Here is a 41,881-nt window from a genome sequence, read left to right as displayed (position 1 = left end):
CGCTCTCCCGACCTCCCTCTCCGTCCCCCCCCGCGCCCACCCCCACACACCCCCCCCCCAACCCCCAACCTCCTCCCCCCGGTGGGGGCCGCCCCCCCCCGCCCCCCCCCGCCACCCGCCACCCGCCGCCCGCCGCCCGCCGCCCGCCCGCGCCCAAGATCCGCGCAACTTTGCGGATATTGCTGCCTCATGCGCGGGAGAGGCAGCAACATCCCTGACATTGCGCGGATCTTGACGAGGGACGCCGGTGCCCGACTGACCGGGGAGCGCGGTTTTGAGCGCCCGCGTCCGCGCCTCACACCAAGATCGTGCTTAAACCAGGATGTAGTGGCCTCATCGCTCGCCGACACCACTACTTCCTGGTTCGAGCACGATCTTGCGGGCGCGGACCAGGGATCCGCAGGAGTCCTGAGACAGCACAGCAGGACGCAACTGCTGGCCTGGGCACCTACCGACCCACACTTTTGCTGCGTATTTCGGGGTTTCGTGCTGGCAAATGCGGGCGTTAGGGTGAGCCTGTGACGACGTACCGGATCGGAGAGGCGGCCGACCTGCTCGGCGTCAGCGCCGACACCATTCGCCGCTGGGTGGACGCCGGGCGCCTGACGGCCGAGCGCGACGAGCACGGCCACCGGGTCGTCGACGGCGTCGACCTGGCGTCGTTCGCTCGCACCCAAGCCAACGACCCGGATGCGGGCGCCGAGTTCTCCTCGGCCCGCAACCGGTTGCGCGGCATCGTCGTCGACGTCCGTAAGGACACGGTGATGGCCCAGGTCGACATCCAGGCGGGCCCGTTCCGGGTCGTGTCACTGATGAGCCGGGAGGCCGTCGACGAGCTCGACCTGCGGGTCGGTTCGGTGGCCGTTGCGGTGATCAAGTCGACCACTGTCGTGGTGGAGCGGGCCGCACCCGCCCCGGCGCGCGGACGGTCGGCCAGATGAACGCGCGGACGGTCGGCCAGATGAACGCGCGGACGGTCGGCCAGATGAACGCGGGGACGGTCCGGCGGACGAACGCGGGAACGATCGGCCGGATGAACGCGCGGGCGGTCGCCCAGACGAAGGTGCAGACGGTCGCGACGATGCACGCGCGCACGGTTGCGCGGAGCAGGCGTACGGCGGTGGCTGTCCTGGTGGCGGGCCTGGCGCTGACCGGCTGCGGCGCGGGCGACGGCCGGGCAAACGGCGGCGGTGCTGGCGGGCGGGTGACCGGCCCGGTGACCGTGTTCGCGGCCGCCTCGCTGACCGAGTCGTTCACCCGCATCGGGAAGGACTTCGAGGCCGCCCACCCGGGCAGCCGCGTGACCCTCAACGTCGCCGGCAGTTCCGCCCTGGCCAACCAGATCACCCAGGGCGCGCCGGCGGACGTGTTCGCCTCCGCCGCCCCGACGAACATGAGCACTGTCGTCGAGGCCGGCGACGCCGACGGCACGCCGAGCGTCTTCGCCCGCAACCAGTTGGTGATCGCGGTGCCCCGGGGCAACCCGAAGGCGGTGGCCAGCCTGGCCGACCTGAGCCGCCCGGGTGTGAAGGTGGCGCTCTGCGCCAGTCAGGTGCCCTGCGGCGCGGCGGCCCGCACCGCCCTGGACGCGGCCGGCGTCGCGCTGACGCCGGTCACCCTGGAACGGGACGTCAAGGGCGCGCTCGCCAAAGTGAAGCTCGGCGAGGTCGACGCGGCACTGGTCTACCGTACGGACACACGGGCGGCGAGCGACGACGTGACAGGCGTGGAGTTTCCCGAGTCGGCGCGGGCGGTCAACGACTACCCGATCGTCGCGTTGAAGGACGCGCCGAATCCGAACGGCGCACGGGCCTTCGTCGCGTACGTCCGCTCGGCGCCGGCGCAGGCGGTCCTCGCCGACGCGGGGTTCCAGGCCCCGTGAGGCAGGTCCACGAGCACAACGCACTGAGCGGTCGCCCGGCGACGGCTCGACGGCGGGGTCGGGTGCCGGCGGCGCTGCTGATCCCCGCCGGGCTGGGGTTGCTGTTCCTGGTCCTGCCGTTGGCGGGGCTGCTGATCCGGGCACCATGGACGACCCTGCCGGAGCGGCTCGCCGCGCCGGGCGCGTTGACCGCCCTGCGGCTGTCGGTGCAGACCGCCACCCTGGCCACCGCGCTCTGTCTGCTGCTCGGGGTGCCGCTCGCCTGGGTGCTGGCCCGGGTCGAGTTCCCCGGCCGTCGGCTGGTACGCGCGCTGGTCACCGTGCCGCTGGTGCTGCCGCCGGTGGTGGGCGGGGTGGCGCTGTTGCTGGTCTTCGGCCGACGCGGCCTGCTCGGTGGCTGGCTCGACAGCACGTTCGGCATCACCCTGCCCTTCACGACCACGGGTGTCGTCCTGGCCGAGGCGTTCGTCGCCATGCCGTTCCTGGTGATCGCCGTGGAGGGTGCGCTGCGTGCCGCCGACCACCGCTTCGAGGAGGCCGCGGCGACGTTGGGCGCCAGCCGCTGGACCACCTTCACCCACGTCACGCTGCCGCTGGTGGCGCCCGGCCTGGCCGCCGGGGCGGTGCTCTGCTGGGCCCGGGCGCTCGGAGAGTTCGGTGCCACCATCACCTTCGCCGGCAACTATCCCGGTCGCACTCAGACCATGCCGCTCGCCGTCTACCTGGCGTTGGAGACGGACCTGGAGTCCGCGATCGTGCTCAGCCTGGTGCTGCTCGTCGTGTCGGTGGGCATCCTGGTGGCGCTGCGGGACCGCTGGATGACCACCGCATGAGCGACCCACTTCTCGACGCGCGGCTCGTCGTCGACCGGGGCGTCTTCCGGCTCGACGTGCCGCTGCGGGTTGCCCCGGGCGAGGTGGTGGCGTTGCTCGGCCCGAACGGGGCCGGGAAGACCACCGCGCTGCGGGCGCTGGCCGGGCTGCATCCCCTCACCGACGGGCACGTCACCCTCGACGACGTCGACCTGGACCGCCCGGCGACCGGGGCCTGGGTGCCCACCGAACGCCGCTCGATCGGCGTGGTCTTCCAGGACTACCTGTTGTTTCCGCACCTCAGCGCATTGGACAATGTGGCCTTCGGACCGCGCCGGCACGGCGTCGAGCGGCGGGCCGCCCGCGCCACGGCCCGGGAGTGGCTGGGCCGGGTGGGGCTGGAGGCGCAGGCGCAGCGCAAGCCGCGGCAGCTCTCCGGCGGTCAGGCGCAGCGGGTGGCGCTGGCCCGCGCGTTGGCCGTGGCACCGTCGCTGCTGCTGTTGGACGAGCCGCTCGCCGCGCTGGACGCCCGTACCCGGCTGGACACCCGCGCGGAGCTGCACCGGCACCTGTCGGCGCACGCGGGCGCGACGGTGCTGGTCACCCACGACCCGCTGGACGCGCTGGCGTTGGCCGACCGACTGGTCATCGTCGAGGGTGGCCGGGTGGTGCAGGAGGGCGACGGGCCGAGCGTCACCGCCCGCCCGCGTACCGACTACGTCGCCCGGCTGGTCGGGCTGAACCTGTACCGGGGCCGCGCCGACGGGCACGGGGTGCGGGTGTCGCCGGAGCTGACCCTCACGGTCGCCGACCGGTTGGACGGCGAAGCGTTCGTGGCGTTTCGCCCGGCCGCCGTGGCTCTGCACCCGGCCCGGCCGGACGGCAGCCCACGGAACACCTGGGCGGGCACGGTGGCCGGCGTCCAGCGCCACGGTGACAACGTGCGGGTGCAACTGGACGGACCGATCGGGGTGGCCGCCGACGTCACGCCGGCCGCCGCCGCCCAGTTACGGCTGATCCCCGGCCAGCGGGTCTGGGTGGCGGTCAAGGCGACCGAGACCCACGCGTACCCGGCCACGGGCTGACCCGACGCCGGCCAGAGCGTCACCGGGTGGACCCGGCCGGCGCGTCCGTCGCCGCCGCCCGTGCCGCGCCGACCGCCGGTCGGCGCGGACGCCGACGGGCCTGCCCCGCCAACGCGGGACCCGTCAGCCGGCACGACACCGCCGCCCGCCCGGCGCGTCACCCGCCTCAGCGAAGGCGGCCAACGCGGCGTGGGCAGGGACGCTGGTCAGCCGGCGAGCAGGTCGGCATGCGCGGCGCGCAGCCGGGCCAACGTCGGGTCGCTGCCCGGGACGACGCGGCTGTCCAGCTCGGCCCACGCCTCGGCCAGCGCCGCACGGACCGCGCCCAGCTCGGCGGCGTGGCGCTGTGTGCTGCGTCGGTGCTGCTCCTCGAGGCGGCGGGCCCAGCCGGCGGTGACCGTCGCGAGCCGGTCGGCGTCGGCACGGGCCTGGGCGGCACTGCGGGCGGCTGCGGCGGGGACGATCGCGGCGACCGGGCGGGGATCGCCGTCGCGGGTGACGACGGTGACCGCGTCGGTCAGCTCGGCCAGCGCGACGAGCTGGCTGAACCGGGTGCGCGCCTCACGCAGCGGCACGGAACGCGGCGGGTCGGAATGAGGGGTGAGCGCGGGGACGGCCATGGATGCATGGTGCCGCGCGGGTATGACAACTATTCGCGGTCGTCAGTGGACGGTGCGTAAAAGTCGGTCCACTCGTTCGCCAGCACCGACCAGATTTCGATGTCGATCCGACCGTGCGGACCCGGGATGACCTGGCGCAACGCGCCGTCGAGGCGCAGGCCGAGCCGGTCGGCGAGGGCCTTGCTGCGGGTGTTGTCGGCGTTGGTACGCCACTCCACCCGATGGATGCCGCGCTCGCGCACCGCCCAGTCGACGATCCGGCGCACCGCCGGGGCGACCAGGCCCCTGCCCTGCGCCGCCGGCTCCACCCAGCAACCGACCTCGCAGACGCCCCGGGCCACGTCGAACGACACGAACATGACCCCACCGACGAGCGTGCCCCGCCACCACAGCCCCCAGATGCCACCGCTGTCGCTGGCCCAGAGGTCGGCGTACCGCTGCAACACCGCACGGGCCGACGGCAGGTCCGTGGCGACGAAGGACGGCGAGACCCAGGGTTGGATGTGCTCGCGGGCCCGGTCGAGGTGGGCGAGGAACTCCTCGGCCCGCCACGGGTTCAGCGGGCGCAGCTCGACGTCCTCGGTCAACGGCAGGGCGAACACCGGGCCTCCACTCAGTACGCTTCTCACGTCGGTAGCAGGCTCGCACAGGCACCCTGGCCGAAGCACGGCCGCCCTCCGCGCTCACCCCGGCACGGCCGCCCTCCGCGCTCACCCCGGCAGGTACGTCCGCAGCGCTCACCCCGGCAGGTACGTCCGCAGCGCGGCGAACTGGGCCACGGTCAGGTAGGAGGGGTTGGCGGCCTGCGGCTGACGGAACACCTCCAGGGCGGCGAGCCGGTCATCGGCACGCAACAGCAGCCGGGAGATGCGGTCCTGTTCGGCGAGGATGGGCAGATCCAGCGGCACCGACCACGGCTGCCCCGGTGCGCCTGGCTCGGCCGCCCCGGTGACCTGCCCGACGCCCCACACCCCGTACGGCAGTCGGCCCCGGCTGCCGCTGGCCCAGAAGACCACCGGCTGCCCGGCGCACATCAACCGCGCCCGGTAGCCGGGACGCACGCACCAGCTCGTCACCAGTGGCTTCCGGGCGAACCGGGCGGAGAGGTCGACCAGGTCCGCGTTGCCCTTGATCAGCCAGGCGCCCAGGTCGTCGAGGCGTACCCGTGGCTCGGTCATCCGCCTGTCCTGCCCGGCCGCCGGCGGCCCCAATCAAATGATCATGTGGGTCCAGTAGCTGAGCCACAGCACGAACAGCGCGCCCTGCACCACCGCGAGCGTCGCGGTCAGCCACACGTCCACGCTGGCACGGCGGGCCCAGCGGGCCAGCACCAGCGCCACCGGGAAGGCGGCGAGCAGATAGCGCAGCAGGCTCTTGTACACCGGCGGGCCCATCGACAGCGGCACCAGCACCATGAGGACGCCGTACACCAGGTAGGCCAGCTCCCGGCGACGGAACCCGGCGACCAGCACGGCGAGGACGGCCACGGCAAACCACGCCCGAGCGGCGTCGCGCGGCTCCCCGGTCAATCCGTCGAGCAGCACCGGGAAGGGGTTCTGCACCTCGATTCCCCATCCGGTCTCCTGGGCGTGCTGGTAGGCGAGCCAGTCCCCGCCCCGCCACCGGCAGTACGCCATGAAGGTGAACCATCCGGCGGGTAGCAGCAGCAACGGCCAGCCGATCCGGAGGTAGCCGAGCAGGGCGCGCGGCCCGAGCCGCCAGTCGTGCTGCCGGAGTAGCACCAGGGCCAGCGGCAGCGCCACGAGCAGGCCGACGGAACGGCTCATCGCCAGGAAGTAGCCGATCACACCGACCAGCAGCCACCGGCGTCGCTCGGCGTAGAAGAAGGTGGCCAACGCGAGGCAGACGAAGAGCGACTCGGTCAGCGCGGCCTGGAACAGGAACGCGGTCGGCAGCAGCACCAGGTACCGGATGAACCGGCGGGCCGCGTACGCGTCGCCGAGCAGCAGCTCCGCCAGCCGGTGGCCGTACCAGAGCGCCAGCAGGAACGCGACGTTGCTGATCAGCAACAGGGCCAGCGCGGTGTCGCCGCCGAGCACCGCGCCGACCGGCCGGGCCAGGAACGGGTACAGCAGCGGAAAGCCGAAGTCTCGCCACGGCCCGGTCAGCGGCAGCTCGCTCAGCCGCAGGTAGAGCAGCGAGTCCCAGGCGAACCAGAAGGAGATCCACCGCTGCCCGGAGATGTCCCGCTGCTGCGCCCACATCAACGCCTCGTCCGGCGGCGGGGCCCCGGGGACGCCGTCCCAGGCGTGCAGGACCAGGAGCCCGAGCACTGTGAGCAGCAGCTTCGCGCCGAGGAACAAGCCGATGACGTACGGCCAGGGCGCCGGCACCCGGCGGGCCAGGCGCGCTGCGCCGCGACCGGTCGCGACCGCCCGCGCGGCCAGCGTCGCCGCGCCGCTGCGCCACCGGTCCATCCGCCCGCTCCCCCGCTCCCCCGGCGCGCGGGGAGGTCGCTCTTCTCGTGGTACGCCACCGCCTGCCCCGCCGAAGCGAGGACCGGCTACCACTAAGTGTGACATTCTGCGCGTAACGGGTGGACGCCGCGCCTCAACCATGGCGGTGAACAGGGAGCGCGTCAGCATGAGCGAGCAGAACGGCACGGTGGTCATCGGTGCGGGGCCGGCCGGGCTCACCGCGGCGTACGAGCTGCTCCGGCACGGCCGGTCGGTTCAGGTCTTCGAGGCCGACGAGGTGGTCGGCGGGATCAGTCGGACCGTCGAGCGCGACGGGTGGCGGTTCGACATCGGCGGGCACCGGTTCTTCACCAAGGTGCCGCGGGTGGAGGCGTTCTGGCACGAGATCCTGCCGGACGAGGACTTCCTGACCCGGCCCCGGATGAGCCGCATCTTCTACCGGGGCGCCCTGTTCAACTACCCGCTCAGCGCCGTGAACGCGCTGCGCAACCTGGGTCTGCCCGAGGCCGTCCGCTGCCTCGGCTCGTACGCCCGCGCCCGGCTGCGGCCACCACGGGACCAGTCGCACTTCGAGGGCTGGGTGTCGGCCCGGTTCGGCTGGCGGCTGTACTCGATCTTCTTCAAGACGTACACCGAAAAGGTCTGGGGTATGCCGGCGGACCGCTTGCAGGCCGACTGGGCGGCGCAGCGGATCAAGAACCTGTCGCTGGCCACCGCGATCCGCAACGCGCTGCTGCCCCGGCGTCGGCGCACTGACGTGACCAGCCTGATCGAGGAGTTCCAGTACCCGAAGTACGGGCCCGGAATGATGTGGGAGCGCTGCGCCGAGCAGGTCCGCCAGCGGGGCGGGCACGTGTGGACGGGCAGTTGGGTCACCGCCGTGCACCGCGACCCGGCCCGTCGACGGGCGATCAGCGTGACGGTCAACGGCGCGGGCGGGCAGCGTACCGAAGCCGCCGACCACGTGATCTCGTCCATGCCGATCTCGGAGCTGGTGGCCGTGCTGCACCCGCCGGCGCCGCCGGAGGTGCTGGCCTGCGCGGCCGACCTGCGCTACCGCGACTTCCTGACGGTCGCCCTTGTCGTGCCGGCGGAGTTCTCGTTCCCTGACAACTGGATCTACGTGCACGACCCGGGGGTGCGGGTCGGTCGGATCCAGAACTTCGGCTCCTGGTCGCCGTACCTCGTCAAGGACGGTCGTACCTGCCTTGGCCTGGAGTACTTCGTGTTCGAGGACGACGAGATGTGGCGTACCCCGGATGCCGACCTGGTGGCCCTCGCCACCGCGGAGCTGGAGCGGTTGGGGTTGGTCCGACCCGGCGTGGTGGAGGCGGGCTACGTCGTGCGCATGCCCAAGGCCTACCCGGTGTACGACGAGCGCTACCAGCACAACGTGGACGTGATCAGGGCCTGGCTGACCGAGGCGGTGCCGAACGTGCACCCGGTGGGCCGCAACGGCATGCACCGCTACAACAACCAGGACCACTCGATGCTGACCGCGATGCTCACCGCCGAGAACATCGCCACCGGCAGTACGCACGACGTCTGGTCGGTGAACGTGGAGCAGGACTACCACGAGGAGTCCTGCGGCGGCGAAGGCCGACGGGGCACCGGCCGGGACGCGCCGGTGGTGCCCAGCCGGATCGTCGCGACGTCGATCAGCGCGCCCGAGGGTGTCGCTGCCGCGGGGAGCGGTGATCGGCCGACGCAGGTGCCGCTGGGCTGACGGCCTGCACCGATCGATGTGTGCGAACGACGCCGGTCTAGGCCGATTCTGTGCGCGGCAGGTGCGTGCAGTGGGCCACCGTGGCGTCGTCCGGGGCCTGAGCATCGGGGCCGCTGCCGGCCTGGGCTTCGACCTGCCGGACGCGACGGATGAGGCCGGCTGGTCCGTTGTTGGCGAGCAACTCCAGAACGCCAACCCAGTCGGTAAGGCCGTACGAGGTGACGATGCGACTCGCACCATTGCTGAGCAGCGCGACGCCGGCCAGGTCAGCGAGGAGCCGACTGCCGGTAACCGCCTCCCGCGCCGCGCGCGGATCGTCCTTGGCGAGCCAGTAGCCGCCCGGCTGGTTCCGGCGGGCCCGCAGCGCCGTGACGCACGATGCGCGGATGCGGTCGTACTCCGGCGTTCCTGACGTGACGCCCTCAAGGGGCGCTGAGCACTCGCGCCTGGCGATCACCTCGCGTCCGTCGGTGATGACCTGCGGTCCACCGTCGACCTGGTCGAGGACGAGGAAGGAGTCCGCGAGCAGGAGCCAGTCCAAGCGGCCCTGGCGGGCGCGGACCATCGCGACGGTGGCCTGCGGGCTGCTGGGGTCCGCGATGTCGCAGGTGTCGCCGTGCTCGGCGGCGATCGCACCGATGGCGGTGGCGAGGATCGCGGCGAGATCTGGTTCGTCGCCGCGCGACAGGTGGCCGAGCAGCGCGCCGCCGAGGCGGTGCGTGTACCAGGCGACGCCGTGGGAGCACAGCGACTCGGCTCCTGGAATGCCGGCGCCGTCGAGCAGGACGACAGCGCCGGGAACCGCACCGACGAAGTCCTCGTTCGGTCGATCGGTACTGCCGGCGCTCGTGGCCAGGCTGACGTCCACTCGTGGGGCTCCGATCACGTCGAGCGTTGCCGGGTGATGCCGTCCAGGATGGTGGTGAGGTTGTGGTTGAAGGTCTCCTCGGCGTTGAGGTGGGCGCCGTCGATGACGAGCCGGGCCACTGTGGGGTACCTGCCGGTTTCCAACATGCGCGTGAGGTAGGGGCCGAGGCTGGCCTGGAAGGCAGCCTCATCGGTGCCGGTGGAACGTGCGGTGCGTCGTTCGGTGACCTCTCTGCGGACCGATCCGACGATGAAGGCGTTGAGGGCGCCCACGGCCCGCTGGAGATCGTCGATGTCGCGCACGGCGGGGGCCGCACTGAGCGCGGAGGCGGTCGCTTCGCCCACCGCGAGCGCGTGTGGTCCCAGGTGTGGCCGTCCGCCGAGCACGTCGGCGAACCACTCGTGGTCAAGGGCGGCGGCGCGGGTCGCGTGGGCGATGGCCAGCACCGTGTCGCGCCACCCCGATTGCCGGCCCACCTCGGCGATCCGGGCGTAGACGACGTCGACCATGAGATCGAGTAGCTCCGACTTGTTGATCACATAGTCGTAGAGCCGCATCGGACCGACACCGAGCTCTTTGGCGATCTTGCGTAGTGACAGCCCGTCGAGGCCGTGCGCGTCGGCAAGCCCGATCGCCGTAGCGGCGATCTTCTGGCGGCTCAACGGCACCGGCACCGCCCGCGGCTGAGGTTCGGGCCGCTCCCAGACAGGCAGCGGCCCACTACCGTACGGTGTATCCACAAATACAGTGTACGGTAGTGCCGTGAGAACGCGAATTGCGATCGCTGGTGGTGGACTCGGCGGTTTGACACTGGCTCGGATCCTGCACCGACACGGCGTCGACGCGGTGGTGTACGACCGGGAGGTGAGCCGATCCGCGCGACCTCAGGGCGGCACCCTCGATCTACACCCGGAGTCCGGGCAACTGGCCCTGGCCGAGGCGGGTCTGGCCGGCCGGTTCCGGTCGGAGGCGCGGCCCGAGGGCGAGGAACATCGCATCCTCGACCCGACCGGACGCACCATGGTGCACCACGTGCCACAACCTGGCTCATTCTCCGGACGTCCCGAGATCGACCGGGGCGTACTACGTGATCTCCTGCTCGACTCCCTCCCCGACGACACGGTTGCCTGGCGGCACCGGCTCGTCGCGGCTACCCCACGACCCGCCGAGGGCTGGGACCTGACGTTCCACGACGGTCAACGAGCCACCTGCGACATCCTCATCGGCGCGGACGGCGCGCGCTCGGTCGTCCGGCCGCTGCTGACCAACGTCGAACTGTCCTACGTGGCAACCCTCGTGCAGCTGAGCGTCACAGACGTCGACCGGCGGCATTCCGATCTCGCCGAGCTGGTCGGCCCCGGGAACCTGTGGTGTATCGGCGTGAACCAGATCCTGGCAGCGCAACGCCTCGGCGACGGCAGCCTCCAGGTCGGGATCTCGCTGCGCGCGGAGGACCAGCCGCTCGACACGTACCGCAGCAAGCAAACCCTGCTGGATATCTTCGCCGGCTGGGCCCCCCGCCTCACCGCACTCATCAAGGCCGCGGACGGCCCGCCGACGCCGCGCCGGATCGAGGCGATGCCCGCCGATACGCGCTGGACCAGCCGGCCTGACGTCACCCTCGTCGGTGACGCCGCGCACCTCATGCCACCGGTCGGCGAGGGCGCCAACCAGGCAATGCTCGACGCCGCAGAACTCGCCGGCCAGTTCGCCGCCAACCCCGCCGACCCGAATGCGGCGATTCGTGCGTACGAAGAGTCGATGTTCAGCAGGATTCGCCCGATCGCCGAGATGTCCACACGAGTCCAGGCGATGATGCTGTCCCCCACCGCGGCGGAAGACATCGTTCGCTTCTTCACCCGACCGGCGGAGCCCGCGCGCGCGGAATGACATCTCGCGATGCGGCCTGGGATCCTCACGCGCACGGCGTGACCACGCACCCAGTGCGGCTCGGGCACCGTGGCACGGTCGGTCAGGGCTTGCGGGCCACCGCGCCGTAGATGGAGGCGTCGGCCAGGGGCGGACGCCGCTCCGGTGGCACCTCCGGCCGCCACTCCGTGACCGGCACGATGCCGGGCTCGGCCAGCTCCAGACCGGTGAAGAAGCGGGCGAACTCGGCGCGGTCGCGGGGTACTGCGTCCTGCTTCATCCGGCCGGAGGCGAACTCGGCGTACATCCGCTCGACGATCTCGGTGGGGATGTGGTCGGTGGTGAAGTGGGTCAGCGCGAGCCAACTGCCTGACGGCAGCGCGTCGAGCAGCCGGGCGACGTGCTCGTGTGGGCGGTCGTCGTCGGTCAGGAAGTGCGTCACGGCGATCAGCACCAGGCCCACCGGCTGGGACAGGTCCAGTGTGGTGCGCAGCTGCGGGTCGGCGAGGATCTTGTCCGGGTCACGCAGGTCGGCGTCCAGGTAGGCGGTGGCTCCGGCCGGGCCGCTGGTCAGCAGCGCTCGGGCGTGGACCAGCACCATCGGGTCGTTGTCGACGTAGACCACCCGGGAGTCGGGGGCGACGGACTGGGCCACCTCATGGGTGTTGTCGGCGCTCGGGATGCCGGTGCCGACGTCGAGGAACTGCCGGACGCCGACCTCCTCGGCGAGGAACCGGACCGCCCGGCCGAGGAAGGCCCGGTTCTCCCGGGCGAGCGTGCGGACCCCTGGGTAGACGGCCGCGATCTGGTCGCCGGACTCCCGGTCGACGGCGAAGTTGTCCTTGCCACCGAGCCAGTAGTTGTAGCGGCGAGCCGGATGCACGGTCGTGGTGTCGATCCGGTCAGCACCCCGCCCCTCGGGCAATTCCGACGTGGACGACACCGTCACGAGACCTCCCCAGGTCGACGGGACACACCGCATCCATGGCGTCACCGGACGTGTCCAGAGGGACATCCTAAGCCGTACCCATGGGCCTGCGGGGGCCCCCGGTGCGCGGACGCCGCAGGGGCGGGAAACCGCTTACCAGAGGGCTATTGACGGTCGTCACTGGCTGTCAGTACCGTGATGCGGGCAGCGAGAAAGCGCTTTCCGACCCCTCACCGTCCGACAGGGAGCGCCCCCATGCCCCGACACCTCCGTGCGTTCTGCCTGATCCTGCTCGCCATCACCACAGTGGTGAGCACCACCACCGCTCTGCCCGCCGAGGCCGCCCCGCGCTTCCGGGTGCTGGTCTTCTCCAAGATCACGAACTTCTACCACGACTCGATCCCGGCCGGCATCGCCGCGATCCAACAGCTCGGCGCCGCTCACAACTTCGAGGTCGTCGCCACCACCGACGCGGCGGCCTTCACCGATGCCAACCTCGCCACCTTCGACGCTCTCGTGTTCAACAACACCAACAGCCTCCCGACCTCGGGCGACCTGCTCAACGCCAGCCAACGGGCCGCGTTGCAGACGTTCATCCGCAACGGTGGTGGTTGGGCCGGCCTGCACGCCGCCTCCGCCAGCGAACGCGACTGGCAGTGGTACGAGGGCCTGGTCGGCACGATCTTCGACTACCACCCCGACTTCTCGTCCACCGGCGGCACCTTCCCCGGCCGGGTCAAGGTGCTCGACCGGGCGCACCCCTCCACGCGCAACCTGCCGGAGCTCTGGGAGCAGAGCGAGGAGTGGTACAACTGGCGGACCAACCCGACCGGCAACGTGCACACCCTCGCCCAGATCAAGGTGCGCGACGGGATCAACGGCCTGGACGAGGGCGTCGACCACGCGTACTCCTGGTGTCAGCCCTACGACGGCGGCCGGTCCTGGTTCACCGCCGGTGGGCACGCCAGCTCGCAGTTCAGCAGCGCGACCTTCCTGGAGCACCTGCGCTACGGCATCGAGTGGGCGGCCGGCGCGGTCGCCGGTGACTGCTCGGCCACCAAGACCAGCAACTTCGAACGGGTGGGGCTGGTCACCGAGAACCTGGCCGACCCGTTCGAGCTGGCCGTCGGCCCGGACCGGAAGGTCTACTACATCCAACGCACCGGCGCGCTGAAGGTGGTCAACTCCGACACCCTGCAGGTCACCACGCTGCTGGACTTCGCGTACACCTCGGCGATGACCGACCAGTCCGACGGGCTGCTCGGGATGACCCTGGACCGCAACTTCGCCAGCAACGGCTGGATCTACCTGCTCTGGTCGGACAAGACCCTCAAACAGCTCAACCTGTCCCGGTTCACGGTCGCCAACAACAGCGTCGCTCTCTCCTCGGAGAAACGTCTGCTGACCGTCCCCACCTATCGGGGAGAGGGCCGGGCCAACTCGCACATGGGCGGGTCGCTGGCAATGGACACGGCCGGACGGCTCTACGCGGCGATCGGTGACAACACCGACCCCTTCGCCTCCAGCGGCTACACCCCGGTCGACGAACGCTCCGGCCGCGCCGCCTGGGACGCCCAGGGCACCGCCGGCAACACCAACGACCTACGCGGCAAGATCCTGCGGATCACCCCACAGTCCGACGGTACGTACACAGTGCCCAGCGGCAACCTCTTCCCGGCCGGCACCGCGAGGACCCGGCCGGAGATCTACGCGATGGGCATGCGCAACCCGTTCCGGATCACCGTCGAGCCGCAGACCAACGCGGTGCTGGTGGCCGACTACGGTCCGGACGCCCGCGCCGCCGACCCCAACCGCGGCCCGGAGGGGACTGTCGAGTTCAACCGGATCACCAGCGCCGGCAACTTCGGTTGGCCGTACTGCGTGGGCAACAACATCCCGTTCAACGACTACAACTTCGCCACCAACACCTCGGGGGCGAAGTTCAACTGCGCCGCGCCGGTGAACAACTCACCCAACAACACCGGCCTGACCACCCTGCCGGCGGCGAAGTCCGCGCTGGTCTGGTACGCGTACTCCGCCTCGACCCAGTTCCCGGAGCTGGGCACCGGTGGTGGCGGGCCGATGAGCGGCCCGGTCTACGACTACGACCCGACCAACACCCGCACCACGAAGTTCCCCGAGTACTTCGAGGGCAAGTGGATCACCTATGAGCTGACCCGCAGGTGGTTCAAGACGCTGTCGATCCACAAGACGGCGCAGACCTTCAGCAACGCGCGCTTCGGCCCGACTGCCGTTGGTGACCTCCAGTCCATCAACGGGATCTTCGACAACATGAGCTGGATCCAGCCCTTCGAGGCGGAGTTCGGCCCGGACGGTTCGCTCTACGTCATCGACTTCGGCGAGGGCACCGGCAGCGGTCGCGGCGGCAGCAACGCCGGCGCGGGCATCTACCGGATCGACTACGTCGCCAACGGGCGGCCACCGACCGCGAAGATCGCCGCCAGCCCGGACAGCGGACGTACGCCGCTCGCCGTGACCTTCTCCTCCGCCGGCACGTCCGCCGGTGACGGGTCGGCGCTCAGCTACGCCTGGGACTTCACCAACGACGGCAGCACCGACTCCACCGCCGCCAACCCGAGCCACACCTACTCGACGGCCGGAAAACACACCGCCCGGCTGACAGTGCGCAACAGCGGCAACGGGTTGACCGCCACCGCGGTCACCGACGTGGTGGTCGGCAACACCCGGCCGACGGTGACCATCACCGTGCCCGACGGCGGGTTCTTCGACTTCGGTGACAAGATCCCGTACACGGTGACGGTCACCGACCCGGAGGAGACCACCATCGACTGCGCCAAGGTGACGGTGCAGACGCAGCTCGGCCACGACTCGCACGCCCACCCGCTGGACGTCTACACCGGCTGCTCCGGGCTGCTCGCCACCGAGGCGGACGCCGGTGACGGCCACGGGCCGGGGCAGAACCTCTACACCTTGATCACCGCGCAATACACCGACGGCGGCGCGGCCGGCGGCGTACCGGCCCTGACCGGCTCGACCCGCGTGCAGTTGCAGCCCAAGAGCAAGGAGGCCGAGCACTTCAGCGCCCAGTCCGGCGTCACTGTCAACGACCGGGCCACCGCCCGCGCCGGCAAGCGGCTCGGCGAGGTCGACCACAACGACTGGGTGGCGTTCGGGCCGGCGGACCTGCGCAACGTCGGCTCGGTGACGCTCGGGGTGACCAACGGCGGGCTCGGCGGCACCATCGAACTGCGCACCGGCTCGCCCACCGGCACGCTGATCGGCGCGGCCACCATCGGCTCCACCGGCGGGTGGGACAACCTGGTCTCCCCCACCGTCACGCTGACCAACAAGCCCACCGGCACGACCACCCTGTACGCGAAGTTCGTCAACGCCGCCCAGGTCGGTGGCACACCGGACCTGATGGCCCTGGACTGGCTGCGGTTCAACGGCGCCGGGGTCAAACAGGAACCGGGCGGGACTCTGTCGCTGGGCGCCAGCCCGACCGGCGGCGCCGCGCCGCTGACCACCACGCTCACCGCCACGGCGACGGCGCCGTCCGGGCAGAGCATCACCGACTACGCGTGGGACTTCGGCGACAACAGCGCCATCACGCACGGAGCGACACTACGGTCGACGGCGCACAGCTACCCCCGCAAGGGGACCTTCACCGCCCGGGTGACGGTCACCTACACCAGCGGGGAGACCCGCTCGCTCAACCTGACCATCACGGTCAGCTGACCCCCGGTCGCCGGCGGGCGGGAGCGTCCCGCCCGCCGGCGCCACCAAGCAGGCCTCGCTCGCCGTGCCGGTCATCGGCCGGCCGATTCCAGGGCTGATCGCCGGCTACGCCCTCGATGGAGGTGTTTCTTGCGGACGCAGTGCGGTCAGAAGACTGTCGATTTGACCCCAGGCCCGCGCGCTGGCGATCGGGTCGATGTAATCCCTGGACTCGATGATGAGCCCGTCGCGGATACGCATCACGAAGACGCAGGGCACCGTGAACGCCTCACCCGTCTCGGCCACCTGCCCCTGATAGGCGAACTCGGCGACAATCACCTCCGGGTCCACAGTCTCGTGAACTGTCACGTCGACTGGCTTACGGACCAGCGTCCGGGCGACCGGAGGCGGCGAGGTGAAGTGCTCGTGCAGCTCGTTGCGGCTCCGCAGCGGCGGCGGGTTGAGCGGGTGGAACGGATGCGTCACATGGGTCTGTTCGGCGTACAGGTCGGCCAGATCGTCGTACGGACCGTCGCAGACACCGTTCACCAGTCGGAGGAACGTTTCACGTGGGCTACTCATGCCGGGCTTCCTTCGCAATCGGTAGCTGTCACCTGGGCCACGCCGAGACCTACCTCCGGGGCGGCTGGTACCCCAACGACGGCACCCTACTGACCTCAGCCTCGATCTGACTGTCCCGAAGCGCTTTCCTCGCCCCGTATCCACTGCATCGGCACCGACGGAGGCACGTGTCGTACCTGTGTGTGAGGCTACGAGGCATGGCGACTTTCGTTCTGATCCACGGTGGTGGGGGCAGCGCCTGGGACTGGCATCTCCTTGTCCCCGAGCTGACCAGCCGGGGCCACGACGTGGTGGTTCCGGAACTGCCGATCGAGGACACATCCGCAGGGTTCGCCGAGTTCTGCCGGACTGTCGTCGACGCGATCGGCGACCGGAGTGACCTCGTGGTCGTCGGGCACTCGTACGGTGCGTTCACCGCGCCGCTCATTGCCGACAAGCTGCCGGTACGGCTGCTCGTCCTGCTCACACCGATGGTCCCCAGACCTGGCGAGAGGCCCGGTGACTGGTGGGCAAACACCGGTTACCGCAGCGACGAAGGGCTCACTGAGGAGGAGCAGTTCTTCAACGGTGTCCCGGCCGAGATCATCGCGGAGGCAGAATCACACAGCCGGGGCCAGGTCAGCGCGGAGGGCGACGAGCCGTGGCCCCTGGACGCCTGGCCAGACGTGCCGACGACGGTGCTCCTCGCACGCGAGGACCGGTTCTTCCCGGCGGACTTCCAGCGCCGGGTTGCCGCCGACCGACTCGGCGTCGTTCCGGACGAGATTGACGGCTGCCACTGCGTTCCGCTCAGCCACCCGAAGCAACTCGCCGACCGCCTGACCGCGTACCCGCTGACCTGAAGGCGTGACGACGGTGGGGCGGTGCACGTCGGCACCGCCCCACGCCTGTTTGACGGTTACTGCCAGGAACTCTGTTGGGTGTAGACGAGGTTGCCGGGGACCACAGTGCCGTTGGTGCTGTACTCGGTGTACGCCCAGAAGTCACCCTCGGCCAGCGGCTTGTTCGGCTTCAACGTGAAGTTGAAGCCCTGACCGCGCTCCGAGGTGGAGGGCAGCGTGAGGGTGGCACCCGAATACGTGGCGTTTCGGCCGATGATGGCGTGACTCAGGTCGAAGTCGACGACCGGAGCACCGGGGTACTGTGCGAACACGTACGCGGTGTAGCGCCCCGGCTCGGGCAGGAACTTGTACGCCTGCTCAGCGCTGGTCCAGTACCTGTCACTGCTGTAGACGAGGGTGTCGCCCTTGTACAGGTAGAGATCGAGGTTCGTGTTCGGATCGGCGGTGTTGGCCTCGACGACAATGCCGGCGGTGTTCGCCGGCACCGTGAAGTCGACCTTCTTCACACCGGTGGCACTCGGGTCGAACACGCCCCCGTAGACGCCGGCCGGCATCGAGTACGACGTGCGCCGCGTCGGCGTGTAACCGGTGCTGCGACCGACGAGCGGGCCGGTGAAGCCCGGCTGGACCATGCCGAAGGCGCCGTTGGCCATCCGGGCGAACTCTTCGCCGTCGTCCGCGTACGGCCGGGCCGCGATGCCCCACGGACGGGCGGCGACCGGAATCCGGGCGCTGTGGGCCTTACCCTGCCAGGTGATCGACCCGGTCACGTACCGGTCCCACGGCGCGCTGCCTCGACGCAGCGTGATGGTGACCGCCGCGGACTTACCCGGGGCCAGGGTCACCGATGCCGGCGACACGGTGACCTTCATGCCGGGCAGACCGGACACCGACGAACGGTAGGTCTCCCGCGCCTTGCCCACATTGGTCAGGGTGCGGGTGACGCTCACCGGGCGGGTCCCGTCGTACTCACGCAACGAGATGGCCGGCAGGTTGAGTGCCTTCCCGTCGGGTTCGGTCGTCTCGCTGAACTCGATCAGCTCGGCCGCAGTGGGCTCGATGACCAGTCCCGGGTCGGTGGCCCGGGGCAGGTTGATGAAGCCGCTGCCCTGCTCCAGGGGGCTGCTGGTGCCGACGGTGTCGGTGGCGGTGGTGCGCAGCGCGGAGGCGACCGCGCCGGGTGACCAGTCCGGGTGCGTGGCGCGCAGGATCGCCGCCGCCCCGGCCACGTACGGCGAGGCCATCGAGGTGCCGGAGTACGCGTCGTACTGTCGCCCGAAGTTGCCGGCCGGTGAGACCGCGGCGATGATGTTCGATCCGGGCGCGACCAGGTCCGGCTTGAAGACGCCGAGGGTCACCTTGTCCGGGCCGGTGGAGGAGAAGTCGGCCACGCTCGGGATGCCGGGGACGCTGGAGCCGTCGCCGCCGGTGCGCAGCGACACTGTCGCGTCGGTGGGGTGGCGCATCAGGTAGTTGAACAGCGTGCCGGCCTGCTTCTCGGTCGGCAGGTAGACCACCGGGAAGTTGAAGATGGAGTTGATCCGGTAGTTGCCGACCGGGTCGAACACCACCATCGCCGCCCCGCCCTTGGCCTTGATCTCGGCGGCGGAGCCGAACATGTCGGACAGCGCGCAGGCGACGACCTTGCCCTTGATCTTGGCGGGGTCCAGGCTTCCGGGCTCGCAGTAGACCGCGCCCAGATCCGGCGAGCCGGCCTGGTCGCCGAAGACCAGCGGCCGTGCGCCTCCGCCGGGCAGGGCGTCCAGCGAGCCGCCGACCAGCTTGGTGCCGTCGCCCAGCTTGGCGGTGGCCTCGTCGAGCTTGGTCACCGCCGCGCCGACAGTGGTCACCCAGGGCGCGGCGTTGCTGATGGCTCCACTGACGATGCCGGTGTTGCCGGCCGACGCCGCGACGAAGACCCCGGCCAGCGAGGCGTTGAGGAACGCCACGCCGATGGGAGTGTTGGCCTCCCAGTCGCCGAGGTCGGAACCGATCGAGAAGTTCAGCACCTGTACGCCGTCGGCGACGGCCGCGTCGATTCCGGCGATGATGTCGGCGTCGTAGCCCATGCCACCCCAGAGCACCTTGTAGACGGCGATCTGGGCATCCGGCGCCACCCCGGAGACGGGGCCGTAGCGGCGACCGTCGATCGTGACGTTCGCGATGGGCAGACCGGCCGCGGTGGAGGCGGTGTGGGTGCCGTGCCCGGACGCGTCGCGGGGGGACAGGAACTCGCCCTCGGGCACCGAGCCGCCGCCAGCGAGCCACGAGTCGGCGAAGTACCGGGCACCGACGATCTTGCCGTTGCAGTGCGCGGCCACGAAGGCCACACCGGTCTGGCAGGTGCCGCGCCAGTTCGCGGGAGCCGGCATCGTCTTGGCGAACGACGCGCTCTCCGGCCAGATGCCGGTGTCCAGGACGCCGATCACCATGCCCGCGCCGGTGCCGGGGCCGGGCTTGGCCGGCCGGCCGGAACGGTCCGTCGGCGCCGACTGGTCCGCGCCCCCGGGGGTGGCGGGCGTCGGGTTGTCGGCGGTCGCCGTGCTCGCGGTGGGCGGCGCGGAGGGGGTGCCGAGGGCCCGCGAGGCGGTGACGGCGCGGACGCGCTTGTCCGCCCGCAACGTGCTCACCTGCCGGGTGGTCAGCTTCGCCGAAAACCCGTTGAACGCGGTGGTGTAGACGGCGTTGACAGTGACCCCGGCCGCGGCGGCGACGGCGCCGCGCTGCGTGTCGAGGTGCCGGCGGTACGCCTGCGACGGCGTCGACGTCACGTCCAGCCGGCTGCCCGCCGCCGGGCGGGTCCGCGCCAGACCGGACACCCCACCGGTGTACGTGGTCAACGGGTCCTCGGCCAACTCGACGACGTACCTGCCCGGGCCGGTCTCGTCGACGGCTGCCTTCGGCGTGGCCACACGGTTGCCGCCGGGTCGGCGGTCGGCCCCGTCGGTCAGGGTGACCGACGTGTCGGACCCGGCGGTGAAGTAGCCGACGCCACTGCCGTTACCCGGCGACCCCGAGGGTGCCGCCAACGCCGTTCCCGCGACACCGGTGGTACCGGTGATCAGGGCGACGACCAGCGTAGGTATCGCCAGTCTTCGCAGCCTGTTTCCGCTCGTGCCTGTAGCCACGAGGCTCCTTTCGGTTGCTCCCTTGTGGAGCTGTTCATCGATCGCGACCCGCTCATGGGAGCGCTCCCCCACCTAAGCCGCCGATGGTTAATCGATGGTTTGCGCGGTGTTACGGATCGCCGGTGCGTATAAGATCACGTTCTGCCGACCGCGCCTAGATCATGTTTTCCGGACGCCGCGGGAGCAGGGCGTACACCGCTCAGGGCCAGTCCGAGCAACGTTTGTGTACCGCGAATCGCTGCCCTAGTCGGACTGGCCCGCCGGCACGGGCACCTTGAGGTACGCCAGGAGGGCGGCGACTTCACGGTCGAGTTCCAGGCCCACCTCGTGGATCGCGTCCACTCCCAACGAGCCGAACGCGTGACTGGGTTGCTCGATGACGAACCGCGCTCCGCCGTCGGGTCGGTCGCTGATCAACGTGGGCAGGGGCGCGTACAGCATGACCGTCGGGTCGTACCGGAACATCCGCTCGGCCGTGGTGTGGTTGCCCATCAGGTATTCGACGCAGTGCCTGGTGTCGCCCGCGAGGTTCATCATCGGTCGCAGGTCGCCGCTGCCCCGACGACAATCCACTGTTCGACCTGACCAACCCTCAGATCGACTTCGTGGGACTGGCGAACGCGTTCGGGATGCCCGCCACCCTCGCCAGCACCGCCGAGGAACTCGCGGAGCAGTTCTCCGCAGCGCTGAACCAGCCGGGCCCGCACCTCATCGACGCCACCCTCCCGCCCGCCGCCTAAGGCCTGTTTCATAAGGGCGGTCGAGCCGAGGCGGAGTCCGGACGGCGATCCGGCAAGGCGTCCAACGACTGCCGAGCACTGGTCAGTTGCGAGGCCAGACCTGGACCGGCACCCGGGGAAAGGCCGTGGTCAGGAAGTCCTCAGTGCGGCGATCCCGGAGGAGGCAGTCCGGCCAGGCATCGAGCACCTCCGGCAGGGTGCGGTGTCCGAGGGCCAACTGCAGTAGAGCGCCCGGCGGGATGGCGGCGTGGGTTCCGGGTTCGGTGGACGGGCTGATGGCGCCGCGCAAAACGGTCACCCCACTCAGTCTGCCGTCGGTGAATTCGAGCCGGGCGGCGCGGCCGTACATGTCGATGGTCATCGTCGGCTCACGCCATTGCAGGTCGGCTGCCTGCCAGCGGGCCTGCAACAGCGGCCGCAGTCGGGCAACCAGGTCGGCCGGGTCACTGCTGCGGACGTACCAGCCTCTGGGCCGCCTCGGCACGCCGGCCGGGCCGAGCCGGACCAGTGGGTGCTCGGGGCCGAGGATGGGGCGGACCGCCGTGAACGGCCCCGGTGCCGACGCCTCGTACCGCCGTCCTACCTGGGCGAGGTGTGTGTACATGGCGACGGCGGCCTGCGGCCAGTCGGCCGATCGACCGGTCGCGGCCGCGAACACGTTCAGCTCGCCGGCTGCGGAGAGCCGGGAACCGTGCACCAGGTAGCCGGTCACATCGACGCCCTGGACCAACACCGTGACCTCCCGCCGGGCGAGATCCGCCGGACGGCGACCGGCGATCTCGTACCGCCACACCGCGGCGTCCCTCGGGCAGAGCAGGACGTCCCCGCCAGCGAGCCGTCGGTCGATGCGGGCGAGCGCGTCCGCGTCGGCGACGGTGGCCGTCCGGACCGCGAGGCCGTCAGAGCGGTCCGGCGCAATGGCCGGCAGCAGTCTGGCGGGCACCGTCGGAGCGCCGTCGTTCGCCAGGGCGTACTCGGCAACCAGGAAGTCGTCGGGCACGACGGAGGGGTGACCGTCCAGCAGGTCTTCCACCCAGGCGGCGATGCCTGGGTGCGGCCGGCCGCCGGTCACCGCCTGAAGCTGAACCGAGGCGTGCAGGCGGGCCAGTTCGACAGCGTCGCTGGCTCGGCCGGACCGAACAACGTATCGGTCGTTCTCCGGTGTCATGCCGTGTCTCCCAAGGGGTTCCGATGCGGTCTCTCTCCACAATGGTTGCACGGCCGAACCATCTGGTTGTACCGTCGAACCATGCAGGCTGGTGAGCTCGACGCGGCGCAGGAAGCACTGATGCGTTTCGTCCGCAACTTCGGCCTCCATCAGCCCGACCGGACACCCTGCGGGCAGCCCCTGCCGGTCTCGGAGGCGCACGCCATGGTGGAGATCGCTCGGGAGGGGCAGATCCGGCAGGTGGAGTTGGCTCGCCGATTGCGTCTGGAGAAGAGCAGCGTCAGCCGCCTGGTCACCAACCTGGCAAACCGGGGCTGGGTGCACCGAGAGGCCGCCGAGGGTGACGGTCGTGGCGTTCTGCTTCTGCTGACCCCCGCGGGCGCCACGGCCGCCGCCCGACAGGCCGACGCCCGTCGGGCCCGGCTCACCGCCCTGCTCGATCGCGTGCCCGACGACCAGCGCGCGGCAGTGGTGCGCGCGCTCCAGACCCTCGCGGAGGCCACCGGTGAACCGTTCTGACCGCCCTCGCCCTCATCGGGCTCTCCTCCTGGCGGCCATCGCCGCCGCCGCGCTGATCGGCGGTTGCGCCGACGACTCCGCGCCGTCGACACCGACAACGACCACCTCCGAACGGCAGGCCGACGTCGCCGAACGAGGCGCTTCGGTCATGCCGTTCGACCTGGAACGCACCACGCACCGCTTCACGACGACCGACACCGGCGGCGTGCAGACCGTGGTCGCCGACGACCCCCAGGACACCACCCAGGTCACCCTGGTCCAACAGCACCTGAGCGCCGAGGTCGAGCGGTTCCGGCGCGGTGACTTCAGCGACCCCGCCCGCATCCACGGCACCGACATGCCGGGCCTGGCAACGCTTCGGGCACACGGCGGACGGATCACCATCACGTACGAAGCCGTTCCCGACGGCGCGCGCGCCACCTACGCCACGGACGACGCGGCGCTTCGCGATGCCCTGCACCACTGGTTCGACGCCCAGGTCAGCGACCACGGTTCGCACGCCACCCGCTAAGCGCCACCAACCGACTGGTCCGCGCCACCTCGGCGGCGCCAGAGCACCGTGCACGCCGCGGCCAGGGCCAGCCCGAGCAGTGGGGCGACATCCACCCCGGCGAGCGTGCAGGCCACCGCGAGCAACGCCGGCGGCATCCAGCACCAGGCGGGCACGGTACGCGGGACACGACCGCGACGACGGGCCGCGGCTTCCACTGCCATCGGCACGACCAGCACCGGCAACGCGGCGGCCAGCAGGGTCAGCCAGGGCAGCACCAGACGGTCGAACCGCGCCACCGCCAGCATCCCGCCGAGCACCGCGACGAGCAGCATCGCCGCCCGCGCCGGCACGCGGGGTGCCAGGCCACGCAACGCCAGGGAACCGGAGTACGTGGTGGTCAGCGCCGCCGCGAAGACCGCCACCGCGACGAACAGATTCGCGTACGCGGCCAGCCCCGAGCCGTCGGCGAGCAGCGCGACCACGTCGGCCGAGCCGGTCCGCAGCCACAGGCCGGCCCCGGCCAGCACCCCGAGCAGGGCCGGCCCGACCAGCAGCGCCACGCACCAGGCCAGGTCCCGCCTTCGGGAAAGGCCCACGCTGAAGTCCGGTGCGCGCAGCGCGAACACGGCCGCGTACCCGATCAGCGCGGCGGCGTCGGCGAGCCCGCCGCCGGCGAGGCGGACCGGCGCACCGGGTGGTGGAAGCACCGTCAGGCACCAGCCGACCAGAACCACCGCGCTGAGCGTGGTGACCACAGCGACCCGGTTACCGAGCCGGGCCGGCGCCCAGGAGACGGCGAGGACAACCACCTCCAGCAGCGCTGGCCCGGCCCAACCGGGCAGGTGGGTCAGCGCGGCCAGCGAGGCCCCGCCGAGCCCGACGTTGAACCCGTTCCACCCGACCATCGACACGGCCAGCACCGCCGCCAGCAGCAGCCGCGAGGTGTCCCCCAGGTACGCGGGCAGCACCGCGGTCAGCGTCCCGCCGTCGCCGAGCGGCCGGCGCAGCCCGATCAGGCCCTGCCCCCAGAGCAGGGCCGCTATCAGCGCCCCGCCGACCAGCAGCCCGGCCACCGGCACCGCGCCACCGTGTCGGGCGGCCATCGCCGCGCCGAGGACCAGCGTGGCGGGTGCGGTGCCGATGCCCAGCCACGCGCCGACCGCCGCCGGCCACCGCCGTTCGGGGCTGTCAGGCAACGTGGCGCAGGTAGCCGGCGATCGCGGCGTCGAGCACCTCCGCGCCCGGACGTGCCCACACCTCGGCGGAGAAGACCTCCACCTCGATCGGGCCGACGTAGCCGGCCGCGTCCACCGCCTCGCGAAGCCGACGCAGCTCAATGCAGCCGTCGCCGGGCAACGCCCGGCCGAGCAGCACCCCCTCCGGCAGCGGGGTCACCCAGTCGCACACCTGGAACGCGGCGATCCACTCGCCCGCCCGCGCGATCTGCGCGTACACCGTGTCGTCCCACCAGACGTGGTACGCGTCGACCACCACGCCGACCACCGCCGGGTCGAACCGCTCGGCGATGTCCAACGCCTGGCCGAGGGTGGCGATCACGCACCGGTCGGCGGCGAACATCGGGTGCAGCGGCTCGATGGCCAGCCGTACCCCGGCCGCCTCGGCGTGCGGTGCCAGCTCGCCGATCGCGTCAGCGACCCGACGCCGGGCGCCGTCGACGTCCCGGCTGCCGACCGGCAGCCCACCGGAGACCAGCACCAGCTCCGGGGCGCCCAGGGCGGCGGCCTCTTCAATGGCCCGCAGGTTCTCCGCGCGCCAGTCGTCGGCGGAGAAGAACCCGCCCCGGCACAGCGACGTGACGGCGAGGCCGGCGTCGCGGACCAGTTTCGCCGATCGGGCCAACCCGTACTCGGCCACCGGCTCCCGCCACAGGCCGATGCCCGGCACACCGGCCGCCACGCACCCGGCCACCACCTCGGGCAACGGCCAGCGCTGGGCGGTCGCCTGGTTGAACGAGAACCGCCGCAGCGCCTCGTCGCCACCCCACGGCCCTGCCGCACCCGCGAACCCGGCGCTCACTGGGCCACTCCCGCCACGGTGAGAAACGCTCGGGCGCGGGCGGCGGCCAGGTCGGCGTCGGGCAGCAGCCCGGCCGCGTCGGCCAGGGTGAGCAGGGTGGCCAGGTGCGCCGGGGACCGGCCGGACTGCGCGCCACCGACCATCGTGAAATGGTCCTGGTGCCCGGCCAGCCAGGCCAGGAACACGATCCCCGTCTTGTAGTGCCAGGTCGGCGCCGCGAACAGGTGCCGGGCCAGGGGCACTGTGGGCCCGAAGATCTCGTCGTACGCCGTCAGGTCCCCCCGGTCCAGGGCGGCCAACGCGGCGGCGGCGGCCGGCGCGATGGCCGCGAACACCCCGAGCAGCGCGTCGGAGTGACCCACCTCGTCACCCCGGATCAGCTCCGGGTAGTGGAAGTCGTCACCGGTGTAGAGGCGCACCCCGGCCGGCAGGCGGCGGCGCAACGCGACCTCCCGGTCGGCGTCCAGGAGGGACACCTTGACGCCGTCCACCGCGGACTGGTGCGATTTGATCAGCTCGATCACCGTGTCGGCGGCCAGGTCCAGGTCGACCGCACCCCAGTAGCCGGTCAACGCCGGGTCGAACATCGGACCCAGCCAGTGCAGCACCACCGGTTCGTCGGCGGCGCTGAGCAGCTCGTCGTACACCCGCAGGTAGTCCTCCGGGCCGCGTGCGGCGGCGGCCAGGTGCCGACTGCACATCAGCACCGGTCGGGCGCCGGCGGCGCGGACGTCGTCGAGCTGCTCGGCGTACGCGGCGGTGACCGCCGCCACTGTGGCCGGGCCGGCGGGCAACTGGTCGGTGTTGACCCCGGCGACGATCCGACCGCTGACCGCGCGGGCCTCGGCGGCGCTGCGCCGGATCAGTTCCCGGGTCGCCGGATAGTCCAGCCCCATTCCCCGCTGGGCGGTGTCCATCGCCTCGGCGACCCCGAGCCCGTACGACCAGAGATGCCGCCGGAAGGCGAGGGTGGTGTCCCAGTCCACCGCCGCCGGGGCACCCGGCACGTTCTCCGCGCCCGGGTCGGCGACCACGTGCGCGGCGGCGTACGCGATCCGGCTGGTCGCCGGTGCGTCCGGCCGGGCGAAGCCGCCACCCCCGGTCAGCCGGTACCGCCGTCCACCGGGCAACACCACCTCGGCGGTCATGAGCGCAGCTCCGGCACCTCGACACGCACGCCCTCGCGGGCCGAGCGCAGCCCCAGCTCGGCGAGCTGCACGCCGCGCGCGCCAGCCAGGAAGTCCCACCGGAACGGCTCGCCGGCCACCACGTGCCGAAGGTACGCCTCCCACTGCACCTTGAAACCGTTGTCGAACTCCTCGTTGTCGGGCACCTCGGCCCACTGGGCGCGGAAGTCCTCGGTGGCCGGCAGGTCCGGGTTCCACACCGGCTTCGGGGTGAGGGCCCGGTGCTGCACCCGGCAGTTGCGCAGGCCGGCGATCGCGCTGCCCTCGGTGCCGTCGACCTGGAACTCCACCAGCTCGTCGCGGTACACCCGCACGGCCCAGGAGGAGTTGATCTGCGCGATCACCCCGCTGTCGAGTTCGAAGATGCCGTACGCGGCGTCGTCGGCGGTGGCCGCGTACGGGTGACCGGCCTCGTCGACCCGTTCGGGCACGTGGGTGGCGGTCACGCAGGAGACGGCGGTGACCCGGCCGAACAGCTCCTCCAGCACGTAGTGCCAGTGCGGGAACATGTCGACCACGATGCCGCCGCCGTCCTCGGTCCGGTAGTTCCACGACGGCCGCTGAGCGGGCTGCCAGTCGCCCTCGAACACCCAGTACCCGAACTCGCCGCGCACCGAGAGGATACGGCCGAAGAAGCCGCCGTCGATGAGGCGCTTGAGCTTGCGCAGACCGGGCAGGAAGAGCTTGTCCTGCACGACACCGGTGCGGACGCCGGCCGCGTCGGCCGCCCGGGCCAGGTCGAGGGCCGCCGCGGTGTCCTCGGCGAGGGGCTTCTCCGTGTAGATGTGCTTGCCGGCCTCGATGGCCTGCCGGATCGCCTTCTCCCGTTGCTGGGTGACCTGCGCGTCGAAGTAGATCTCGACGTCGTCGCGGGCCAGCGCCGAGGTCAGGTCGGTGGTCCAGTGGGTCAGCCCGTGCCGCTCGGCGAGCTCCCGGAGCTTCGTCTCGTTGCGCCCGACCAGGACCGGTTCCGGCCAGATGGTGGTGCCGTCGGCCAACGCCACACCACCGGATTCGCGGATGGCCAGCAGCGACCGGACGAGGTGCTGCCGGTAGCCCATCCTTCCGGTCACGCCGTTGACGATGATGCCGATCGACCTGCGGGTCATGGTGTTCCTTCCGTCGTGCTGGTCGTGCCGATCCGCGCTCAGTGGTTGGCGGCCGCGCTGCCGAGCAACCCACGCAGGTCGGTGGCGAGCCGGTCGAAGCGGGGATCCGACATCACCTGCGCGTAGTCGCGGTGCGCCGGCAGCTCGACCGGGAAGGTGCGGATGATCCGGCCGGGCCGGGGACTCATCACCACGACCCGGGTGCCGAGGAAGACCGCCTCGGCGATGGAGTGGGTGACCAGCACCACAGTGGTCCCGGTCTCGCGCCAGATCCGGTGCAGTTCGGCGTTCATCTGCTCCCGGGTCAGCGCGTCCAGGGCGCCGAACGGTTCGTCCATGAGCAGCACCGGCGGGGAGTGCAGCAGCGCGCGGCAGAGCGCCACGCGCTGCTGCATGCCGCCGGACAGCTCGTGTGGCAACGCCTTCTCGAAACCGGTGAGGCCGGTCATCTCGATCAGCTCGTCAGCTCGGCGGGCCGCCTGCGCCCGGTCCATGCCGCGCATCTCGGCCTGGAGCAGGATGTTGGCTCGGGCGCCGCGCCACTCCAGCAACGCGGCCTTCTGGAAGACGAAGCCGATCTCCTTCTGCGGGCCGCGCACCGGTCGCTCCAGCAGGGACACGTCGCCGCTGGTGGGCTTGACCAACCCCGCGACGATCTTGAGGAGGGTGGACTTGCCGCAGCCGGACGGGCCGACGATCGTGACGAACTCGCCCGGCTCGATGTCCAGCGACACGTCGTCCAACGCGGTGGTCTGCGTCCGTCGGGTGGTGAACCGGACGGTCAGCCCGGACATCCCGATGGCGGTGCCGGTGGCTACCGGCGCGGCGGTCACCGGGTCACCCCTGCGCCGCGTACGAGGAGTCCCAGTACGCGTTGGGCGCTCCGGGGTCCTTCAGCTCGGCGTAGCGGGACATCAGGTCGATGGTCTCGCTCCACTGGGCCTCGGTGTTCACCCCGGGCGGGCCGTCCGCGCCGATCAGCGGCATGTTGAGGGTGAGCTGCTTGGTGAGCACCTCGGGCGCCGGCTCGTTCTCGGCCAGGGCCGTCATCGCGCTCACCGCGCCGGCTGGGTCCCGGGCGGCGTCGGCCCAGGACTTCTGGGTGGCCTTGACGAACTTGCGGACCAGCTCGGGGTCTTTCTGCAGGGTCTGGGTGTTGGCGATCAGGCCGGTGCCGAGCAGGTTCATCCCGTAGTCGGCGAAGAGCAGCACGTCGACCTTCTTGCCGGTCTTGCTCTCGATCGTGGGCGCCTGGTCGTGGAAGAAGCCCATGATGGCGTCGACCTTGCCCTCGGCGAGGGCGGCGATCTTGCCGGCGGCGTCGACGTTGACCACCTTGACGTCGTCCTTCTTGAGGCCGTTCTTCTCCAGCCAGGCCGGGAAGGTCGCGTAGAGGGCGTCGCCGGGGGTGCCGCCGACGGTCTTGCCCTTGAGGTCGGCCGGGGTCTTGATGTTCTCCTCGGTGAAGAACTCCACCGAGGAGGGTCCCTTCTCCAGGTACGCCCCGAGGCTGCGCACCGGCATGCCGCTGGCCACCGACTTCAGCAGCACCGGGCTGTCGGCCCACCCGAAGTCGGTCTGCTTCTGGGCGACCTGCTTGACGGTGTTGCCCGAGCCGTTGCCGGGCAGGATCTTCAGGTCGATGCCCTCGGCGGAGTAGTAACCCTTCTGCAGTCCGTAGTAGAAGGGCGCGTGCTCGCCGTAGGGCACCCAGTTGAGGGTGAGGGTGACCTGCTTCTTGCCGTCCGCGCCGGTCTTGCCGACGGGGTCGTCCCCACCGCAGCCGGTGGCGGCGAACAGCAGGGCGGCGGTGGCCAGGATGGTGGTGGCGGTGCGTTTCATCGGTGCCTCCGTGATGGGGTCGGTCAGGAGGTGGTGAGGGACACGCCGGCCCGGCGGCTGGCGTGCCACGGAATGAGCAGTGCCTCGGCGATCTCGACCAGGACGAACAGGACGATGCCGATGGCGGACATCAGGATCAGGTCGGCGAACAGCAGTGGGGCGTCGAGGTTGCCGTTTGCCAGCAACAGGACGTAGCCGAGCCCTTCGCTGGCGCCGACGAACTCACCGACCACGGCACCGACCACGGCGAGGGTGACGGCCACCTTCAGGCCGGCCATCAGGTGCGGCAACGCGTTCGGGAAGCGGATCTTGCGGAAGGTGCGCCACGGCCCGGCGCCCATCGTGGCGGCGAGGTCGAGCAGCTCCGGGTCGGTGGAGCGCAGCCCGGCCACGCCGGAGATGACCACGGGGAAGAACGCGATGAGCACCGCCAGAATGATCTTCGGAGTGAGGCCGAGGCCGAACCAGACCACCAGCAGCGGCGCGATGGCGATCTTCGGGATGACCTGTGCGAACAGGACTATCGGGTAGAGCGCCTTGTCCAGGGTGCGGGAGTAGGCGATGGCGACAGCGGTGACCAGACCCAACGCGGCGGCGAGCACGAAGCCGAGCACTGTCTCGTAGAGGGTGACCACTGTGTGCCGGGCCAGCTCGGACCACTGGGTCGTCATCGTCTCCCAGACCTGGCCAGGGGTGGGCACCAGGTAGTTCGGGACGTACTCGCGGGCCGCCACGAACCACCAGGCGGCGACGAAGACGGCGAGCACCAGCGCCGGGCGCCAGAGCGAGTCGGCGAAGGTCACCGCCCGGCGAGCGAGCGTGGGACGCGGCGGTCGGCCGCCGCCGGGTGGCGTTTTCACCATAGTGGACGACAACGCGCCGTCATGAGCCTGCGGTGCATCGGTACTGCCGGGCCCGGCAGCGGCAGCTCGCGCACCGCCGGCCGGGTCGGCGGTGGCCTGCCGACCCGCCGTGTCCAAAGAGTTCTCGGTCACGCGGAACCTCCTCGGGGCCCGGCACGACGCCCACGGAACGGGCCGGTCGGCGGATCAGGCAAACGCTTTCCTGGAGCGTAGGCGGCCCCCTCACGCCGGGCAAGGCCTTTCCTCGATCTGTTTCCGCCGATGCCTGGCAGCCCCCGGCAGCCGTCCTGATGGGACGGTCAACCGGCCGCCGGGTAGGTGTCCAGTAGGCCGCACATGCCCAACCGGCCCCGCTCGACCGGCGCGTCCACCACGTACACCCCGGCGTCGCCCAGGTGTCCCGGGTCCCCCCGCTCCAGGGCGTCGAGCTGAGCGGCGGTGTCGGCGGCGGCGCGGCCCGCGCCGGCCTCCCACCGCTGCCGCCACCGCGTCAGCAACGGCTGTCGCAGGGCTGTCGCGGCGGCGTGGAACGCTGCCAACGCCGCCGGACCACCGGACCGCAGCGCCTGGAAGCCGGTCACCGCCAGATCCCGGCGGCGGTACGCGACGCGCACGTCCGCGCCCGGCGCTCCCCCGTCGGGCAACGCCGCCGCCACGGCGTACGCGGCCGGATCGGCCAGCACCTCGGGTGGGAAGGTCAGCACCGCGTCGCCCGCCTCGGGCAGGCCGCTGTTCTGCATCAGGACCACGATGCTCAGCCCGCCGGTGTTGACGAGGCGGTGCACGGTGCCCGGCTCGAACCAGACCACCACCCCCGGCCGCAGCGGCGTCTCCCGATAGCCGGCTGTGGTCAGGGTCTGCACCATGCCCTCGCCGTCGGTCACCACGTACCCCTCGGTGCAGCACAGGTGCACGTGCGGGGTGCCGCCGACCAGGCCGTCCGGGGCCACCGTGTCGTAGACGCGCAGCCGGGACACCCCGACCCCGCCGGGCAGTGGCGCCGGCCGATCACGCATCGAAGTACTCGTCAGTGTCGTCAGCGGCCGGCAGTGACACCAGCAGCACGGTGAGGTCGCCGATGGCCCGGTGCCGGCAGCCCGGCTTGATCAGGAACGCGGACATCGGCCGAGCGGGGTGACGGACGCCGTCCAGCTCGATCTCGCCCTCACCGGCGAGCACGACGTAGTACTCGGTGGCGACCCGGTGGTGGTGGGTCACCGCGTCCTGCACCTGGAGCAGATGCACGCTGGCCTGGCCCTCGCTCTCGGCGATGAAGCCCCGGCGGGTGGTCCCACACGAGCAGCGACGGGCGGTAAGTTCGTCGAGTTGAAGTACCGCGAAGCGATCGGACACGGCCGGGCCTCCCTGCGGGAAAGGGCTTTCTCTGCGGTACGGTGACGCTAGCCGGCACGACGAAACGCCGTCAACAGATCGAGGGGGCGGGCCATGGCGACCCTGTCCGATGTGGCCCGTCGAGCGGGCGTCTCACCCGCCACCGCCTCCCGCGTCATCAACGGCAGCAGCAAGCCGGTCACCGACGAGCTGCGGGAACGGGTGCTCGCCGCCGTCGCCGAGTTGCAGTACGTGCCGAACGCGCACGCCCAACTGCTGGCCCGCTCGCACCGCAGCGCTGTCGGCGTGATCGTGCACGACGTCTCCGACCCGTACTTCGCGGAGATCACGCGAGGGCTGCAACGGGTCGCCACCGACCAGGGCCGGCTGCTGATGATCTGCAACAGTTACCGGGACCCGGACCGCGAGTTGGAGTACGTGGAGCTGCTGCGCGGCCACCAGGTGGCGGCGCTGATCCTGGCCGGCTCGGGCTACCACGACGAGGCGTTCACCCGGCAGCTCAACGAGAAGCTCGCCGCGTACGAGGCCACCGGCGGGCGGGTGGCGGTGATCGGCCGGCACGAGCACTCCGGCGACGCGGTGATGCCGGACAACCGGACCGGCGGCTACCTCGCCGGGCGGGAGCTGTGCGGGTTGGGGCACCGAGCGATCGGCGTGGTCGCCGGCCCGCGCATCCTGACCACCACCACCGACCGGCTCGCCGGCCTCCGGCAGGCCCTCACCGAGCAGGGCCGCGAGCTGCCCGAACGGCGCATCCGGTACGCGGAGTTCGACCGCGACGGTGGCGCCGAGGCCACCGCCCGACTGCTCGACGCCGACCCGGAGCTGACCGCCATCGTGGCGCTCAACGACTCGATGGCCATCGGCGCGCTCGCGACCCTGCGCGCGCGTGGGATGGCGGTGCCACAGCAGATCTCGGTGCTGGGTTTCGACGACATGCCGATCGCCCGGGACGTGACCCCGGCACTGACCACAGTGCGACTGCCCCTTGTCGACATGGGTGTGCGGGCGATGTCCCTGGTGCTCGGCGTCGGAGCCCCGACGCCCCGGGTCGAGGTGCTCCCCGCCGAGTTGGTCCGCCGTGACACCGCCGGTCCCGTCCCCCGGTCCACCCGCGCCACCGCAGGTTCCGCGCCACGCACACGGCGAGGTGACAGCACGTCGTGACCGGTGTCAGCCCGACCCAGCGGCCCCTCACGCGCGCCGACGTGGCGTACCTGATCGCTGCGTCGTTCGGCCCACACACCCGGGTCCGCGACGCTGGTCCGCTGGCCGGCGGCGGGTTCGCGACGGTCTGGTGGGCGCTGCTCGGCGACGAGCGTCGGGTGGTGGTGAAGCTGGCTCCGCCGGCCGGAACCCCGCTGCTGCGCTACGAGCGTGGGCTCTGCGCTGCCGAGGAGCGATACTTTCGACTCGTCGCGCAACGGGCGCCGCAGGTGCCCGTCCCCCCGGTGCTCTGGCGCGGCGCCGACCCGGCGTACGGCGAGTGGTTGGTCACCACGATGCTTCCCGGCCGGTCGCTGTCCGGCCTGGCCGAGGCCGGTGTCGTTGTCGACGACGGCCCGGCGCGCCACGACCTCGGGGTGGCCCTCGCCGCGTTGCACGGGGTGACCGGTGAGCGGTTCGGGTACGACGACGACCGGGCCGGCGGGCCGACCTGGCGGGCGGCGTTCACGGCGATGCTCGACGCGCTCCTGGCCGACGCGGCCGACTGGGACGTCCGACTGCCGGTGACCCCGGAGCAGCTGCACGCGCTGGTGGGGCGGCATGCCGACGTGCTCGACGAGGTACGCCGACCGGCGCTGCTGCACTTCGACTGCTGGGACGGCAACGTGCTGGCGGCACCCGACGCGGACGGCCGGTTGCGGCTGCGCGGCCTGGTGGACGGCGAGCGTTTCCTCTACGGCGACCCGCTGCTGGACCTGGTCTCGCCGCTGCTCTTCCGACGCGTGGAGGACGAGCCGGAGCATCCCCTGATGCGCGGTTACCAGGCCGGCGCGCCCGAACCGTTGGTGCTGGACGCTTCGGCGCGCCGCCGGCTCGGTCTCTACCGGTTGCACCTGTACCTGCTGATGACAGTGGAGATGCCCAGCCGCGGGATGACCGCGCACAGCCATCCCGTCCGGTCCGCCCGGCTGGCGGCCCTGCTCGACGAGGAGCTGGCCGCGCTCGCCTCGGGCTGACATCCCGGCGCGGGTGGCGTCCGGCGCATGGCCGGACGCCACCCGCCCGCGGTCAGGGCAGGTCGATCGGGCGCAGCACCCGGTCCACGGCGTGTGCGATCTGCCGGTTGCCCTTGTTGACGTCGTAGGAGACGACCCGGGCGTCACGGTCGTCGGTGTCGGCGTCTACCAGCCGCACCTGGCGGAAGAAGTACAGGTAGGTGCGCACGTCGACCTCGACGGTCGAGCCGAGCGCGGTGGTCAGGTCCGTGCCGTCGGCCCGGACCGCCGTCTTGCGATCGATGGTGGCGCCCGGGACAACGTGGTAGAGCAACACCGACTCGACGGTGTCGATGCCCAGCCCGGCCACGGCGGTGAAGGCAGCGCTCTCACTCGGCAACTTCTGGGCCTGCGTGATCTCGCGGACCAACTGCTGGAAGGCCGCGTCGGTGGGGATGAACGCGGTCAGCGCCACGGTGCCGTCGGTGAGCACCTTGACCGGAGAGTTCGGCTTGGCCTCCAGCACGGCCAGCACGGCCGCCGTCAGCACGTCGAAGTCCCGCGAGTTGCGGTCGAAACCGCTGGTGTCCTTCGTGAGCACCGCGGCGAGTGACTTCGTGCCGAGCGGCTTGGCCTTGCCGGTCGCCTGAGCGGCCGGCACAGCGATGGCCGTGGTGGCCAGCGCGGTGGCCATGGCGCCCACCGCCATCCTGGCGGCGAGTCGTGCGATCTTCATCAGCGGGCCTTTCGTCGAAGCGACGGATCCGTGACGTCTCGTCACGACCCATGCTTCGCACCGGGTAGGCCGCGTGGATGCACCTGCGGATAAACGGATTGTCCGGGGCTCCGGCCAGGGCCTAACCTCCCCCGGTGCTGATTCGGGAGTTCGTCGACCGGGACTGGTCGCAGGTGTGGCCGATCATCGAGGAGGTCATCCGGGCACAGGAGACGTTCCCCTACGACCCGGCGATGACCGCCGAGCAGTCGTACGGCATGTGGGTCGAGGCGGCGCCGGCGCGGACCGTCGTGGCGGTCGACGGCGAGCGGGTGCTCGGCACCGCGAAGATGGGCGCCAACCGGCCCGGGCCGGGCGCTCACGTGTCCACCGCCAGCTTCATGGTCGCCGCCGACGCGCGGGGCCGGGGCGTCGGCACCGCGCTGTGCCGCGACGCCCTCACCTGGGCCCGTCAGCAGGGGTACGCCGGCATGCAGTTCAACGCGGTGGTGGAGAGCAACGGTTCGGCGGTGCGGTTGTATCGGCGGGAGGGCTTCGAGGTGGTCGGCACCGTGCCGGGCGCGTTCCGTCACCCCACACTGGGCCGGGTCGGCCTGCACGTGATGTACCAGGAGTTCTGACCGCGCCCGCTCCGCCCGCGCCGATCATGGACTTGTGGGCGTGCAAAAGGGGCAGGCGCTTACAACCCGCCCACCATAAGTCCATGATCGACCGGGAGGGCTCAGCCGCCGGCCGGGGCCGGGCGCAGTCCGGGCTGCCCGGCGGCCGGCTCCGCGCCGGCACGGCGGATCGGGGTGAAGAGGCCGCCGACAGCGACCAGCAGGCACCCCGCGCCCGCCACGAGCGTGACCGCCGGAGCCCCGTACCGGCCGGCGGCCCAGGTCAGCACGACAGCCCCGGCCGGACCGAGGGCGTAGTGCGTGCTCCAGAACGCCGACGTCACCCGACCCAGCAGGTGATCAGGGGTGATCTCCTGCCGCAGGGACATCGAACAGATCCCGCCGACGCTGAGGCAGCACAGGTACACCGCGGTCAACGTGGTGACCGCCGGCACTGTGGTGGCGATGCCGACCCCCGCCACCGCGAAACCGCAGATCGCGTGCGCGCCGATCCAGGTGGCACCGAAGCCTCGACGTCGGCGTAGCGGCGCCACCAGCAGCGCCCCGGCGACAGTGCCCAGCGCCGCCAGGCCGAGCACCGTGCCGACGGTGCCCTCGGAACCGCCGAGGTCGTGCGTGACGTGGTAGATCAACACGTCGACGAAACCGTAGGTGAGGAAGATGAAGACCGACAACAGGACGGTCAGCGCGCGCAGCACGGGCTGATGCCACAGGAACCGCGCCCCGGCCAGGAACTCGACCAGCGGGCGTTGCCGGGCCACCCCCTCGTCCACCTGGACGGGGCGCAGTCGGATCAGCCACAGGCCGGCTGCCGAGAGCGCGAAGCTCGCCGCGTTGACGGCGATGGCGGTGGCCGGGCCGAAGCGGGCAGCCACCACACCGGCGAGCAGCGGCCCGAGGACGGCCGCCGCCGCGTACGTCGCCTGCAACCGGCCGTTGGCCTCGGTGATCCGGTCCGAGTCGACGAGGTTGCGGACCGCTGTCACCGCGGCGACCTGGAACAGCATGCCGGCCGCCTCGCAGATCGGCAGCACGACGAAGAGCAGCCAGACCTGCGGACCGACGAGCCACGCCAGCGGCACCAGCGCGTAGAGCACCAGTCGGGTCAGATCCGCCACGATCATGAGGGTGCGGCGGTCGTACCGGTCGACCAGCACCCCACCGAAGATCCCGGCGACGACGGACGCCGCGCCCGCGACGGCGGTCAGCAGACCCATCCGCGCCACCGACCCGGTCGCCTGGAGCACCAGCAGCGGCACCGCCAGGTAGGCGAACGAGTCGCCGGCCGCCGAGAGCGACTGAGCGACCCAGTACGTGCTGAAGGTCCGGTCCCGCCAGAGCGGAGCCCGACCAGCGGCGGCGGATCGACTCATCGCGCCAAGGGTAGTGAACACGCCCGCCCGGCGTCGTCCGTGGCGGGCGTCACATTGCTGCCACCGTCTCCCTAGACGGCCGCAACGACCGGAAACGGCCGTGGGATCCCCCACGGCCGTTTCCGAAAGGTGCGAAGTGCTCAGCCCTTGCGCAGCGGAGCGAGCGCCGTGCTCCAGGCGACCACCTGGTCGAGCGTGGCGGTCAGCGAGTCCTGGTGGAACTGGTTGGGCTTGAAGACGCTGAAGTTCTCGAAATCGGTGAAGAGCGACAACGCGACCTGTGAACGCACGTCGGCCATCTGGAGCTCACCGGAGATCAGACGAAGGTGCTCCACGGCGCGCGTTCCGCCGACCGAGCCGTAGCTGACGAAGCCGACGGCCTTGTTGTTCCACTCGGCGTAGAGGAAGTCGATCGCGTTCTTCAGGGCACCCGAGGTCGAGTGGTTGTACTCGGGGGTGACGATGATGAACCCGTCGAACGACGCGATCGTCTCGGCCCACCGCTTGGTGTGCGGCTGGGTGTACTGGCCCATCGAGGGCGGGTACGCCTCGTCGAGGTGCGGCAGCTGGTAGTCCAGCAGGTCGATCAGCTCGTACTCCGCGTCGGAGCGCTGCTTGGCGATCTCGAGCACCCAGCGGGCGACGGCCTCGCCGTTACGCCCCGGGCGGGTGCTTCCGAGGATGATCCCGATCCTGGTCATGTGTGGCGCCTTTCAGAGGTTCTTGCCTGACGACGGGAAACGCTATCGCTGCTTGATTGGTCAAGCAAATACTTGACGTATGGGCGTAGTCACACGGAGGGTGAGCACTTGCTGAGTCAAGCAAGTATGATAGGAGGATGTCCAACCCCTCCGCAGCAACTCCGCAACCCCTCACCCCTGACGAGGAATCCCTGGTCCGCGCCCTGGGTCAGGTGATGCACGTCCTGCCCCGCGCCATCGACGCGGACATGGTCGGTGACCGTCAGCTGCCGCTCACCGAGTACACCGCGCTGATGAACCTCTCCGAGACACCCGAGCGGCGGATGCGCATGAACGAACTCGCCGCACTCTGCTACCTCTCCCTCAGCGGCATGACCCGCACGATCATCCGGCTGGAGACGCAGGGCCTGGTCCGGCGGGAACGCTGCGAGGAGGACGCGCGCGGCTGGAACGCCGTCCTCACCGACGCGGGCTACGCCCGCCTGGAGGAAGCCTGGCCCAGTCACCTGGCCGCCGTACGCCGCCGGTTCCTCCAGCACTTCGAGGGCTTCGACCTCGCCGAGCTGGCCCGCGCGTTCCAGCAGGCCGGCACGGCAGAGCCGACCGACTGAGGCAACCGCCGGCCCGGCCGGTCGCCCATCCGGCCTCAGCCGAGCAGCCGGCCCTCGGCCACCAGCGCCCACGCCAGCAACCCGAAAGCGCCGGTCGACGCGACGGCCCGAACCACGTTGCCGCGTACCCAGGTGCTCAGAACTCCCATCCGCCTATTGCGCCCGTTGCCGTGCGCGCTGATCAAACGCGATCGCGGTCACCGGGCCGGAGCGTGGGCGGCGAGCGGGTTGGTGAGGGTGCCGACGAACTGGAGCGCCGCCGACGGGTCGGCCAGATCGATCATCTGCTGGTTGTTGCGCAGTTGCAGCCGGTTGAGGCAGGAGAGCGTGAACTCCGGGGCGAACAGGTCGTAGTGGCGGACCCGCTCGGCCAGGTGCGGCACCCGGTCGAAGTAGTCGGCGGCGCTGGCCGCGACAGTGCGCCAGAAGTCGTCCTCGGCGAGAACACCGGCCTCGACCAGGACCGCGTTGAGGTGCCGCAGGAAGCAGTCCACCACGTCGGTGAAGATGCTCAGCAGCTTGGTGTCGTCGGGCACCTCGACGCGGATCCGCTCCACCGCCGCCGGCAGCTCGACCCTGTCGCTCATCACCGCGATCTCCTCGGCGATGTCCTTGAAAATCACCCGCTGGACGGTGTCCTGCTCGTCGAGGACCAGGATGACGTTCTCGCCGTGCGGCATGAAAGCCAGGTCGTGGGCGTAGAAGCTGTGCAGCAGCGGGGTCAGGTAGGCGTCCAGGTAGCGGCGCAGCCACACCTCGGGCGCCAGGCCGGACCGGGCGATCAGCGCCGCCGCCAGTGAGCCGCCCTCGTCGTCGACGTGCAGCAGCGCGGCCATCGTGGACAGTCGCTGCCCCGGCGCCAGCTCGGGCACCGGGCTCTCCCGCCACAGGGCGGCCAGCATCTTGCGGTACGGCGAGGTGCGCTCGGTCGCCGCCTCGTACTGCCGGTGCCGGTAACCCACGGCGGCCCGCTCCCGGATGACGGTCAGGCCGGTGCCGGTCAGCACCTCGTCGGCGGCGATCAGGTCGGCCAGCCAGTCGTTGATCGCCGGGGTGGCCTCCATGTACGCGGCCGACAACCCGCGCATGAAGCCCATGTTCAGCACCGACAGCGCGGTCTTGACGTAGTGCCGCCCCGGCTCGCTGACGTTGAAGAAGGTGCGGATGGACTGCTGGGCGAGGTACACGTCCGGCCCGGGGCCGAGGTGCACCAGCCGCCGCTCGGCCAGCTCACCGGCGAAGGTGACCGCCAGCTTGTTCCACCACTGCCACGGGTGCGCCGGGATCAGGTGGTAGTCGGCGAGGTCCAGCCCGAGATCGGCCATCGTGGCCGCGAACCGGGCCCGGGTCTCGGCGTCCAACTCGCTCTCGATGAGCGTGTCGTAGTCGAGGTCGGCGGCGCTGCTGAATGTGGAGTGGTCCCGGTGCGCGGCCAGCCACTCCAGCCGCACCGGCGCGGCGGCCTCCGGGGCGTACCGGTGGTACTCGTCGACGCCGAAGCCGAGCCGGCCGTTGTTCGCCACGAAGCAGGGGTGGCCCTCGGTCATCGAGGTCTCGATGGTCTGGAAGTCCGCCTCGGCCAGCTCGGCGGCGTTCGGCGCGGCCTGGGCCAGCTTGTACGCCGTACCCGCCAGCGTCGAGGTGATCTCCTCCAGGTAGACCGGGAGCACCCGCGCGGAGAGCCCGAGGGTGTCGCGCAGTTCGACGATGAGGTCCACCGCGTCCGGGGTCAGCGAGGTGCCGTCGCGGTGTCGGGTGATGCTGTCCGCGTCGATCTGCCAGTGCGCCAGGGCGAGCACCCGCGCCGCGAACCGGTAGGTGACGGTGCCGTCGTCGCTGGGGATCTCGTACCACTGCCGGTCGTCGGGGCCGGCCACGGCCTGCGGGGTGAGCAGCCGCTCGTGGGTGAACTCGGCGAGCGCCTTGCGGACCAGCAGCCGGTTGGCCCGGGCCCAGCGCTGCGGGGTGAGGTGCCCGACCGGGTCGCCGGAAATGTGGTGCGCGGTGGCGACGGGCGGATGGGTGGGGACGGCGGTGGTGGTCACGCCGGGGCTCCTTCGGTTCGGTCGGCGGCGGCGCGGTCGGCGGCGGCCTGGAACTGGGCTCGGGTGCAGACGCTGAGCAGCGCGTCCTTCTCCGGCTTGGCGATCGGGCCGACGACAGTGAAGCCGACGGCGGCGTTCAGCGCGTGCACGGCGGTGTTGCGCACGTCCGGTTCGACCACCACCCGCCGGGTCGTCGGGTCGTCGAAGAGCCACGCCATGACGGTGCCGATCACCGCCCGGGTGAAACCGTGCACTGGCGCGTCGACCGGCGCGCAGAGGAAGTGCATGCCCACGTCACCGGGCTGGTGGTCGTAGAGGCCGACCAGCTCGACGTGGGCCGGGTCGTAGCGCTCCGCGAGGAAGGCGGGACTCCCCCGCCACAGACCGAGGTACGCGTCGTGGTGCCGGTGCCCGGCGATCCGCTGGTACTCCTCGGTGACCTGGGCCAGATCGGCGTCCTGCATCATCCAGAACGCCGCCTTCGGGTGCGTCACCCAGGTGTGCAGGAGCGCCGCGTCGGCGTCCGGATCGAGCGGCCGCAGCGCGAACTCACCGAGACTGTCGTCGGCCCGGGTGAAGACGGTGGTCACGACGACACCCCGAACTCCTGGAAGGTGATGCTCTTCTCGATCGGGTAGTGCTCCCGGCCGAGCAGCTCGCGGATGATCCAGGAGTTGCGGTAGGCGCCCATGCCCAGGTCCGGTGAGGTGATGCTGTGCGTGTGGGTGCCCGCGTTCTGCAGGAAAATGCCCCGCCCGCCGTGGTCGATGCTGTAGTTGCGGGCCACGTCGAAGCGGCCCTGCGCGTCCCAGCGGATCCGGTCCCGCACCGGCGCGAGGAACTCCGGCACCCGGTAGTGGTAGCCGGTGGCCAGCACCAGACCCTCGGTACGCAGGGCGAAGTCGCGTTCCTGCTCCACCTGACGCAACCCCAGCGTGTACTGCCCGTCCTGGTGCTCGGCGCTGACCAGCTCGGTGTTGGTGAGCAGGCGGGTGTTCACCGGCCCGTCGACGCTGAGCGCGTAGAGCAGGTCGAAGATGTCGTTGATCAGGTCGGCGTTGATCCCCTTGAACAGGCCCTTCTGCTCGGACTCCAGCCGGTAGCGGGTCGCCTCGGGCAGCGCGTGGAAGTAGTCCACGTAGTCCGGTGAGGTCATCTCCAGCGTCAACTTCGTGTATTCGAGCGGGAAGAACCGCGGCGAACGGGTCACCCAGTTGAGCTGGTAGCCGTACCGGTCGATGTCGCCGAGCAGGTCGTGGTAGATCTCGGCGGCGCTCTGCCCGCTGCCCACCACCGTGATGCTGCGCTTCGTGCGCAACGCCGAGCGGTGCTCCAGGTAGTGGGAGTTGTGCACGGCATCGCCCGGCAGGTCGGCCACGGCCGGGGGCAGGTGCGGCGGGGTGCCGGTGCCGAGCACCAGGTGCCGGGCCCGGTACTCGACGGTCTCGCCCGTGCCCGTGCTGGCCCGCACCACGTACCGCTCGTCGGCGGGGTCGTACTCCACGGTTGTGACGCTCTGACCGAAGCGCAGGTTCGGCAGTTTCGCCGCCGCCCACCGGCAGTACGCGTCGTACTCGCTGCGCAGCGGGTAGAAGCTCTCCCGGATGTAGAACGGGTAGAGCCGGCCGATCTCCTTGAGGTAGTTGAGGAAGGAGTACGGCGACGTCGGGTCGGCGAGGCTGACCAGGTCGGCGATGAACGGGGTCTGCAACCGGGCCGACTCCAGCAGCATGCCGGGGTGCCAGGCGAGGCTCGGTCGGGCCTCCAGGAACACCCCGTCGAGCTCGTCGATCGGCGCGGTGAGGCAGGCCAGGCCCAGGTTGTACGGGCCCAACCCGATGGC

General features: G+C 71.2%; 41 protein-coding genes (1 of these 41 running past the window's edge). 15 read left to right on the top strand and 26 right to left on the bottom strand.

Annotated elements, in window-relative coordinates; translation table 11 throughout:
• Nucleotides 1-518: 518 nt before the first annotated feature.
• The 4 genes from ABZU43_RS13365 (at nt 519) to ABZU43_RS13350 (ending at nt 3,779) form a co-directional block, all read left to right on the top strand.
• Nucleotides 519-941 (top strand): MerR family DNA-binding transcriptional regulator, encoded by a 423-nt coding sequence (locus ABZU43_RS13365; protein ID WP_355006777.1) that lies wholly within the window; start codon nt 519-521, stop codon nt 939-941.
• A 140-nt stretch (nt 942-1,081) separates the two neighbouring features.
• A complete protein-coding gene (gene modA / locus ABZU43_RS13360) occupies nt 1,082-1,882 on the top strand; it encodes a molybdate ABC transporter substrate-binding protein (protein WP_355006792.1) in 801 nt (266 codons plus the stop codon).
• 23 nt (nt 1,883-1,905) lie between these two features.
• The gene (gene modB, locus ABZU43_RS13355) at nt 1,906-2,715 is read left to right on the top strand and encodes a molybdate ABC transporter permease subunit (RefSeq protein WP_355006791.1); all 810 of its coding nucleotides are present in this window, start codon (nt 1,906-1,908) and stop codon (nt 2,713-2,715) included.
• On the top strand, nt 2,712-3,779 hold the full coding sequence (locus ABZU43_RS13350) for an ABC transporter ATP-binding protein (RefSeq protein ID WP_355006776.1): 1,068 nt from the start codon (nt 2,712-2,714) through the stop codon (nt 3,777-3,779). Before modB ends, ABZU43_RS13350 begins: the two co-directional genes overlap by 4 nt.
• Before the next feature lie 206 nt (nt 3,780-3,985).
• On the opposite strand, the gene ABZU43_RS13345 is transcribed toward ABZU43_RS13350, so the two are convergent.
• From ABZU43_RS13345 to ABZU43_RS13330, 4 genes are all read right to left on the bottom strand, one after another.
• Complete coding sequence (locus tag ABZU43_RS13345) at nt 3,986-4,399, bottom strand: type II toxin-antitoxin system prevent-host-death family antitoxin (protein ID WP_355006775.1); 414 nt, start codon at nt 4,397-4,399, stop codon at nt 3,986-3,988.
• Nucleotides 4,400-4,428: 29 nt separating this feature from the next.
• The gene (locus ABZU43_RS13340; RefSeq protein WP_355006790.1) at nt 4,429-5,001 is read right to left on the bottom strand and encodes a GNAT family protein; all 573 of its coding nucleotides are present in this window, start codon (nt 4,999-5,001) and stop codon (nt 4,429-4,431) included.
• Nucleotides 5,002-5,136: 135 nt separating this feature from the next.
• Nucleotides 5,137-5,577, bottom strand: a complete 441-nt coding sequence (locus ABZU43_RS13335) for a hypothetical protein (RefSeq protein ID WP_355006774.1) — start codon at nt 5,575-5,577, stop codon at nt 5,137-5,139.
• A gap of 33 nt (nt 5,578-5,610) precedes the next feature.
• Nucleotides 5,611-6,837, bottom strand: a complete 1,227-nt coding sequence (locus ABZU43_RS13330) for a hypothetical protein (protein WP_355006773.1) — start codon at nt 6,835-6,837, stop codon at nt 5,611-5,613.
• 166 nt (nt 6,838-7,003) lie between these two features.
• Here ABZU43_RS13330 and ABZU43_RS13325 point away from each other — a divergent pair, with 166 nt between their 5' ends.
• Complete coding sequence (locus tag ABZU43_RS13325; RefSeq protein WP_355006772.1) at nt 7,004-8,563, top strand: NAD(P)/FAD-dependent oxidoreductase; 1,560 nt, start codon at nt 7,004-7,006, stop codon at nt 8,561-8,563.
• Between the two features lie 37 nt (nt 8,564-8,600).
• On the opposite strand, the gene ABZU43_RS13320 is transcribed toward ABZU43_RS13325, so the two are convergent.
• Both ABZU43_RS13320 and ABZU43_RS13315 read right to left on the bottom strand, forming a co-directional pair.
• Nucleotides 8,601-9,431: a hypothetical protein gene (locus tag ABZU43_RS13320; RefSeq protein WP_355006771.1), complete on the bottom strand. Its 831-nt coding sequence runs from the start codon at nt 9,429-9,431 to the stop codon at nt 8,601-8,603.
• A 14-nt stretch (nt 9,432-9,445) separates the two neighbouring features.
• Nucleotides 9,446-10,171 carry a TetR/AcrR family transcriptional regulator gene (locus ABZU43_RS13315; RefSeq protein WP_355006770.1) on the bottom strand — a complete coding sequence of 242 codons (726 nt, stop codon included), beginning with the start codon at nt 10,169-10,171 and terminating at the stop codon, nt 9,446-9,448.
• A 22-nt stretch (nt 10,172-10,193) separates the two neighbouring features.
• On the opposite strand from ABZU43_RS13315, the gene ABZU43_RS13310 reads away from it, so the two are divergent.
• On the top strand, nt 10,194-11,321 hold the full coding sequence (locus ABZU43_RS13310) for an FAD-dependent monooxygenase (RefSeq protein ID WP_355006769.1): 1,128 nt from the start codon (nt 10,194-10,196) through the stop codon (nt 11,319-11,321).
• A gap of 82 nt (nt 11,322-11,403) precedes the next feature.
• Here the strand turns inward: ABZU43_RS13310 and ABZU43_RS13305 are convergent, their stop codons facing one another.
• The gene (locus tag ABZU43_RS13305; protein ID WP_355006768.1) at nt 11,404-12,249 is read right to left on the bottom strand and encodes an SAM-dependent methyltransferase; all 846 of its coding nucleotides are present in this window, start codon (nt 12,247-12,249) and stop codon (nt 11,404-11,406) included.
• 234 nt (nt 12,250-12,483) lie between these two features.
• Here ABZU43_RS13305 and ABZU43_RS13300 point away from each other — a divergent pair, with 234 nt between their 5' ends.
• Nucleotides 12,484-15,948 (top strand): ThuA domain-containing protein, encoded by a 3,465-nt coding sequence (locus tag ABZU43_RS13300; protein WP_355006767.1) that lies wholly within the window; start codon nt 12,484-12,486, stop codon nt 15,946-15,948.
• Between the two features lie 105 nt (nt 15,949-16,053).
• Here the strand turns inward: ABZU43_RS13300 and ABZU43_RS13295 are convergent, their stop codons facing one another.
• Nucleotides 16,054-16,509 (bottom strand): nuclear transport factor 2 family protein, encoded by a 456-nt coding sequence (locus ABZU43_RS13295; protein WP_355006766.1) that lies wholly within the window; start codon nt 16,507-16,509, stop codon nt 16,054-16,056.
• 197 nt (nt 16,510-16,706) lie between these two features.
• Here ABZU43_RS13295 and ABZU43_RS13290 point away from each other — a divergent pair, with 197 nt between their 5' ends.
• Nucleotides 16,707-17,351 carry an alpha/beta hydrolase gene (locus ABZU43_RS13290; protein WP_355006765.1) on the top strand — a complete coding sequence of 215 codons (645 nt, stop codon included), beginning with the start codon at nt 16,707-16,709 and terminating at the stop codon, nt 17,349-17,351.
• A 56-nt stretch (nt 17,352-17,407) separates the two neighbouring features.
• Here the strand turns inward: ABZU43_RS13290 and ABZU43_RS13285 are convergent, their stop codons facing one another.
• On the bottom strand, nt 17,408-20,479 hold the full coding sequence (locus ABZU43_RS13285) for a S8 family serine peptidase (protein WP_355006764.1): 3,072 nt from the start codon (nt 20,477-20,479) through the stop codon (nt 17,408-17,410).
• A gap of 243 nt (nt 20,480-20,722) precedes the next feature.
• Nucleotides 20,723-21,016, bottom strand: coding sequence for a hypothetical protein (locus ABZU43_RS13280; protein ID WP_355006763.1), 294 nt, complete (start codon nt 21,014-21,016; stop codon nt 20,723-20,725).
• Between ABZU43_RS13280 and ABZU43_RS13275 the strand changes: the two genes are divergently transcribed.
• Nucleotides 20,977-21,219, top strand: coding sequence for a thiamine pyrophosphate-dependent enzyme (locus tag ABZU43_RS13275; protein ID WP_355006789.1), 243 nt, complete (start codon nt 20,977-20,979; stop codon nt 21,217-21,219). The two genes, ABZU43_RS13280 and ABZU43_RS13275, sit on opposite strands and share 40 nt — an antisense overlap.
• Before the next feature lie 82 nt (nt 21,220-21,301).
• Here ABZU43_RS13275 and ABZU43_RS13270 read toward each other — a convergent pair whose 3' ends face one another.
• Complete coding sequence (locus ABZU43_RS13270; RefSeq protein ID WP_355006762.1) at nt 21,302-22,387, bottom strand: GNAT family N-acetyltransferase; 1,086 nt, start codon at nt 22,385-22,387, stop codon at nt 21,302-21,304.
• A gap of 81 nt (nt 22,388-22,468) precedes the next feature.
• On the opposite strand from ABZU43_RS13270, the gene ABZU43_RS13265 reads away from it, so the two are divergent.
• Nucleotides 22,469-22,906, top strand: a complete 438-nt coding sequence (locus ABZU43_RS13265) for a MarR family winged helix-turn-helix transcriptional regulator (protein WP_355006761.1) — start codon at nt 22,469-22,471, stop codon at nt 22,904-22,906.
• Nucleotides 22,893-23,417, top strand: a complete 525-nt coding sequence (locus ABZU43_RS13260; protein WP_355006760.1) for a hypothetical protein — start codon at nt 22,893-22,895, stop codon at nt 23,415-23,417. The genes ABZU43_RS13265 and ABZU43_RS13260 overlap by 14 nt, the downstream gene beginning before the upstream one ends.
• On the opposite strand, the gene ABZU43_RS13255 is transcribed toward ABZU43_RS13260, so the two are convergent.
• The 9 genes from ABZU43_RS13255 to ABZU43_RS13215 form a co-directional block, all read right to left on the bottom strand.
• Nucleotides 23,414-24,595, bottom strand: coding sequence for a hypothetical protein (locus ABZU43_RS13255; protein WP_355006759.1), 1,182 nt, complete (start codon nt 24,593-24,595; stop codon nt 23,414-23,416). The genes ABZU43_RS13260 and ABZU43_RS13255 overlap by 4 nt on opposite strands.
• Complete coding sequence (locus tag ABZU43_RS13250; protein WP_355006758.1) at nt 24,588-25,436, bottom strand: sugar phosphate isomerase/epimerase family protein; 849 nt, start codon at nt 25,434-25,436, stop codon at nt 24,588-24,590. Before ABZU43_RS13250 ends, ABZU43_RS13255 begins: the two co-directional genes overlap by 8 nt.
• Nucleotides 25,433-26,584, bottom strand: a complete 1,152-nt coding sequence (locus ABZU43_RS13245) for a dihydrodipicolinate synthase family protein (RefSeq protein ID WP_355006757.1) — start codon at nt 26,582-26,584, stop codon at nt 25,433-25,435. Before ABZU43_RS13245 ends, ABZU43_RS13250 begins: the two co-directional genes overlap by 4 nt.
• Nucleotides 26,581-27,732, bottom strand: coding sequence for a Gfo/Idh/MocA family oxidoreductase (locus ABZU43_RS13240; protein ID WP_355006756.1), 1,152 nt, complete (start codon nt 27,730-27,732; stop codon nt 26,581-26,583). Before ABZU43_RS13240 ends, ABZU43_RS13245 begins: the two co-directional genes overlap by 4 nt.
• A 38-nt stretch (nt 27,733-27,770) precedes the next feature.
• Nucleotides 27,771-28,565: an ABC transporter ATP-binding protein gene (locus ABZU43_RS13235; protein ID WP_355006755.1), complete on the bottom strand. Its 795-nt coding sequence runs from the start codon at nt 28,563-28,565 to the stop codon at nt 27,771-27,773.
• A gap of 4 nt (nt 28,566-28,569) precedes the next feature.
• Complete coding sequence (locus ABZU43_RS13230; protein WP_355006754.1) at nt 28,570-29,574, bottom strand: ABC transporter substrate-binding protein; 1,005 nt, start codon at nt 29,572-29,574, stop codon at nt 28,570-28,572.
• Between the two features lie 23 nt (nt 29,575-29,597).
• On the bottom strand, nt 29,598-30,569 hold the full coding sequence (locus ABZU43_RS13225; RefSeq protein WP_355006753.1) for an ABC transporter permease: 972 nt from the start codon (nt 30,567-30,569) through the stop codon (nt 29,598-29,600).
• 167 nt (nt 30,570-30,736) lie between these two features.
• Nucleotides 30,737-31,453: a cupin domain-containing protein gene (locus tag ABZU43_RS13220; RefSeq protein ID WP_355006752.1), complete on the bottom strand. Its 717-nt coding sequence runs from the start codon at nt 31,451-31,453 to the stop codon at nt 30,737-30,739.
• The gene (locus ABZU43_RS13215) at nt 31,446-31,790 is read right to left on the bottom strand and encodes a cupin domain-containing protein (RefSeq protein WP_355006751.1); all 345 of its coding nucleotides are present in this window, start codon (nt 31,788-31,790) and stop codon (nt 31,446-31,448) included. Before ABZU43_RS13215 ends, ABZU43_RS13220 begins: the two co-directional genes overlap by 8 nt.
• 93 nt (nt 31,791-31,883) lie before the next feature.
• Between ABZU43_RS13215 and ABZU43_RS13210 the strand changes: the two genes are divergently transcribed.
• Nucleotides 31,884-32,957, top strand: a complete 1,074-nt coding sequence (locus tag ABZU43_RS13210) for a LacI family DNA-binding transcriptional regulator (RefSeq protein ID WP_355006750.1) — start codon at nt 31,884-31,886, stop codon at nt 32,955-32,957.
• Complete coding sequence (locus ABZU43_RS13205) at nt 32,954-33,973, top strand: aminoglycoside phosphotransferase family protein (protein WP_355006749.1); 1,020 nt, start codon at nt 32,954-32,956, stop codon at nt 33,971-33,973. Before ABZU43_RS13210 ends, ABZU43_RS13205 begins: the two co-directional genes overlap by 4 nt.
• Nucleotides 33,974-34,025: 52 nt before the next feature.
• On the opposite strand, the gene ABZU43_RS13200 is transcribed toward ABZU43_RS13205, so the two are convergent.
• Complete coding sequence (locus tag ABZU43_RS13200; protein ID WP_355006748.1) at nt 34,026-34,688, bottom strand: fasciclin domain-containing protein; 663 nt, start codon at nt 34,686-34,688, stop codon at nt 34,026-34,028.
• A 134-nt stretch (nt 34,689-34,822) separates the two neighbouring features.
• On the opposite strand from ABZU43_RS13200, the gene ABZU43_RS13195 reads away from it, so the two are divergent.
• Entirely contained in the window at nt 34,823-35,308 is a 486-nt protein-coding gene (locus ABZU43_RS13195) for a GNAT family N-acetyltransferase (protein ID WP_355006747.1), read from the top strand.
• 101 nt (nt 35,309-35,409) lie between these two features.
• Here ABZU43_RS13195 and ABZU43_RS13190 read toward each other — a convergent pair whose 3' ends face one another.
• Both ABZU43_RS13190 and ABZU43_RS13185 read right to left on the bottom strand, forming a co-directional pair.
• On the bottom strand, nt 35,410-36,681 hold the full coding sequence (locus tag ABZU43_RS13190) for an MFS transporter (protein WP_355006746.1): 1,272 nt from the start codon (nt 36,679-36,681) through the stop codon (nt 35,410-35,412).
• Nucleotides 36,682-36,821: 140 nt separating this feature from the next.
• Entirely contained in the window at nt 36,822-37,382 is a 561-nt protein-coding gene (locus tag ABZU43_RS13185; RefSeq protein ID WP_112589991.1) for an NAD(P)H-dependent oxidoreductase, read from the bottom strand.
• A gap of 137 nt (nt 37,383-37,519) precedes the next feature.
• Here ABZU43_RS13185 and ABZU43_RS13180 point away from each other — a divergent pair, with 137 nt between their 5' ends.
• The gene (locus ABZU43_RS13180; RefSeq protein ID WP_355006745.1) at nt 37,520-37,993 is read left to right on the top strand and encodes a MarR family winged helix-turn-helix transcriptional regulator; all 474 of its coding nucleotides are present in this window, start codon (nt 37,520-37,522) and stop codon (nt 37,991-37,993) included.
• A gap of 197 nt (nt 37,994-38,190) precedes the next feature.
• On the opposite strand, the gene ABZU43_RS13175 is transcribed toward ABZU43_RS13180, so the two are convergent.
• The 3 genes in view from ABZU43_RS13175 to ABZU43_RS13165 are tightly spaced (at most 47 nt apart) and all read right to left on the bottom strand, a layout consistent with a single transcriptional unit that may run on beyond the window.
• On the bottom strand, nt 38,191-39,987 hold the full coding sequence (locus ABZU43_RS13175; protein ID WP_355006788.1) for an IucA/IucC family siderophore biosynthesis protein: 1,797 nt from the start codon (nt 39,985-39,987) through the stop codon (nt 38,191-38,193).
• A 47-nt stretch (nt 39,988-40,034) separates the two neighbouring features.
• Nucleotides 40,035-40,628 carry a GNAT family N-acetyltransferase gene (locus ABZU43_RS13170; RefSeq protein ID WP_355006744.1) on the bottom strand — a complete coding sequence of 198 codons (594 nt, stop codon included), beginning with the start codon at nt 40,626-40,628 and terminating at the stop codon, nt 40,035-40,037.
• A protein-coding gene (locus tag ABZU43_RS13165; protein ID WP_355006787.1) for a lysine N(6)-hydroxylase/L-ornithine N(5)-oxygenase family protein crosses the window boundary here: on the bottom strand, nt 40,625-41,881 show its 3' portion. Its footprint extends 21 nt past the window's final position; only the last 1,257 of its 1,278 coding nucleotides appear in the window; its start codon lies beyond the right edge, outside the window; the stop codon is at nt 40,625-40,627. The genes ABZU43_RS13170 and ABZU43_RS13165 overlap by 4 nt, the downstream gene beginning before the upstream one ends.

The organism is Micromonospora sp. NPDC005205 (genome assembly GCF_040608275.1).
Classification (GTDB): domain Bacteria; phylum Actinomycetota; class Actinomycetes; order Mycobacteriales; family Micromonosporaceae; genus Micromonospora.
This window is presented reverse-complemented; position numbering and strand designations above follow the sequence as displayed.

What these genes read in the sequence shown, in the direction of transcription:
- modA (WP_355006792.1), top strand. Translation starts at nt 1,082, where the DNA reads ATGCACGCGCGCACGGTTGCGCGGAGCAGGCGTACGGCGGTGGCTGTC.
- ABZU43_RS13350 (WP_355006776.1), top strand. Translation starts at nt 2,712, where the DNA reads ATGAGCGACCCACTTCTCGACGCGCGGCTCGTCGTCGACCGGGGCGTC.
- ABZU43_RS13345 (WP_355006775.1), bottom strand. Translation starts at nt 4,399, where the DNA reads ATGGCCGTCCCCGCGCTCACCCCTCATTCCGACCCGCCGCGTTCCGTG.
- ABZU43_RS13335 (WP_355006774.1), bottom strand. Translation starts at nt 5,577, where the DNA reads ATGACCGAGCCACGGGTACGCCTCGACGACCTGGGCGCCTGGCTGATC.
- ABZU43_RS13330 (WP_355006773.1), bottom strand. Translation starts at nt 6,837, where the DNA reads ATGGACCGGTGGCGCAGCGGCGCGGCGACGCTGGCCGCGCGGGCGGTC.
- ABZU43_RS13325 (WP_355006772.1), top strand. Translation starts at nt 7,004, where the DNA reads ATGAGCGAGCAGAACGGCACGGTGGTCATCGGTGCGGGGCCGGCCGGG.
- ABZU43_RS13300 (WP_355006767.1), top strand. Translation starts at nt 12,484, where the DNA reads ATGCCCCGACACCTCCGTGCGTTCTGCCTGATCCTGCTCGCCATCACC.
- ABZU43_RS13295 (WP_355006766.1), bottom strand. Translation starts at nt 16,509, where the DNA reads ATGAGTAGCCCACGTGAAACGTTCCTCCGACTGGTGAACGGTGTCTGC.
- ABZU43_RS13290 (WP_355006765.1), top strand. Translation starts at nt 16,707, where the DNA reads ATGGCGACTTTCGTTCTGATCCACGGTGGTGGGGGCAGCGCCTGGGAC.
- ABZU43_RS13280 (WP_355006763.1), bottom strand. Translation starts at nt 21,016, where the DNA reads ATGATGAACCTCGCGGGCGACACCAGGCACTGCGTCGAATACCTGATG.
- ABZU43_RS13270 (WP_355006762.1), bottom strand. Translation starts at nt 22,387, where the DNA reads ATGACACCGGAGAACGACCGATACGTTGTTCGGTCCGGCCGAGCCAGC.
- ABZU43_RS13265 (WP_355006761.1), top strand. Translation starts at nt 22,469, where the DNA reads ATGCAGGCTGGTGAGCTCGACGCGGCGCAGGAAGCACTGATGCGTTTC.
- ABZU43_RS13245 (WP_355006757.1), bottom strand. Translation starts at nt 26,584, where the DNA reads ATGACCGCCGAGGTGGTGTTGCCCGGTGGACGGCGGTACCGGCTGACC.
- ABZU43_RS13240 (WP_355006756.1), bottom strand. Translation starts at nt 27,732, where the DNA reads ATGACCCGCAGGTCGATCGGCATCATCGTCAACGGCGTGACCGGAAGG.
- ABZU43_RS13230 (WP_355006754.1), bottom strand. Translation starts at nt 29,574, where the DNA reads ATGAAACGCACCGCCACCACCATCCTGGCCACCGCCGCCCTGCTGTTC.
- ABZU43_RS13220 (WP_355006752.1), bottom strand. Translation starts at nt 31,453, where the DNA reads ATGCGTGATCGGCCGGCGCCACTGCCCGGCGGGGTCGGGGTGTCCCGG.
- ABZU43_RS13210 (WP_355006750.1), top strand. Translation starts at nt 31,884, where the DNA reads ATGGCGACCCTGTCCGATGTGGCCCGTCGAGCGGGCGTCTCACCCGCC.
- ABZU43_RS13200 (WP_355006748.1), bottom strand. Translation starts at nt 34,688, where the DNA reads ATGAAGATCGCACGACTCGCCGCCAGGATGGCGGTGGGCGCCATGGCC.
- ABZU43_RS13190 (WP_355006746.1), bottom strand. Translation starts at nt 36,681, where the DNA reads ATGAGTCGATCCGCCGCCGCTGGTCGGGCTCCGCTCTGGCGGGACCGG.
- ABZU43_RS13185 (WP_112589991.1), bottom strand. Translation starts at nt 37,382, where the DNA reads ATGACCAGGATCGGGATCATCCTCGGAAGCACCCGCCCGGGGCGTAAC.
- ABZU43_RS13180 (WP_355006745.1), top strand. Translation starts at nt 37,520, where the DNA reads ATGTCCAACCCCTCCGCAGCAACTCCGCAACCCCTCACCCCTGACGAG.